The organism is Pseudomonas sp. S9, assembly GCF_000222125.1.
In the GTDB taxonomy this organism is placed as follows: domain Bacteria; phylum Pseudomonadota; class Gammaproteobacteria; order Pseudomonadales; family Pseudomonadaceae; genus Aquipseudomonas; species Aquipseudomonas segetis.
This window is the reverse complement of the sequence record NZ_AFFX01000012.1, coordinates 115344-170776: the sequence shown is the minus strand read 5'-3', so window position 1 is coordinate 170776 and position 55433 is coordinate 115344. Positions and strand designations below refer to the sequence as shown.

Sequence of the window (55433 nt, the reverse complement as noted above, 5' to 3'; positions counted from 1 at the left end):
TCATCAAGCCGGACGTGTCGACCACCTGCATTGGCCAGGCCTGCAGCATGGGTGCGTTCCTGCTGGCCGGTGGCGCGCCAGGCAAGCGTCATTGCCTGCCAAACTCGCGCATGATGATTCACCAGCCTCTGGGTGGCTTCCAGGGCCAGGCATCGGACATTGACATCCATGCGAAGGAAATCCTTCACATTCGTCACCGTCTCAATACCTTGCTGGCCCATCACACCGGTCAAACGCTTGAAACCATTGAGCGTGATACCGAGCGTGACAACTTCATGAGCGCTGAGCGTGCGGCTGAATATGGCCTGATCGACTCGGTAATGATGAAGCGTGATATGCCTGCCTAAGCAGTTCAGATGAAGGTGGTTGGTCTATCTAACCACCTGTGGACTTGAAAAAGCCCACGTTTGCCTTCATCTTGTGTTTCAAGCCTACCGTATTGGATTGATCGAATGACTGACACCCGCAACGGCGAGGACAACGGCAAGCTGCTTTATTGCTCCTTCTGCGGCAAAAGCCAGCATGAAGTACGTAAATTGATTGCTGGTCCTTCCGTCTTTATCTGCGACGAGTGCGTCGACCTGTGCAACGACATCATCCGCGAGGAGGTGCAAGAAGCCCAGGCCGAAAGTACTGCGCACAAATTACCTGCGCCCAAAGAAATTAGCGCAATCCTTGACCAGTACGTAATTGGTCAGGAGCGTGCGAAAAAGGTTCTGGCGGTAGCGGTGTACAACCACTACAAGCGCCTTAACCAGCGCGACAAGAAAAGTGACGATGTTGAACTGGGTAAAAGCAATATTTTGCTGATCGGTCCAACCGGCTCGGGTAAGACCCTGCTGGCTGAAACCCTGGCGCGCTTGCTCAATGTCCCGTTCACCATTGCCGACGCGACCACCCTGACCGAAGCTGGTTATGTGGGTGAAGACGTCGAGAACATCATCCAGAAGCTGTTGCAGAAGTGCGACTACGATGTGGAAAAGGCCCAGATGGGCATTGTCTACATCGACGAAATCGACAAGATTTCACGCAAGTCTGACAACCCGTCGATTACTCGCGATGTATCGGGTGAGGGCGTTCAGCAGGCGTTGCTGAAGCTGATTGAGGGCACCGTTGCTTCGGTTCCACCCCAGGGTGGTCGCAAGCATCCGCAGCAAGAGTTCCTGCAGGTTGATACCCGCAGCATTCTGTTTATCTGTGGTGGCGCTTTCTCTGGCTTGGAAAAAGTGATCCAGGGTCGCTCCGAGAAGGGCGGTATTGGTTTCAATGCGCAGGTTCGCAGTAAGGACCTGGGTAAGAAGATCGGCGAATCGCTGCGCAATGTCGAGCCTGATGATTTGGTCAAGTTTGGTTTGATTCCCGAGTTCGTTGGCCGCTTGCCGGTTATCGCAACTCTGGACGAGCTGGATGAAGCTGCATTGATGCAGATTCTGACCGAGCCAAAAAATGCCCTGACCAAGCAGTACGCCAAGTTGTTCGAGTTGGAAGGGGTTGACCTGGAGTTCCGTCCAGACGCCCTGAAATCGGTCGCGCAAAAGGCGCTGGAACGTAAAACCGGTGCACGTGGTTTGCGCTCCATCCTCGAGGGCATCCTGCTTGACACCATGTATGAGATTCCATCTCAGACGGATGTCAGCAAGGTCGTCATCGACGAAAGCGTGATTGATGGCACATCGCAGCCACTGTTGATCTACGAAAACAGTGAGCCGCCAGCCAAGGCTGCGCCAGACGCATAATTCGTCTGTTACATCCTGAATGCAAAAGGGCCTGCGGGCCCTTTTTGTTTTTTAGTCATGGCGCTTGTTTTTTCTTGGGGGTAGCCCCATCTTAGGGTCAAGGGTCATTCCCATCGTTTACGGCCGTATGGTCGCTGTAGAGCCGAAATCATGAAGACAACCATCGAATTGCCTCTCCTGCCGCTGCGCGATGTCGTGGTCTATCCGCACATGGTCATCCCGTTGTTCGTAGGGCGTGAAAAATCCATAGAAGCACTCGAAGCCGCGATGTCGGGCGAAAAGCAGATCCTGCTGGTCGCACAAAAGAATCCGGCTGACGATGATCCAAATGAAGAAGGCCTCTACCGAGTTGGCACCGTCGCCACGGTGTTGCAGCTGCTCAAACTGCCCGACGGTACCGTCAAGGTGCTGGTTGAGGGTGAGCAGCGGGGTGAAATCGAGCAGTTTATCGAGGCCGATGGCTACTTCCGCTCGGAAGTCCAGCTGCTTGACGAAGCCGAGGTCGCCGAGCGTGAGTCAGAGGTCTTCACCCGTAGCCTGTTGAGCCAGTTCGAGCAGTATGTGCAGCTGGGCAAGAAGGTCCCGGCTGAAGTGCTGTCATCGCTCAACAGTATCGATGAGCCAAGTCGCCTGGTCGATACCATGGCCGCGCACATGGCGCTGAAGATCGAGCAAAAGCAGGAAATCCTCGAAATTACCGATCTGTCTGCGCGTGTCGAGCACGTGCTGGCCCTGCTCGACGCCGAGGTTGACCTGCTTCAGGTTGAAAAGCGTATCCGTGGGCGGGTCAAGAAGCAGATGGAGCGCAGCCAGCGCGAGTACTATTTGAATGAGCAGATGAAGGCCATTCAAAAAGAGCTGGGCGATATCGACGAGGGCCACAATGAGATCGATGAGCTGAAAAAGCGCATCGAAACATCGGGTATGAGCAAGGATGCCCATGCCAAGGCCACCAGTGAGTTGAATAAGCTCAAGCAGATGTCGCCTATGTCGGCTGAAGCCACTGTGGTGCGCTCCTACATCGAGTGGCTGACTAACGTGCCGTGGAAGGCGCAGAGCAAGGTTCGCCTTGACCTGGCGCGCGCCGAGACCATTCTCGACGCCGATCACTATGGCCTGGAAGAAGTCAAGGACCGTATCCTCGAGTACCTCGCCGTGCAAAAGCGGGTGAAGAAGCTCAAGGGGCCGGTGTTATGCCTGGTGGGGCCTCCTGGCGTAGGTAAAACCTCGCTGGCGGAGTCGATCGCTACCGCAACCAATCGTAAATTTGTCCGCATGGCGCTGGGTGGCGTGCGTGATGAGGCGGAAATTCGCGGTCATCGCCGCACTTATATCGGTTCCATGCCCGGTAGATTGATACAAAAGATGACCAAGGTTGCGGTGCGCAATCCGCTCTTCCTGCTCGATGAAATCGACAAGATGGGCCAGGACATGCGCGGCGATCCGGCTTCGGCATTGCTGGAAGTGCTTGATCCCGAGCAAAACCACAACTTCAACGATCATTACCTGGAGGTCGACTACGACCTTTCGGATGTGATGTTCCTTTGTACCGCCAACTCGATGAATATTCCGGGGCCGTTGCTCGACCGCATGGAAGTGATTCGTCTGCCTGGCTACACCGAAGACGAAAAAATCAACATCGCCATCAAGTATCTGGCGCCAAAACAGACTCAGGCCAACGGCGTGAAGAAGGGCGAGCTGGAGTTTGAGGTCGACGCGATTCGCGACATCGTCCGTTATTACACCCGTGAAGCCGGTGTGCGCAGCCTTGAGCGGCAGATTGCCAAGGTTTGCCGTAAAGCGGTTAAGGATCACGCCAAGGAAAAGCGTTTCAAGGTCCTGGTGACCGCCGAAAACCTCGAAGATTTCCTCGGCGTGCGCAAGCATCGCTACGGTTTGGCCGAGCAACAGGACCAAATTGGTCAAGTTACCGGGCTTGCCTGGACTCAGGTTGGTGGAGAATTGCTGACCATTGAAGCCGCCGTTGTACCCGGCAAGGGCCAGTTGATTAAAACCGGTTCATTGGGTGACGTGATGCTCGAATCCATCACTGCCGCGCAGACGGTAGTGCGCAGTCGGGCGAAAAGTTTGGGCGTGCCTCTGGACTTCTATGAGAAGCGCGACATCCATATCCACATGCCGGAAGGGGCGACGCCCAAAGACGGCCCCAGCGCGGGCGTGGGGATGTGTACGGCGCTGGTTTCTGCGTTGACTGAGATCCCGGTGCGCGCAGACGTTGCAATGACCGGTGAAATCACCTTGCGCGGTCAGGTTTTGGCCATCGGCGGCCTCAAGGAAAAACTGCTTGCAGCTCACCGTGGCGGCATCAAAACCGTGATTATTCCGGAAGAAAATGTGCGTGATTTGAAAGAGATTCCGGAGAACATCAAACAAGACCTGCAGATTAAACCCGTGAAATGGATTGACGAGGTCCTGCAAATTGCGCTGCAATACGCCCCGGAGCCCTTAGCTGATGCGGCTCCAGAGTTAGTTGCAAAGGACGAAACTCGCGAGTCTGATTCCAAGGAGCGAATCAGCACGCATTAGCCGGAAGGGTTCCTTGACACCATTTTAGAGCCCTTGTTATAAAGCGGCTCTAATTGGGGCTAACGAGCCCTCCAGCACTCGCTTCACGTACACTAAAAAACGAAGAAATATTCTCAACAGAAATTAAGGGGACTTAGAGTGAACAAGTCGGAACTGATCGATGCTATCGCAGCATCTGCTGATATCCCAAAAGCTGTTGCTGGCCGCGCGCTAGATGCAGTAATTGAATCTGTAACTGGTGCTCTGAAGGCTGGTGATTCTGTTGTATTGGTAGGCTTTGGTACTTTCGCAGTTAAAGAGCGCGCAGCTCGCACTGGCCGCAACCCACAGACTGGCAACCCAATCAGCATCGCGGCAGCCAAGATCCCAGGTTTCAAAGCTGGTAAAGCACTGAAAGACGCTGTTAACTAAGCGCCTTTCGGGCATTGCCCATCAGGTCGGCTTGATCGCTGATCTGACAGCGGAGCGGTAGTTCAGTCGGTTAGAATACCGGCCTGTCACGCCGGGGGTCGCGGGTTCGAGTCCCGTCCGCTCCGCCAGTTACGAGAAGGCGCATCCTCGGATGCGCCTTTCTTCTATCCGGAACTTACCCACACTGCGCGGCTGATTTCTTTATACAGTCGTTCTGGGGGATGCATGCTTCAGAATATTAGGGACAATTCACAAGGTTGGATTGCCAAGACTATTATCGGCATTATCGTTGCGCTGCTCGCTTTGACGGGTATCGATGCGATCTTTACCGGCACCAGTAATAGTCAGAACGCCGCCGAGGTTAATGGCGAAAAAATCACACAAAACGAGCTTGGCCAGGCTGTAGAAATGCAGCGTCGCCAACTGGTTCAGCAGTTGGGCCGGAATTTTGATCCCGCACTGCTTGATGAAAAACTATTGCGTGATGCTTCGCTCAAAGGCCTGATTGAACGTAGCCTGTTGCTGCAAGGCGCGACTGAAGCCAAGTTCGGGTTTTCCGAAGCTGCGCTGGACCAGGTCATCCTGATGACGCCTGAGTTCAGTGTTGACGGCAAGTTCGACGCTAACCGCTTTGACCAGGTGATTCGTCAGTTGGGCTATACCCGTATGCAGTTCCGGCAGATGCTCAAGCAGGAAATGCTTATCGGCCAACTGCGTGCAGGTTTGGCTGCCAGCAGCTTTGTAACCGACGAAGAAGTGCAGGCATTTGCCGCACTGGAAAAGCAGACCCGTGATTTTGCAACGCAGACAATCAAGGCTGATCCAGCTGCAGTGACGGTCAGCGATGATGACGTCAAAGCTTATTACGACGCGCAAAGCAGTCAGTTCATGAGCCCTGAGCAAGTTGTAGTCCAGTATGTCGAGCTGAAGAAGGACGCGTTCTTCGATCAGGTCGAGGTTGCTGACAAGGACTTGCAGGCTGCCTACAAAACCGAAATCGCCAATCTCACTGAGCAGCGTGACGCCGCGCATATCCTGATTGAAGTCAATGACAAGGTCAGCGATGCCCAAGCCAAGGCCAAGATCGAGGAAATCCAGAAGCGTCTGCAAAACGGTGAAGATTTCGCGGCATTGGCTAAAGAGCTGTCGCAAGACCCGGGTTCTGCCAATAACGGCGGCGATCTAGGCTACGCCGGCCCTGGCGTATACGATCCTGAATTTGAAAAGGCATTGTATGCGCTGGACAAGGATCAAGTGTCCGCGCCGGTGCGCAGTAGCTTCGGTTGGCACCTGATCAAGTTGCTGGGCGTGCAGGCGCCGCAAGTACCTAGCTTCGATAGCCTGAAAGAAAAACTGGTCAACGACCTCAAGGAACAAAAGGTCGAAAAACGTTTTGTCGAGGCGTCCAAGCAACTTGAAGACTCTGCATTCGAAGCCTCTGATCTGACCCAGCCTGCTCAAGAGCTTGGTTTGAAAATCGAAACCAGCAAGCCGTTCGGGCGCGAAGGCGGCGAAGGCATTACAGCCAACCGCAAGGTAGTTGAAGCGGCCTACAGCAGTGATGTGCTCGAAGGTGGTAGCAATAGCGCGGTGATCGAACTTGATCCAAGCACTGCGGTAGTGGTTCACGTCAAGCAACACCTCAAGCCTGAGCAGTTGAAGCTTGAAGAGGTCGCTGACAGCATCCGTGAGCACCTGACGACCGTGCGCGCCAGTGAGGCTGCAAAAGCCGCTGGTGAGAAGCAGATTGCCCAGCTTGCTGCGGGTGACGCCTCGAGCAGTAATGCCCAATGGGTTGTCACTGAAGCGGCGGCTCGCGCCCAGGAAGGTGTCGATCCAGCCGTGCTGCAGGCGCTGTTCCGCATGCCCAAGCCAGCTGATGATGGAAAGCCAACCTATACAGGCGTGAGCTTGGCCAATGGTGATTTCGTGGTGATTCGTCTCGACGGTGTGAGCAAGCAGGAACAAGCCCTGACTGACGAAGAGAAAACCACCTATCGTCGCGTGCTGGCGTCGCGTATCGGCCAGCAAGACTTTGCGGCTTACCGCAAACAGCTTGAAGCCAAGGCGGACATTGAGCGTTACTAATTTGTCCGCATGATAAAAAAGGCCGCTTAGCGGCCTTTTTTATTGTCTTGTCCTGTCCTGAATAAGGTTTACACCTTGTCTTGCCGGCATACGGCGCTAATCGAAACGGTATATATCCATGCCCAGGGCGCCCAGGGTGAAGCCTGTGTGAGCAACGCTGAATGCCGTGCCTGCGCCGTAGGCAAAAAATAGCGGGAGCAGGTGTTCATCCGTGGGGTGGTTGCGCGCTGCATGGGGCGCCTGCTGTCGATAATCGAGCAGGGCGCTTTGCGCGTTATCGGTCAGGGCTTGTACAACCCAATCACGAAACGCCTGGGCCCAGGGCTGTGCAGCATCGTGGGTTGCCTGCCAGTCGAGTTCGCGCAGATTGTGGGTGATGCTGCCCGAGCCAATCAGCAAATAACCTTCGCCGCGCAGCCGGGCTAATGCCTGGCCGATTCTGTACTGCATCGCGGGGCCCTGGCTCGGCAGCGATACCTGGACCACCGGGATGGTGGCATCTGCATACATGAGTGAAAGTGGCACCCAGGTGCCGTGGTCAAACGGGCGGTCGGCATCGAGGGTGGCGGGCAGGCCTTGGTCATTCAATAATCGAGCAACCCGGCTGGCGAGTTCAGGATCACCGGGAGCGGGATAATTGACTTGATAGAGCTCGGGCGGGAAGCCTTTGAAGTCATGCCAGGTGCTGGGTTGTGCTGCACTGCTGACCTGTAATGACTGGGTTTCCCAGTGTGCTGACATCAGGATTATGCCTTTGGGCCTGTCCAGGCTTGCAGCAAGAGCGCGCAGTGCAGGGCCGCTAGCGCCAGGCTCAAGTGCGAGCATGGGCGAGCCGTGGGAAATATAGAGGCTGGGGAGCATGGCTTATCCTGATAAATACGAGGCTGATGCCGAATGGAACAGTGCTTGTAGGAGCATTATTTGATCTGGCGTGCGAGGTATCAAATGCTAAAAACCGGAGCAATTGATCGATAAACTTGATGTTATCCTGCCTCGACCCTAAGCCTTTGGCTGCAATGGCATTTAGCGCGGTTATGGGTGAAGATACTGTTCAACGGAATGACTAGATGAGGCATGCAATGCAGGCGGATTTTTGGCAGGCTCGCTGGGAAAACAATGAAATTGGTTTTCACGCGAAACAAATCAACGGCTATTTGCAGGACAACTGGTCTGCGCTCGGTTTACAGGCGGGAGATCAGGTATTCGTGCCTCTGTGCGGCAAAAGCCTGGATTTGACCTGGTTGGCTGCCCAGGGTTTGCGGGTCACCGGTGTCGAGTTGTCGCACATTGCCGTGGAAGCTTTTTTCGCCGAGCAGCAACTTGAGCCCAGCATCACCCAGGAGGGCGCGTTCAAGGTCTATCGCGCCAGCTCGATAGAGATCTACTGCGGCGATTTCTTTGAGTTCGATGCGAACCTGGTTGAGAACTGCAAGGGCTTTTATGATCGTGCGGCACTCATCGCCTTGCCGCCGGAGATGCGGGCGCGTTATGTGCAGCATATGCGCTCGATCCTGCCATCTGGCTGCCAGGGGATCCTGGTCACCCTGATTTATGATCAGGCAAAGATGGATGGCCCGCCATTCTCGGTGGCTGATGAGGAGGTCGAGCGCTTATTCAGCAGCGGCTGGCAATGTCAGCACCTGCGTACCGAGGATGCATTCAATCGACGTTTTGCAGATCGTGGCCTTGAGACGCTTGAAGAGTCTGTGTACCGGCTGCGCCGCTGCTGAGTGCGAGCGCAGCTCAGGTCGCCTTGAGCGCGATTTTGTCAAAGATTTCCGGCGTAAGCGCAGCAAGTCCTTCGCGGTCGAGTACTTCGCGAGGGTGTTGCTCGCCGGGGAAACTGCTGTCGATCATGTTCAATAGCTGCAGGCCACGATCGGTGAGGACGAAGTTCTCGCCGTTACCGCCCTCGGCTTCGGGCCGTGGTGCAATAAAGTCAGCCTTGAGCAGCAGCGCCTCATAGTCGCATGCCTGAGCTTTGAGTTCGTCCTCATCAATAGGGCCAGCGCCTGCGCGTTGCTCTTCTTCTGCCAACTGCACCGCGTACTTGCGTGGATTGAAACGTTCGTTGGCCGAGCTTTGGACATGTTGCAGCAAGCGTTCAATGAGATCCCAGTTGTACTTCATGGTCGTACTCCTGCTTTTGGTTGTAGGGGCAAACGGCTACACAAAGTGCTGTGCCTTATTGGTGTCGACCGTGCTGCGCCGTTGATGTTCAGTTGCAAGGATCAGCGGCTGTTGCGGGTAAACCGCTAAACGTCCCCCGAAGCAATAAAAAAGGCGACCCTAAGGTCGCCTTTTTTGCGTTTGGCGGCTTAGCCGCGTTGACGCAGCGCCTCAATACGTACCTCGAGCGGTGGATGGCTCATCAGCAGGCCAGCCAGGCCGTTTTTCAGGCCGCCATTGATGCCGAAGGCGGCTAGGGTGCTTGGCATCTCGACCGGTACGCCTTGCTCGGAGCGCAGGCGTTGCAGGGCGGCAATCATGGCGTTGGTGCCGGCCAGCTTGGCTCCAGCTTCGTCCGCCCTGAACTCACGTTTGCGCGAGAACCACATGACGATGATGCTGGCGAGAATCCCCAGTACCAGCTCGGCAAAAATGGTTGCCACGAAATAACCGATGCCTGGGCCGTTTTCGTTCTTGAGGATTGCCTTGTCGACGAAGTTGCCGAAGATCCGTGCAAAGAACATCACAAAGGTGTTTACCACACCCTGGATCAAGGCCAGGGTCACCATGTCGCCATTGGCAACGTGACCAATCTCGTGGGCCAGCACGGCTTTGACTTCATCGGGCGAGAAGCGCTCAAGCAAGCCCTGGCTGACAGCAACCAATGCGTCGTTCTTGTTCCAGCCGGTGGCGAAAGCGTTGGACTCATAAGCCGGGAATATACCGACTTCAGGCATTTTGATGCCTGCCTCGCGTGACAGCTCCTCGACCGTTTGCAGTAGCCACTGTTCGTGACGGGTGCGCGGCTGGCTGATGATTTGTGTGCCCGTGCCCATCTTCGCCATCCACTTGGACAGAAATAGCGAAACAATCGAGCCGGCGAAACCGAATACCGCGCAGAAAGCCAGCAAACTACCGTAGTTTTGGCCGGTATAGCGGTCGACTCCCAGTATTTTCAAGGTGATGCTGGCAATCAGCAACACAGCCATGTTGGTGGCCAGAAATAAGAAAATGCGTTTCATGGTTTGAAACTACTCCTCGAGGGATAGGTATTCACGGTATGCAGGCTATATAAGGCCGCAGGCTCCAGGCTTCAACCGGGCGACTATTTCAAGCTGTTTCGTTATCAATGCCCAGATTGCCAATAAACAATAAGCGGGCGAGGCGGGCAAGTTGTTCGCTGTCCTGTTGGCTGATGGCCTGACGCAGTTGGAATGCCAGGGTTGCATGGACCCGGCGAACGCTTGACGGAAGGTCTGGTTCATCGCTGACAACATGGGGAATGCTGCGCGAGAGGCGTAAAAAACCTTTCTCGGTGAGCACCGCCTGGTCGAGCGCGTCATAGGCAATGCTGGACTCAAAGCGAATATAACCTTCTTCAGCCAGCCAAAGCTGTGCGCCGAGGCAGCTTTGATGGCGCTTGCTTGGCAGGCCGAACTCATCGGGTTCCTCGCGGCCAATCAGGTCTTCGATGTACAGCCCGATTTTGCGTGGGAAGGCCTGGTAAAGCATAAGTAGGCCTGCCGCTGCGTCTTTATAGAAATCGTCGATTTGCAGGTCCATAAATCTTGGCGCACTCATTGTCTAAAGGTCAGCTTTGCAGCGTGGATCGAGTCGACGCTGCAACGCCTGTTATTGGCTGTAACCCTTGAGGAAACTGCCAATGCGGCCGATGGCTTGTTCCAGGTCATCCACTCGCGGCAGGGTCACGACCCTGAAGTGATCGGTCCACGGCCAGTTGAACGCGGTGCCTTGGACAATCAGGAGTTTCTCCGAGAGCAGCAGGTCGAGAACGAATTTTTCATCGTTATGGATCGGGCAGACCTTGGGGTCGATCCGGGGGAACGCATAGAGCGCCCCCATTGGTTTTACGCAGCTCACCCCTGGGATGTCATTGAGCAACTCCCAGGTACGGTTGCGCTGCTCGAGCAGCCGGCCATGGGGCAGCACCAGGTCGTTAATGCTCTGGTAGCCGCCAAGCGCGGTTTGAATGGCATGCTGGCTGGGTACGTTGGCGCACAGGCGCATGTTGGCCAGGATATCAATGCCTTCGATATAGCTTTGCGCGCGATGCTTGGGCCCTGAGATCGCCACCCAGCCAGAACGGAAGCCGGCGACGCGATAGGACTTGGACAGGCCGTTGAACGTCAGGCACAGCACGTCTGGCGCCAGCGAAGCCGTACAGATGTGTTGTGCGCCGTCGTAGAGGATCTTGTCGTATATTTCGTCGGAGAACAGCACCAGATTGTGCTGGCGGGCCAGTTCGACGATATCGAGTAGAACTTCCCTGGAGTAGACCGCGCCCGTCGGGTTGTTCGGGTTGATCAATACCAGGGCCTTGGTGTTCGGCGTGATTTTCGCGCGAATGTCGGCAACGTCAGGAAACCAGCCCGCTTGCTCGTCACACAGGTAGTGCACAGGCTTGCCGCCGGAGAGGGCGACAGATGCGGTCCAGAGTGGATAGTCCGGGGCCGGGATCAGCACCTCGTCACCATTGTTGAGCAAGGCTTGCATGGCCATGACGATCAGCTCGGAAACGCCATTGCCCAGGTAGATGTCTTCGATGCCTATGCCTTCGACGTTCATCTGCTGGTAATACTGCATCACCGCCTTGCGTGCACTGAACAAGCCTTTTGAGTCGCTATACCCCTGGGCTGTGGGCAGGTTGCGAATGACGTCCTGGAGGATCTCTTCAGGGGCTTCGAAGCCGAAGGGTGCCGGGTTGCCGATATTCAATTTGAGAATGCGCTGGCCTTCTTCTTCGAGGCGCTTGGCATGCTTTAGCACAGGACCACGAATGTCGTAGCAGACGTTGGCGAGCTTGTTCGATTTGCTGAACTGCATGTGAAGTGATCCCAAGTAAATAACTAATCCCACGGGCACCGTTGGCGTTAGGCGGCTGTTAGCCAGGCGCGCCGCACAACAGGGCTGGAATGATACGTTGCAGCTTGGGTTAGGCAAAGTGACTTGGCAGGCTTTTTTCGCCAAAGCGCCAACGGTGCGTGAGTGCCTGCTTGCGTCAGGCGGTTGCGTTCATCAAGCAGTATCAGTCTGGCTTATTTAGATTGTGTGCAATTTAATTGCGAGCTATCTTTTGTCCTAAATTAGCAATCAGGAATCACAATCATGGCCAATTCATTGCTGGATATCCCGTGCACCACAATCAGTGGCGAGCAAAAGACCCTGGCCGATTTTGCCGGCAAGGCGGTTTTGGTGGTCAATACGGCCAGCAAGTGCGGATTCACCCCGCAATACAAGGGGCTTGAGGCGCTGTGGCAGACCTACAAAGACCAAGGCCTGGTTATCCTGGGGTTTCCCTGCAATCAATTCGGCAAGCAGGAGCCGGGTGATGAAAGTGATATCTCGCAGTTCTGCGAGCTTAATTTTGGTGTGAGCTTCCCGCTGTTCAAAAAGATCGATGTCAACGGCGGCGATGCCCATCCATTGTTTGTCGAACTCAAGCAGCGCGCGCCAGGTTTGCTCGGTAGCAAAGGCATCAAGTGGAATTTCACCAAGTTCTTGCTAAGCGCCGATGGCACTCAGGTTAAGCGTTTTGCACCCACGACCAAGCCCGAAGAGCTGACTAACGAGATTGAAGCATTGCTCAAATGAATCCTGAGTTGTCGCTACAGCTTGATGATCAGCTGTGTTTCAAGCTCTACGCCGCATCGCGGGCAGTGGTGCGTGCGTACAAGCCCATGCTCGACGAGCTTGGCCTGACGTACCCGCAATATCTTGTGATGCTGGTGATGTGGGAGTGGCATCAAGCTGCGCCCAAGCAAGCCACGGTCAAGGCGCTTGGAACCCGGCTGATGCTCGATTCGGGCACCTTGACTCCATTGCTCAAGCGTCTTGAGCAGCAGGGCTTGCTGATTCGCCAGCGTTCGACCAGTGATGAGCGGGCAGTCAATCTGCAGCTGAGCAATCAGGGTGTGCAATTGCGTGAGCGAGTCATACCGCTCAAGGCGCAGTTGATCTGTGAGTCTGGTGCCGATCTGAATGAGTTGGACGAGTTGCGTGCCCAGGTTGGCGGGCTGCTTGAACGCATCGCGCCTATGCTCGGTTATTGAGTGCGGTTTCGAGCACGCTGATCAGTTCTTCACGGGTGAATGGCTTGGCCAGGTAATCGCTCATGCCTGCGGCGGTGCAGCGCTGGCGTTCGTCACTGAGGGCGTTGGCGGTGAGAGCAATGATTGGCAGGCCGGCGTATTGACCGCTCTGGCGAATACGCCGACTGGCTTCATAGCCATCCATGATGGGCATGTTGCAGTCCATCAGAATTAGATCGACGGCGTGCTCGCTGAGTTGCTTGAGTGCATGTTCGCCGTCGTTGGCGATGATTACCTTGTAGCCCAGCTTGATAAGCATGCCTTTGGCCACCAACTGGTTGACCGGGTTGTCCTCAACCAGCAACACACAGGCTTTGTAATCAGTCTCGGCGTGTCCTGCAGCTCTGTTTTTCAATTCCAGCGGGCGCGTGTGGAAGTGGCGTTCCAGCGCGTGATACAAGACTTTGCGTGGCATTGGGCGGGCCAATTGCTCAAGCGGAGCGAGTGACTTTGCCTGTTCCGGCGCGAGGAAGCTGCCATAGGCTGTAACCAGCAGGATTGGCGCCTGACAGTTCAGGCGCGTGCTGTACAGGCACTCAGGGCAGTCGCTGATGACAACATCGGCGGTGTACCCAAGCAGGCTGGCATCGGTGTCCAGGCGCTGGTACTCAAGTCCCCAGTGTGGCAGTTGGGTCTTGAGCATTTCGTGCAGGCCGGAGCTGACCGAGGTCAGGGCGATGATCTTGCCCCTTAGCGGTCCCCAGGCCGGGGCGGGGGCGCAGCCTGTGAGCGGCAGATAGGCAGTAAACTCTGAACCGAAGCCTACCTTTGATTGCAGGCTGAGCGTGCCCTGCATTATTTCGCACAAATGGCGGCTCAGTGCCAGGCCGAGTCCGGTGCCACCGTACTGGCGGGTAATGCCAGCATCGGCCTGGGTAAAAGGTTCGAAGATCCGTTCGTAGGCATCTTCAGTAATGCCGATACCCGTATCGCGCACGGAAAGCTCAATCCCGGCACCTGCTGGTCGAATACGCACATCAACTCGGCCGAATCGGGTGAATTTCAAGGCATTTGATATCAGGTTGCTGATGATCTGGCCGACTCGCGTCGGGTCGCCAAGCACCTCGGCGGGTAGCTCGGGATCGATCAGGCAGGTCAGTTCAACGCCGGGGCTGGCGTTTTGCGAGAGCAGGCTGGCGGTATCTTCGACCAGGGCGCAGAGATCGAAGGCAATGTGCTCAAGCTGCAACTGGCCCGACTCAAACTTGGACAGGTCGAGGATGTCATTGAGTAGATCGACCAGTACTTTTCCCGAGTGATGGGCGATGCTCAGTTGTTGCTGCTGTTCACTGTTGGACGGGTTGTCGAGTGCCAGCGAGAGCATGCCGAGCAAGCCATTCAAGGGCGTGCGTATTTCATGGCTCATATTGGCCAGGAAGGTGGCACGGCTCTGTGCCGTTTGCAGGGCTTGTTGCTGGGCGTGCTCCAGTTCGTGGTTTGACTTGAGCAGGCGGGCATTAGTCGCCTTTAGCTCTGCGGTGCGTTGCGCTACGGCACTTTCCAATTCGAGCAGGGATTGGTTGAGGCGTTGCTCGGCATTTTTACGTTGCTTGATTTCATCATCGATATTGAGCAGCTGCTGGTTGGCAACGCCGACCAAGGTGCCGATCTCATCATGCTCGTGACCCCGCGGGCAGGGCAGCAAGGCCGCATTGGGTTTGTCCAGGGTGCGCGAGCTCAAGGCCCTGACCACTTCGATCAAGGGTTTGGTCAGCATGAAATAAAACATGACCAGCAAAATCAGCGAGAGCAACAAGGTGCGCGCAAAGCCGCTGGCGATGGTCAGCATCGAACGCCGCAGGAAATTGCTGCCAAAGGCGTAGGTGTCCACCTCAATACGCAGCGACCCAAGGTTTTCTTCCGGGGCACGGTCGATTAGCAGCACGCGTTCAAATTGGCGACGTGCGCCAAATAGTGAGTCACTGATAAACCGGTATTGGCTATCGCTGGCCGGGCGCGATGCATGTGCCATCAGGTTGTGATCGGCGGAGATGATGCTGGCCTGGATCACGGCGGGTGAGCGTAGCAGGCCAACCACCAGCTCCTGGGCCAGTTCAGCATCGAGATTGTAGGCAATGCGCGCTGCGGGGTTGTAGCTGGTGTCGAGCAACGCCTGGATTTCACGGTCGATCGAGGCGTCTTCGCTGAGGTAGTCGAATCCCACCTGGATGCTGCAGAGCACCGTGCCGAGAAGAAATGCAACCAACACCGTCAGGCTGGCCTGCTTATACGAGAGACGGTGGGTTAGCGATATTTCCATGGGTACTGGCGGGCCTGTTGGTTTCAGCGGGCAAGCATAGCTGATGTTGATGTGGGGCTGGCGGGTTGATTTTATTTGCTGTCGATGTCGCGCCGCAGTGCTTTATATCCCAGCTTTAAGCTTTCGAAATGACCTGCCTGACGGGTAGACTGGCTAACCCGGTCGCATCAGTTGGGGCTTGTGCCGAAAACCGCCGATCAAGGCGGTATCGCAGGGGCGCGCTGTCGCTTGCAGGCTGCCCCTTCATTGATTGCGAAACAATAGCATCTATAGGACGGCGAAGAGGTTGGTCGCCACGCCTGGGAGTGTGAGTGTGGATTCGCGGATAATTGATTTTGTAGAGCGTGTCGAAGGCGTCCTGGCACGCCTTGAGCCGCTTTTGCCTGCCGAGCCGGTGGTGATTGACTGGCAACAGAGCCTGGCGGCGCGTTGGCTGCGGGAAGGGCGTGGTTGCTTCCTGCAACCGCTGAAGGTTAGCCTGGATCTTGAGTTGACGGACCTGATCGGCGTTGACACCCAGCGTGATCAACTGTCGCGCAATACCGCGCAGTTTGTCCGGGGTTTGCCTGCCAATCATGCGCTGTTGTGGGGCGCAAGAGGGACTGGCAAGTCTTCCTTGATTCGTGCGTTGCTGGCTACTCATGCGAGCAGTGGCTTGCGCCTGATTGAAATTGAACGTGACTATTTGGCCGATCTGCCGCGCATCGTCGAGCAGTTGTCAGGGCTCAAGCAGCGTTTCATTTTGTTCTGTGATGACTTGTCGTTCGAAGCAGGCGAGGGTGACTACCGCATTCTCAAGAGCGTGCTTGATGGTTCGTTGGAACGGGCACCGGACAACGTCTTGCTCTATGCGACATCCAATCGTCGTCATCTGGTGCCGGAAAAGGAAAGCGATAACCTGAACTCCAAGATGGTCGATGGTGAGCTGCACCCAAGCGAGGCGGTGGAAGACAAGGTTGCCTTGTCGGATCGATTTGGCTTGTGGATCTCGTTCTACCCATTCACCCAGGATCACTTTCTCAATGTGGTGCGCCACTGGGTAACGGTTCAGGCCAGGGCAGCAGGTTTGACCTGGCATTGGGATGAGGCTTTGGAGAAAGCCGCTATTCGCTGGGCAACAGGGCGAGGAAACCGCAACGGTCGCTGTGCTTATCAATTTGCCCGCTATTGGGTCGGGCTCCAACTTTTAGAGCGTGCAGATGTTTGAATTAGAAGGTGCTGAAGAATACCCGCTGCTGGTCGCCCAGCTGGAGTCATTGTTGGCGGATGAGCGCGACTTTATTGCCAATGCCGCACAGTTTTCGGCTTTTCTGTTCCAGCAAATGCCTGCACTGAACTGGGCTGGTTTTTACCTGGCGCGTGACAATGAACTGGTGCTCGGGCCGTTTCAGGGCAAGGTCGCCTGCGTGCGCATCCCGTTCGGCCGGGGTGTATGCGGGGCTGCGGCGCAAAGCTTGCAGACCCAGCGAGTAGAGGATGTACACGCATTCGCCGGACATATCGCTTGCGATAGCGCATCCAACAGCGAGCTGGTGGTGCCTTTGCTCAAGTCGGGCAAACTGATAGGTGTGCTTGACCTGGACAGCCCGCAAGTGGGGCGCTTCAGCGCTGAAGATCAGGCTGGCGTCGAGCAGATGGTCGAGGTGTTCCTGCGCCTGACAGATTGCTGAGTGCAGACCTCTTTGCTCAAACAAAAAAGCTCGCACTGCTGCGAGCTTTTTTGTTGCTGGAACGTGATTTAGCTGGGCTGCGCGGCTTTACTGGCCATTTTGGCCAGCATTGCATGTTCTCCGGCCAAAACCGCCTGTAGCGAGCTGAGCGAGCAGATGCGTGAGCAGTGGGCGGCAAGCTTGGGCCAGCGGCTGGCGTCAATGCGCTCATCGCCGTGCTGCATATTCACCCATTGGCAGGTGATCGCCAGGTCAGCCAAGGTCAAGGCGTCGCCAACGAAGAACTGTTTATTGCCCAACTGCTGCTCCAGGTAATCAAAGTGTGGCGGCAGTTTTTCGTTGATTGTCTGTGCAACCGCAATTTCATCGCTGGCCTTGCCCATTGATGTTTTGAGTACGCGGTTACGAAATACGCAAAAGGTGCTGAGTGGGGCGATTTCATAGTCAGCGTATTTTTCCAGCCAGCGTATGCGTGCTCGCTCTTGAGCGTTGGTGCCGAGCAAAGGCGTGCAGTCTGGATATTGCTCTTCAATGTACTGGCAAATCACGCTGGAGTCGGCGAGGCTGAAATCGCCGTCCTTGAAGGCCGGAATACGCCCAAGTGGGTTGAGTTCCTTGTACCAGTCCGGCTGCTTGCCGAATGGAAGAATTATCTCAAGGTCATAATCGAGGCCTTTCTCAGCCAAAAACAGGCGAACTTTGCGCACAAAGGGTGAGAGTGGGGCGCCATAGACGATCATGCTCATTGGGTTTCCTTATGTGTTGGGGTGTTCGACACTTTTCCGATCTAGTCGTAAATGTTCTTCTTTTTCCAATCTTCGTCACTGCCTATGCTCTCAAGGCCCTGGTTCAGCTCGCTGTTTTCATCGACAGGCGCGGGGGTTTGGTTCAGTACCAGGTTATTGGCGATCTGTAGTTGTTCCTGGAACTGCTTGAGTGCTGCGCTATAGCGTGCCGGATCGTTCTGCTTGCGCAGGTACTGAACGCCGCGCTCGAATGCCAGGCGCGCCTGGCCAGCCTGGTTTTGCTGCAGGGCGCGCTGGCCGATATTGCCGAAATATTCGATATGCAGCTGGGTGAGCAGTGGGGGGATTTGTTGCAGCCATTGCTTGGCCTGCGCGGCAGGCAGGATTCCATCCTGGCCTGCGCGGGTAATCTGGCTGTGCAGGTCTTCGAGGATAAACCGGGTTTGCTTGGCTTGCTGCTCGTTAAGAATCTTGACTGGCGGGTTCTTGACCGGAATAGACTCGCCCTGAGCAACCAATTGTTGAAGCTCGGCAACCGACTCCTTGAGCCTGGTATTGGCTTTATCCCGGGCGAGCAGTCGTTCGCTGTAGCTTTGTTGGATTTGGCTAAGCAATAACTTGAGGTTGGGTGACATCAGCTGGCCGGGCATGGACTCAGACACTTCGGCGCAGCGCCGTATGCGGTCATTGAGCTCGGCCTTGAGCCTGGCTTTCTCAAGTTTGCTATTTTCAACGGCATGGTTGATGTAGGCGATGATTAGCAACATGCCAATGCCGCCCACTATCAATAGGGTTATCACGAGCGGGGACATCTATACGACCTCTCGACCACTTAGTTTTCTGCGAGTGTAGTGCCTTAAGCGATCAGCTGATAGCACAGTCGCATTTTTTGGTTTGAAGTTATTGATTTTAAAATATTTTTACACAGAGGTTGACGACTCGATCAAGGCTCCATAGAATGCGCGCCACTTCTTAGCGCAATGTCAGATGGCAAAGCACGGGAAGCCGGAGATAGAGTTGTAGGTTCCGGGCTGCGTCCCCTTCGTCTAGTGGCCTAGGACACCGCCCTTTCACGGCGGTAACAGGGGTTCGAGTCCCCTAGGGGACGCCACTTTCAATAAGTGGCGTTGCAGATGTAAAATGCGGGAATAGCTCAGTTGGTAGAGCACGACCTTGCCAAGGTCGGGGTCGCGAGTTCGAGTCTCGTTTCCCGCTCCAGTTTTAGATGTGTTGCCCGGCAGGCAGCACAATGGCTAGGCAAGCACAGCGCTGTTTAGTTTGCAAAGTTCCAGGTCCCCTTCGTCTAGTGGCCTAGGACACCGCCCTTTCACGGCGGTAACAGGGGTTCGAGTCCCCTAGGGGACGCCATTTTGTTGTAAGCACTCCGCAAGGTGTGTGTTGTAAATGCGGGAATAGCTCAGTTGGTAGAGCACGACCTTGCCAAGGTCGGGGTCGCGAGTTCGAGTCTCGTTTCCCGCTCCAAATAAACAAAAAAGCCGCTCACATCGAGCGGCTTTTTTGTGCCTGTAAATCAACCTCTTTCAATAGCCCGCTCAATGTTTGCGCATTGACGGGCTTTTGTCTGTCAGTGGGTTCAGTGTTTGCTGGAAGTCTGCGGTGCCAGGGCGAGCAGGCGCTTTTCCTGGTTCCAGTCAAATGGCTGGTCATTCTCCATTGCCTCAAAGCGGCGCTCATCGAGTGTCTGGAACATTTCGATTTCCTCGTCGGGCATGAAGTGCAGGCAGTCGCCACCGAAGAACCACAGCAGGTCGCGGGGGACCAGGTGGGCAATTTGCGGGTAACGATGAAATATCTGGCTGATCAGATCCTGGCCGAGGTACAGGCTGCTCTCGGTATCGACTGGCAGCAAGGCGATCAATTCGTCGTAGCGTTCTATGAACAGCGCATGGCTATCGTCGAGAACTTGCTCGGCTTCACCCAGGGCGACCAGAATACCGCGCAATTGAGTGAGCAGGGCGAGGTGGTGATCAAGGTGGCTGCTGGTCATGGCGATAATCCTGAAAGTAAAACGGGCGCGGGAGTATAAAGCTCCGCGCGCCCGCTGTCCTGTTATGGACGATGGGGCTTACCTGATTTTGCCACGGCTGAGCTTGAGCTCATCCTTGGCAAAGTCATCGACATCAATCACCTGGCGCCGCGCCGCTTCAGCCTGTTGCAGGCTGGCGGCCTCTTCGGCAGAGAGTACGCCTGCGGCGAGTGCGCTTTCGATCAGGGTTTGCCCCGGCACTTCGTCGACCTCACCAGCCTTGGCCGCTTTGTGCAGTTTTTTCTGTAGCGGTTTAGCCTGCTCAAGCAGATCCATTGCCCGCTGCAAGGCAGCAACTGGGTCTTTCTCGGCGGTTGGCCGGTAGCAACCAGTAAGGATTTCCTCCAAGGCTGCATCGCCTTTGTTGCGACCGATGATCTCGGCAATTTCTGCGTCAAGTTCATCACTTGGGCCACGGTGGCGACGGCCCAGCGGGAATACCAGCACGCGCAAGGCGCAACCGAGGAACTTGTTGGGGAAGTTGCAGAGCAGATCATCCAGCGCTTCTTCGGCCTTGCACAGGCTTTCTTCCATTGCCCAGCGCAACATGGGTTTGGAATGAGCCGAGTAGTCGAGGTCGTGATAGCGCTTGAGCGCAGCCGAACCCAGGTAGAGGTTGCTCAATGCATCGCCAAGGCGTGCAGAGAGACGCTCACGGCGTTTCAGCTCGCCACCCAGCAGCATCATGCTCATGTCGGCAAGCATGGCGAACGCTGCGGAGAGGCGGTTCAGTGCGCGGTAGTACGGTTGGCTGAGGTTGTCGCCGGGTACTGCACCAAGACGGTTCAGGGTCAGGCCCAGGACCAGGGTGCTGGCGGGGTTGCTGATGGCGAAACCGATGTGCTGCATCAACAATTCGTCGAACTCAATAAGCGCCTGGTCCTTGTCTTCGCGACTGGCCAGGGACATTTCCTTGAGCACGTACGGATGGCAGCGGATCGCACCCTGGCCGAAGATCATCAGGTTGCGCGACAGAATGTTCGCGCCTTCGACGGTGATGAAGATCGGCGCGCCTTGCCATGAGCGGCCCAGGTAATTGTTGGGCCCCATGATGATGCCTTTGCCGCCATGTACATCCATTGCATCACTGATGCAGTCGCGGCCGCGCTCGGTCAGGTGATACTTGAGGATAGCCGACAGAACCGAGGGTTTTTCCCCAAGGTCGACGGCATTGGCGGTGAGGATGCGCGCACTGTCCATCATCCAGGCATTGCCACCAATACGGGCCATTGCCTCCTGGATACCCTCAAAGGCCGAAAGTGGCACATTGAATTGCTCCCGGACCTGGCTGTACTGGCCTGTCACCAGGCTGGTGAACTTGGCAGCGCCAGTGCCCACCGCAGGCAGCGAGATGGAACGCCCGACCGAGAGGCAGTTCATCAGCATCATCCAGCCCTTGCCGAGCATCTCTTGTCCGCCGATCAGGAACTCAAGCGGAACAAATACATCTTTACCCGAGTTGGGGCCGTTCATGAAAGCCGCGCCAAGCGGATAGTGACGGCGACCGATCTCGACACCGGCGGTATCGGTCGGTACCAGCGCCAGGCTGATGCCGAGGTCTTCCTCTTCACCCAGCAGGTGGTCAGGGTCGTAGGCCTTGAACGCGAGGCCAAGCAAGGTGGCGACCGGGCCAAGGGTGATGTAGCGTTTTTCCCAGGTCAGGCGCAGGCCGATAACTTCCTTACCTTCCCATTCGCCTTTGCAGATGATGCCGGTATCTGGCATCGCACCCGCATCCGAACCTGCCAGCGGGCCGGTCAATGCGAAGCAGGGGATGTCTTCGCCACTGGCCAGGCGCGGCAGGTAATGGTTGCGCTGTTCGTCGGTGCCGTAATGCAGCAACAGCTCTGCTGGGCCGAGCGAGTTGGGCACCATGACGGTCGAGGCAAGGTCGCCGCTGCGAGTGGCAAGCTTCATTGCCACTTGTGAGTGGGCGTAGGCGGAAAAGCCTTTGCCGCCGTATTCCTTGGGAATGATCAGGGCAAAGAAACCGTGTTCCTTGATGTGTTTCCAGGCCTTTTCTGGAAGGTCCATCTGCTGACCTATGTCCCAGTCAGTGACCATGGCGCAGAGTTCTTCGGTGGGGCCATCGAGGAAGGCTTGCTCTTCTTCGCTCAGTACTGCCTTGGGGTAAGCCAGCAGTTTGTCCCAGTCCGGACGACCGCTGAACAGTTCGCCATCCCACCAAACGGTGCCGGCCTCAATCGCGTCGCGCTCTGTTTCGGACATGGGCGGCAGCACCTTTTGAAACCAGGCGAACAAAGGCGCGCTAAACAGTTTGCGGCGTAAGTCGGGCAATGCCAGTGGCAGGGCGACTGCGAGCAGGATCAGCCAGAGCACCGTCATGAGCGCGCCGTGTGCGTGGCTGAAAGAGCCCATGACCAGCAGGTAAACGGCAACGCATGCCAAGGCGGGTATTGGTGAGATGCGGCGGTGGGCCAGATAAGCCACGCCAATCACTAAAACAATTAACCAGACTGCGAGCATTTAACGTCCTCCATGATGACGCCTGGGCGTCATGAGCTTAGCCGTCACCTGTCAATAGATGACGAAAAGGGCGGTGAGTTTGACTTTTATATAGTCACTTCAGCACTTACAGCCTAGCTGGACTGGGCTAGCCAGGCCATGGGCAGGCGCCGATGCAGCTATAGGTCAAAGCCAACCGCTTCATCGATAATGACCAGCCTACGCTAATTGAGTTCGCAGATCATGCCCAAGGTGTGACATCTGGCACTAGCCACTCAACTTATGATGTCGCACCTCGAGCATGGCCCCGGATTGCGTGACGCCATTCAGGCGGGGTCTGGCAGGCCCATTATGAAGCGCAGTAATAGTCACCATCAGGCCTGGGGTCTTTCTTCTTTATGGCACAGTGCTAGGCTGTGCCAGTGCCAATTTATTTCATTAAATTTCGACTGCTGCTTCGGGCCTGCGGCTTTGGACGTTAGACTTACGCAGTCGCATCATGGCGCAGCTTGTCTCTTTTACTCACTTTTTATTTTTGGGTGCGTGCATTCTTTATGACTACCGCTCTGTCCATTCGTCAACTTACAAAAACCTATGGCAATGGCTTTCAGGCACTCCACGGCATTGATCTGGATGTAGCTGAAGGCGACTTCTACGCATTGCTCGGCCCCAACGGCGCGGGCAAATCCACCACTATAGGCATTCTTTCGACCCTGGTTAATAAATCCAGCGGTACGGTCAATGTCTTCGGTTTCGACCTCGATAAAGACCCGGCTTCGCTCAAGCGTTGCATCGGCGTGGTGCCACAAGAGTTCAACTTCAACCAGTTTGAGAAGGTCTTCGACATTGTCGTGACCCAGGCTGGCTACTACGGTATTCCCGCACGAATTGCCAAGGAACGCGCCGAGCACTACCTCAAGCAGCTTGGCTTGTGGGAGAAGCGTGACGTAGCGTCGCGTGAACTTTCGGGCGGCATGAAGCGCAGGCTGATGATTGCTCGGGCGTTGGTCCACGAGCCACGCCTGTTGATTCTCGATGAGCCTACGGCGGGTGTTGATATTGAGCTGCGCCGGTCGATGTGGAGTTTTCTGACCAAGCTCAACGAGCAGGGCATCACCATCATCCTGACCACCCATTACCTTGAAGAGGCCGAGCAGCTGTGCCGCAATATCGGCATCATCGATCATGGCCGGATTGTCGAAAACACCAGCATGCGCGAGCTGTTGCAAACCTTGCATGTCGAAACATTCCTGCTCGATCTTACGGCTTCCTTGCTGGTCGAGCCCGAGCTTGAAGGCTATCCGGTCAAGCTGGTTGATCATCACACCCTTGAGGTGCAGGTCGACAAGAATCAAGGGGTAACCGAGCTGTTCCGCCAGCTCGCAGAGCAGAATATCGACGTCTGCAGCCTGCGCAATAAAAGCAATCGACTGGAGGAGTTGTTCGTCAACTTGGTCGAGAAGAACCTGGCCAAGGAGACAGTATGAACACCGCACACCTAAATTCAGAGTTTGCCGCGAACATGGTTGCCCTGCGTACCATCGTGTATCGCGAAGTGCGCCGCTTTACCCGTATCTGGCCGCAAACCCTGCTGCCGCCAGCCATTACCATGGTCTTGTATTTCGTCATCTTCGGTAACTTGATTGGCCGACAGATTGGCGACATGGGCGGTTTCAGCTACATGCAGTACATCGTTCCGGGCTTGATCATGATGTCTGTGATTACCAACTCCTACGGCAACGTGGTTTCAAGCTTTTTTGGCAGTAAATTCCAGCGTTCGATCGAAGAGTTGATGGTGTCCCCCGTGTCGCCGCATATCATTCTGATCGGTTACGTAACCGGTGGCGTACTGCGCGGTCTGGCCGTGGGTTTTATCGTCACGCTGTTGTCGCTGTTCTTCACCGACTTGCAGGTTCATCACCTTGGCTTGACTGTATTGGTGGGGCTGTTTCGCTGTTCTTCACCGACTTGCAGGTTCATCACCTTGGCTTGACTGTATTGGTGGTGCTGTTGACCGCGACGATCTTTTCGCTGGGCGGCTTCGTCAATGCGGTATTTGCCCGCAACTTCGATGATATCTCGATTATTCCGACTTTCGTCCTGACGCCGCTGACGTACCTGGGTGGGGTGTTCTACTCAATCAACCTGTTGCCACCGTTCTGGCAAACGGTTTCTTTGGCCAATCCGGTGTTGCATATGGTCAATGCCTTCCGTTACGGCATTCTTGGCGTTTCGGACATTCGCATCAGCGTCGCTGTGGCCTTTATGTTGCTCGCTACAGCCGTGCTTTACCTGGTTTGCGTGCGCTTGCTGGTCAGTGGTCGCGGTATGCGCCAATAAAGGGGAGCCGCACTGGCAAAAACGGCGTTTGGCCCATCGACCAAGCGCCGTTTTTTATGGCGGTGAAATCTGTATGCGGTGCTGGATAAGGCGGAACGCCTAGACCTTAAGCACCAGTTTGCCGAAGTTTTCACCGCTGAACAGTTTGAGCAGGGTTTCCGGGAAGGTTTCCAGGCCCTCGACAATATCTTCTTTTGACTTCAGCTTGCCGCTGGCCATCCAGCCGCCCATTTCTTTGGCTGCATCGGCAAACTGGCTGGCGTAGTCCATCACCACAAAACCTTCCATGCGCGCCCGGTTGACCAGCAGTGACAGGTAGTTGGCGGGGCCCTTGACGGCTTCTTTGTTGTTGTACTGGCTGATGGCGCCACAAATGACGATACGTGCTTTCGGCGCGATGCGGGTCAGCGCGGTGTCGAGGATATCGCCACCGACATTGTCGAAGAATACGTCGATGCCTTTTGGGCATTCGCGCTTGAGACCCGCTGCCAAGTCTTCATTCTTGTAGTCGATGGCACCGTCAAAACCCAGTTCATCAACCAGCAACTTGCATTTCTTCTCGCCGCCAGCGATGCCCACGACCCGGCACCCTTTGATCTTGGCGATTTGCCCGACAATGCTGCCCACGGCGCCGGCAGCGCCCGAGATCACCACGGTTTCACCCGCTTTGGGGGCGCCCACATCAAGCAAGGCGAAGTAGGCCGTCATGCCGGTCATGCCCAGGGCGGAAAGGTACAGCGGAAGTGGGGCGCGACTGGGGTCAACTTTGTAAAAGCCGCGCGGCTCGCCGACGAAGTAATCCTGCACGCCGAGCGCGCCATTGACATGATCGCCCACTTCGAAATTAGGGTTCTTCGAGGCGATGACCTCGCCGACGCCCAAGGCTCGCATGACCTCGCCCAAGCCCACCGGCGGGATGTAGGACTTGGCATCGTTCATCCAGCCGCGCATGGCAGGGTCGAGCGACAGGAATGCATTCTTGACCACGATTTGCCCCTCTGCAGGCTCGGCCAGAGGCGTTTCTACAAAACTGAAGGTGTCACGGGTTGGTGCGCCAACGGGGCGCTTGGCGAGCAGAAATTGGCGGTTGATTTGAACAGTCATGGCAATTTACTCATTGTTCGAAAACTAGGGTGATAGCGCGTCATGTGCCGATGAGCAACCTGCGCCTGAAAATCGAATGTAGGCCGATTTATCAAGGTGATAGTAGGTCGCGGTGTTTTATCACCATTTTAAATCCGACAACTATGATGCCCTTGATAGTGCTGCCAGCTGCCTTGGGTTCCTGACTAGACTCGAACATCAGAAATCTTCAACAGGGGAATATGCACATGGGCTTTAGCTTCAGTGGAGAGGTTGCGTTGGTTACGGGGGCTGCAGCTGGCATTGGTCGTGCGACGGCGTTGGCGTTCGCTGGGCAGGGCCTCAAGGTCGTGGTTTCTGATGTCGATAACGCAGGTGGCGAGGCGAGCGTTGAAATGATTCGCCAGGCCGGTGGCGAAGCCGTTTTCATCCCCTGTAATGTCACGCTCGACAGCGAGGTCGCGGCGCTGATGGAGCAGATTGTCCAGTGTTATGGCCGGCTCGATTATGCCTTCAACAATGCTGGTATCGAGATCGAGCAGGGCAAGCTTGCCGACGGCAGTGAATCCGAGTTTGATGCGATCATGGGCGTCAACGTCAAAGGTGTCTGGCTGTGCATGAAGCACCAGATTCCGCTCTTGCTGGCCCAGGGCGGCGGGGCAATCGTCAACACGGCCTCGGTTGCAGGCCTTGGCGCGGCCCCGAAGATGAGTATTTACAGCGCATCCAAACATGCGGTCATTGGTTTGACCAAGTCGGCTGCGGTCGAATATGCGAAGAAAAAGGTTCGGGTCAATGCCGTGTGTCCTGCTGTAATCGACACAGATATGTTCCGCCGTGCCTATGAGGCCGACCCGAGAAAGGCTGAGTTTGCCGCCGCAATGCACCCGGTTGGGCGTATCGGCAAGGTCGAGGAGATTGCCGCCGCTGTGCTGTATCTGTGCAGTGACCAGGCTGCCTTTACCACTGGCCAGGCCTTGGCAATCGATGGCGGCGCGACCGCGATCTGATCCTCAAGCGTTGCACCAGTCAGCCTGGCCATCAGGCAAGGCTGACCGGTTTGTTAATGCGCTTTACGCCAATTCAATATCACCAGCGTCAGCAGGCCGGCGACAATCCCCCAGAATGCCGAACCGATGGTGAATAGGGTCATGCCCGAGGCGGTGACCAAAAAGGTTATCAGCGCGGCTTCGCGTTCTTTCGGCTCGCTCATGGCCTGGGTCAGGCCGCCAATGATCGAGGCAAACAGTGCCAGTGCCGCAATCGACAGAATCAGTGCCTTGGGCAATGCGGCAAAGAGCGCCGCCAAGGTGGCGCCAAAAATACCGGCAATACCGTAGAACAGGCCACACCAGACGGCGGCGGTGTAACGCTTACTTGGGTCTTCATGGGCCTCAGGGCCTGCGCATATGGCTGCGCTGATCGCCGCCATATGAATGCCGTGGGAGCCGAAGGGGGCCAGCAATATGGAGCAGATCCCCGTGGTATTGAGCAGCGGGGAGGCGGGCACGTCATAGCCATTGGCCCGTAAAACCGCCATGCCCGGCAGGTTTTGTGAGGTCATCGCAACAATAAACAGCGGTATGCCGATACTGATCGCTGCAGCAAGCGAAAAGCTCGGCGTGGTCCATTGCGGCGTTGCCAGCTTGAGTTCGAAGTGATCAAAGTTGAGCAAGCCAAATACGCCAGCCAATACGCAGCCGACAATCAATGCTGCCAGAACTGCGTAGCGCGGCATCAAGCGTTTACCGAATAGATAGGCCAGCAACATGGCAACCACCAGCACAGGCTGCTGTTCGGCCGCTACACAGATCTCCAGGCCGATCTTAAACAGCACGCCTGCCAGCAATGCAGCAGCTATGGAGCAGGGTATACGCCGCATGATGCGGTCAAAACTGCCGGTCATGCCGCAGATCACGATCAGCGCCGAGCAGATGATATAGGCGCCGATAGCCTCGCTATAGGGCACACCCGGCAAGCTGCTGATCAAGAGTGCTGCACCTGGTGTCGACCAGGCGATCATGACTGGCGCGCGATAGCGCAGAGATAAGCCAATGCAGCACACAGCCATGCCAATCGATAGCGCCCAGATCCACGATGATATCTGGCCGTTGCTCAGCCCGGCGGCCTGGCCTGCCTGGAACATCAGCACCAGTGAGGAGGTATAGCCGGTGAGCATGGCGATAAAGCCTGCAACCACTGCGGACGGCGAACTGTCCGCCAGCGGGCGTAGTCGGGCCTGGCTCGCGTGTGCCATTACAAAGCTCCTTGAACGTCTGCAAATATTGGATAAAGCGATGCCGCGAGTAACAATGCCATGCTGATGTTGAATCCGCGCAGTACCATTGGGTTGTTCAACCACTTGCGCAGCAAGCTACCGGCCGCAGTCCAAAGCCCAACGCTGGGGCAGTTGACCAAGGCGAACAGCGCCGCGATCAGCAGCACATTCAGCTCGAAGTTTTCATGCGGGGTGTAGGTGGTGATTGCGCCAATGGCCATTACCCACGCCTTGGGGTTTATCCATTGAAATGCCGCCGCCTCGATAAAGCTAAATGGCTTGGTACCCAGGTTTTGCCCCTCGGGCGCACTGGCGTTAGCAATTTTCCAGGCCAGGTACAACAAATAGGCTGCGCCGGCAAAACGCAGGACGTTGTAGAGCATTGGTACCTGTTCAAATAACTGGCCCAACCCCAAGCCAACCGCAATCACCAGAATCATAAAGCCAATGCTGATACCAAACATGTGCGGCAAGCTGCGGCGTATACCAAAGTTCACTCCAGAGGCCAGCAGCATCATGTTATTCGGGCCGGGTGTAACCGAGGTAACGAAGGCAAAGGCGATAAATGCGACAAGCAGTTCGGCGTTCATGAGGCTCACTCGATAGGCAGATGCTCTGGGTGTGATCGCAGTCGCGCACCCTGGATATACAGAGCCTAAATCCTCAGCCTGATGCCGTCTCGGTACAGCGAGGTAGCAAAATCGCCGATACAGTCGCTGGGCCGGATAATTTCTAACGGTGTTTGGCAAGTGCCTGGTTAACCTGCATCCAGGCATTCATGGCGTCTTCCCCGGTATCGCCAAGTGCGCGTTGCAGCATCTTCGCCTGCTCGCGGCGCAGGGCCAGTTCCAGCTTGGCACCTTCTGCGGTGAAGGCCAGCAGGCGCTTGCGCTTGTCATCCACCGACGCCTGGCTTTCTACCAGGTGCATTTCAATCAGCTGACGCAGTGGGATGTTCAACGCCTGTTTGCTGACACCCAGGTAATTGAGCAGCTCTTTCATGCTCAAGCCTGGATACATGGCGATGAAAAACAGAATGCGGTGGTGCACGCGAGACAGTCCACGCCGCGCCAGCATTTCATCTGCCTTGGCAGTAAATGCCTGGTAGCCAAAGAAGAAAGCCTTCATGGCGGACTGCTGAGCGGCTAAGTTTTTAAGGTCAAACATATTGACGTATCTGCATGAGTGGGCGTAGTTTCGGTCAACAAGTTTGACTTACTTCCGACAAATAATCACCTGGTGTAAACGATGGCCTTCTCTGAACGTATTGCCCGCCTGAAAAGCTCTTTGATTCGTGAAATTCTCTCCGCGGCGCAGCGCCCTGAAGTGATGTCGTTTGCCGGAGGATTACCTGCAGAGCCGATGCTGCCGAAAGTCGATTGGGCGCAAATGCCAGCCAATATCGGCCAGTACGGAATGAGTGAGGGCGAGCCGGAGTTGCGTGAGGTGATCGCCGCAGAAGCCCGTGCCCTGGGGGTGCCCTGCGATGCCAGCCAGGTATTGATTGTCAGTGGCTCGCAGCAAACCCTGGACCTGGTCAGCAAGCTGTTTATCGATCCGGGGACCGAAGTACTGGTTGAGGCGCCAACCTACCTGGCTGCATTGCAGGCTTTCCAGTTATTTGGTGCTGATTGCATCGCCGTACCGCAGGAGGCCGATGGTCCGGAGCTCGCGGCTCTGCGCCAGCGTCTGGAAAAGCATAAGCCTGCATTCGCTTACTTGATTCCAACCTTCCAGAATCCATCGGCAGTCCGTTACAGCGAAGCCAAGCGTGATGCTGTTGCCGCATTACTCGACGAGTTTGGAGTAACCCTGATCGAGGATGAGCCCTATCGTGAGCTGGTGTTCGATGAGGGGAGCGCAACCCCGATTGTCAGCCGCTTGCAAAAGGCGAGCTGGGTCTACACCGGTACCGTATCCAAGACATTATTGCCGGGGCTGCGTGTGGGTTATCTGATCGCCACCCCAGATCTGTATCCGCATCTGTTGCGCCTGAAGCAGTCGGCTGACCTGCATACCAATCGCATTGGCCAATGGCAGGCGCTGCAGTGGCTGGGGAGCCAGCATTATCGTGATCACCTGGCGCAGTTACGTCAGTTCTATCGTTTACGTCGCGATGCCATGCAGGCCGCATTGCTCGAGCACTTTGCCGACCTGGCTGATTGGGAGATCCCGCAGGGCGGGTTGTTCTTCTGGCTGACACTCAAGCAGCCATTGGATACGCGTACTCTGCTGGGGCCTGCGCTGGCACAGAACATTGCCTTTATGCCGGGCGAGCCTTTCTTTATCGATCCGGACCAGAATCCTGGGCACCTGCGCTTGAATTTCAGTCACGTCGCGCCTGAGCGCTTGAGTGAAGGCTTACAGCGCCTGGCAGGAGTGATCCGTGTTGCGCAAGCAGAGGTGGCTGCTTGAGCCCGGTACAGGGCGACCATTGTTGATTCGTTATCAGCCATTGCGAGGCGTAGGCCTCGCACAAACAGGAGTAGGGCGATGTTGAAGGTCTATGGCGATTATCGTTCAGGCAACTGCTACAAAATCAAGTTACTGCTCAACCTGCTGGGCATGCCTTATGAGTGGATAGCCATTGATATCCTCAAGGGCGAAACGCAAACCGAGGCATTTCTGGCCAAGAATCCTAACGGCAAAATCCCGGTGCTTGAGCTTGAGGACGGCACCTGTCTTTGGGAGTCAAATGCGATTCTCAACTACCTTGCCGAAGGCAGCCGGTTCTTGCCGACGGAACCGCGCTTGCGTACCCAGGTGCTGCAATGGCAGTTTTTCGAGCAGTACAGCCATGAGCCAAGTATAGCCGTGGCGCGTTTTATCCAGCTGTATCTGAACATGCCTGAAGAGCGCTTGGCCGAATACCAGCGCTGCCATGTGCTCGGATACAAAGCGCTGAGAGTCATGGAAAAACAACTGCAAAACACGCCTTACCTGGTTGGTGAGCAATATTCAATCGCGGATATCGCGCTTTATGCATACACCCATGTGGCCCATGAAGGTGGCTTTGAATTGGGTGAGTTTCCTGCGATACGCCAATGGCTGGATCGGATTTCCAGCCAGCCTGGGCATGTCGACATGTTTGATTGACGCAATATGAAACCTGCTGGGGTTGGGCTTGCAGCTTTTTTGTTGGCATAATTCCAGCTGGTTTCACACTTCTGGCGTTGCACTGCTTACATGCACAAGATTCTGCGAGTATTGGTCGCCTGCCTGATGCTATTTGCACTGCCTGTGCAAAACATGGCAGTGATCAACATGCAAAACTGCTTGTCGCTTAGCCAGCTTTCAGTGTCCGAGTCGCCCCAGTGCCACAGCCTGGAGACCAATACAGGTGATACCGGGCACCAGTCCATCGCCAGCCAGCTTTGCATGCATTGTTCAATGTGCTTGAGCGCCGCCGCCCTGGCAGCCCCATTGCTGAAAACCCCGACAGTTATAGCGACCACCCTGGCTGTCCAGCCGAGCCCTCGGTTCATCGGCCACATAGGCGATCTGCCGAAGCGCCCGCCACGTAACGACCTCGTTTAATTCTCGCATTTGGTTTCGGCTCTAAAGAGCCGTTTATTGCCTTGCCCTGCATCTGCTGCAGGGCAGGATTTAATCGAGGTTTGATATGACTTTTAGCAAAACGCAGTTGGCCCTTGTATTGCTTTGCGGGGCGCTTGCCAGCCCTGTGCTATGGGCGGATGCCGATCATTCAGCGGCTGATCATTCGATGCATTCGCAACCTGAACAAATGCGCTGGGGAATTGCCGGGGATTCCAGCCAGGTGTCTCGTACGATTGATGTACGCATGGGCGACGACATGCGGTTTAAGCCAGGCACCCTGACATTCAAGAAAGGAGAGACGATACGGTTGATTTTGCACAATGATGGCAAGTTAATGCACGAGTATGTCCTTGGCACCAAGGAAACCCTTGATGAGCATGCGCAGATGATGCTCAAGCACCCAGGCATGGAGCATCACGCAGCCTATATGGCGCATGTTGCGCCTGGGCAAAGCGGTGAAATCATCTGGACTTTCAATCAGGCGGGGCGCTTTGACTTCGCATGCTTGATCGCCGGGCATTACCAGGCGGGAATGGTCGGCAGCATTGAAGTCAGTCCCTAGCAGGTCGGACGGCTAACTGTACTGGGCGGCGCGTCCTGAAAAGGCCGCGCCGTTTTGCTTATGCGGCGGCGAAGCGGTCCTGCAAGTAACTGGCAATAGCCTTGGACTCATAGAGCCAGGTACTTTGACCGTTCTCATCGATGCGCAGGCAAGGCACCTGTATTTTGCCTCCTTGCTCAAGCAGTTCACTGCGCGCCTGGGCATCGTTCTTGGCATCGCGCAACTGCAGGGGCACATTCAACTTGTGCAGGGTGCGCCGGGTCTTTACGCAAAACGGGCAGGCTCTGAACTGATACAGCGACAGGTTCGATGCAGCCTGGGCCACCGCCGCTTGAGCCTCTGGCGAACGCTGCATTTTGCGCGGGCGGGTGATGAAGTCAATAAAGATAATGATCTGGCCTAAGCCATTGCGTAGGGCTGAAATGAACATGGTTAAGCGTCCAGGGCGAAAATTTGCGGACCCGAATCTTACCTGAGTTTGCCTTGGCTGACTTGCCCAACCGCTCAATTGCACTGCATCTGGGTTAAAGCTTTGGCATAATCCGGCGCATAAACGCTCAAGATTGGTCTGTGATGAAGCCTGAAGATTTAAAGCTGCTGGTCACGCTGGAAATGCCTTTTGGCAAATATAAAGGCCGACTGATTGCCGACCTGCCTGGCCATTACCTCAATTGGTTTGCCCGTGAAGGCTTTCCCAAGGGGCAGATTGGTCAGTTGCTACAGCTGATGCAAGAGATTGACCACAATGGTTTGAGTGCATTACTGGAGCCCTTGCGCAGCAAGCCTCGTGAGCCACTGCGCTAGCGCCCGGCCTCGACCTTGGCGCAAGCTTTCCCAGGCTCAGGCCTGTTCCTCAGCAGCGCGTGCCAATGGGACAGTTCAAGCGTCAGTCTTGGACAGTGCACTCTTTGCCTGCTTCTTGCCGAGCTTGACGCCCTGTCTCATGCTCGCGATCACCACGCGTTGATAGAGAGCAGGCATCAAGCGTTGCATCCAGTCCATCGCATAGGCATCGGCGCCAATGAGTATTCGGCGTTTATTCTTCAGCACCCCCTTGATGATGACTTTTGCAGCATGCTCGGCCGTGCTGAGCATAAGCAGGTCATTGAACTGTTGGCGTGCCTGCTCGTTATCTTGCCCTGTCATGGCTTTTATGCCGGCATTCATTCTTGCGGTATTGGCGATATTTGTTTTTTTCCCCCCTGGATGAACACAGCTGGCAGATACGCCACAGTGGATCATGTCCAGTTCCTGGCGCAGTGCTTCGGTAAAGCCGCGCACAGCGAACTTGCTTGCGTTATAGGTGCTCATACCCGGTTGCGAGAAAATGCCGAAAATACTGGATAGGTTGATGACATGGCCGGTGCCCGAGGCTTTCAGGTGAGGCAGGAAGGCCTTGGTGCCGTTTACGACGCCCCAGAAGTTGATGTTCATGACCCATTCATAGTCGCTGTACTCATTGCCCTCGACCGTGCCGCTCTGGGCGACCCCGGCGTTATTGAAAATCGCATTGACCTTGCCAAAGGTCTCAACCACCTCGCTGGCCCAGGCATGCATGGCCTCACGGTCAGTAACGTCGACAACAGTGCTCTGAACCTTTACCCCCAGCCTGCGAGCTTGCTCAGCTGTTTCATCCAGGCCATGGGCATCTACATCAGACAACGCCAATGCACAGCCTTGGCGGGCGAGGCCGAAGGCGAGGGCGCGACCAATGCCCGAGGCGGCGCCGGTGATGGCTGCGACTTTATTCTCGAATGATTTCATGCAGAAGGCTCCCTGGCTGTTAAACAGTATTGCCTAGCACTTAATGCGCAGGCTGCTTGCGATTGAAGTGACAGGTTGTCGGCTCAAGATTGAGTCTCGGCCATGTAAATCCTGGCCTGGAATCGACCAGGACCATGCCGTCAAGCCCGAAAACCACGTTGCGCGGTATCGGGTCATCAGGGGCAGCGCCGATACCGAAGATGGCAGGCGGGAAAGCGTACAGGTGACGCGGAACGCCGCAGGCGCAGCCGGCTTCGATTTTGAAAGCCCGGATATCAGTCTCGCGCTGTTGTTTTAGGCCTGTTGCCATGCCAAGCCCATAGAAGCCACTGTCATTGATCGCCACTGCGTAGCGTTGAGCGGGTACTGATGCATTCACTGGCAGGTTCCATGGCCATCTGTTATTGGTTTTTTTACTGGCGCTTACGGCTGCTACTCAATGTAGACACTTGTATACTTGGCGGCAATATCAGCCTTGCCTGACCAGCTATAAGATGGGCCGGACATGGTGCCTGGAGGAGGCAAAAATGACTGTGTCGGGTAAACAGTTACTGCTTGAGGCGGCGTTGCGACTCACTGCAAACAACCGCAACCTCAAGAGCCTGGGCATACGCGAGCTGGCCCGCGAGGCAGGGCTGAACCCCAATACCTTCTACCGCCACTTCAGTGATATCGATGACCTGGGGCTGGCAGCCATTGATCAACTGGCCGCCAGATTGCGTCAGCCGCTGCGACATTTACGTTGGGAGGCTGCATGCCGTGCTGAAGAAGCCTCCCATGCCGACGGACCAGAATTGTTTGGTGTCAGCCTTGGCCGTGGGCGCAAGGTATGTCATCAGACTGTCGTGCTGTTTTTTGATTTTGTCGCAGATAACCCTCAGGCGATCATGTTGGGCGTTCGCGAGCTGCAAGGCCCATCTGCAGTACTGCGTGAGGCGCTGCACCTGATGATCTCGGGACTGGCGACGGACATGGCCGAGGATATTATCGAGCTTGAGCTACTGCCCAGGAGGGTCGATCCGCAAGCAATAGAACAGGTCGCCAGGTTGATTACCCGGAATTTGCTGCAGATGTCGCTCGATTACATCAATCAGCCTGAGCAGCGCGATTCAATTCGTGCTCTCGCCGAAGAACAGGTTGTCATGCTTTTTACAGGGGCCATGGCGCTGCATGAAGCAGGTCAGCTGAAACTGCCCGTTTGAACCCGCTTTGATGGGCAAGCCCGGCATGCACCGGGCGTTGCTCAAATTTGCTCAACTGTTGCGAGCCCCAGGCGTTTGCGCCAGTGCTGCACAAGTGTTTCGGTATCATATTGCAATGGATGAAAATCAGGTCGGTAGTACGCCAGGTAGGGCTTGATCAGTCGCGTTAAAAAGCCATGGCGCGGGCCCAACAAAATGCTTAGGCCTTTACCCCAGCTACGCCAATTGAACAGTTGGCCGTCCTTGCGCATCAGGTGCAACTGGAAGCCTCCAACCACCCAGAGAAAGCTGATGGTTACAATAACCATCGCCCAAATCCGGGTGAAGTAGCCACCCCCAATGGCCTTGTAGGTATCGTAAGCCACGGCCTTGTGTTCGTTTTCTTCGATGGCATGCCACATCCAAAGCTGGTAAAGCTTGGGGTCGTTCATTTGAGTGGTGAGGTCCTCGCGCTTGAGCAGTTGCTCGGCCATGGTGGCGGTAAAGTGCTCTAGCGCGCAGGTGGACGCCAGTTGCTGTTTTTTGCTGCTCCAGTGTTTCGACCACTCGAGCAAGGCTTTTACCCTTAGCTCAAGGCGCTGCAAATCAATGCCGTGCTCTGCGGCGTAATTGTTATAGGCCTTGTGCTCCTTGGAGTGCATGGCTTCTTGGCCAATAAAGGCGCTGATGTCTTTTTGCAGTTGCGGATCGTTAACGTGCTGGCGCCAGGCGCGTACGCTGTCGACAAAAAACTGTTCGCCGTAAGGGAAGAGTGAAGACAGATTGCTCATGAAGTGGCTCATGAAGGGGTCATCGGCAAACCAATACTTGCGGCTTTGAGCAAAGTTGAAATCCATACGTCTGACGGGGAAGCTGGCTATCGCGGAATGGTTGCTTGGCTGCATGACTGACTCCTTGGGCTGTGTATTGTGATCAGCGCCAAATCAGTAATGCAGGAGGCGGGGTGCTTGTGGAGGTCTATTCTGGCCAGTTGGCGTTTATTCTTGCCAACTTAAGTTCAGAGATGCTGTGCAGAATAGATTATGAGGTGCAAAGCAAAACGCCCGCTTTGGGGCTGCAAAAGCGGGCGTTTATCTGACAGGGAAGCAGGCTATTTTTCGTCGAGGGCGAAAGCCGTCAGGGCAAATGTCGGAATGCCTGCATCCACGAGTTTTTGCGAACCACCGAGTTCGGGCAAATCAATGATGGCAGCCGCTTCATAGATGCTCGCTCCCAGGCGACGGACCAGTTGTACGGCTGCCAGCAAGGTCCCGCCGGTGGCAATAAGGTCATCAAACATCAATACTTTATCGCCCTTGCCGAGGCTGTCGGCATGGATTTCGAGAAAGGCTTCGCCGTATTCGGTCTGGTAACCTTCGCTGATCACATCGGCCGGCAACTTGCCTTGTTTGCGAAACAGGACCAGCGGTTTGTTCAGCTCATAGGCGACGATCGAGCCAATCAGGAAACCGCGCGCATCCATCACGCCGATATGGCTGAAGTCTGCCTCGATATAGCGCTGAATAAAGCTGTCGATCACCATGCGCAAGGCTCGCGGCGACTGGAACAGTGGGGTGATATCGCGAAAAACCACGCCCGGCTTAGGGAAGTCCTGCACGGGGCGAATCAGGGTTTTAAGGCTGAACTCATCGAAAATCATGCTGCGTCCTGGGTAGATTGTCGCTTAATACTGGCGTTGGGCAGATCTGGTAAAGGGTGTAAGCGGCACTGGGAAAATGCGAAATGCCAATGGTGCATTGCATGGCTTCCCGACTCGGGGTTGCTTAGCTCTCGATATTACCGCCAGCGAGCTCGCACAGTTCGATTGGGGCAATGATGCGAACTTCCTTGCCTTCGGCTTCGAGCAGCTTGTTCTGCTGGAAGCGGGTGAACACCCGTGACACGGTTTCCACTGCCAGACCCAGGTAGTTGCCAATTTCATTGCGCGACATGGCCAGGCGAAACTGTTGAGACGAAAAGCCACGGGCGCGGAAGCGGGCCGACAAGTTGACCAGGAAAGTGGCAATGCGCTCATCAGCGTTTTTCTTCGACAACAGCAGCATCATTTGCTGATCGTCACGAATCTCGCGGCTCATGATGCGCATGAGTTGGCGGCGCAGCTGGGGCAGCTTGGCCGTGAGATCATCCAGGCGTTCAAAGGGAATCTCACAGACCGAGGTGGTTTCAAGCGCCAAGGCCGATACCGGGTAGGTTTCGCTGTCCATGCCGGAAAGCCCGACCAGTTCGCTCGGTAGATGGAAGCCGGTGATCTGCTCTTCGCCGGCGTCACTCAGGGTGAAGGTTTTTAATGCACCGGAACGCACGGCGAATACCGAGCCAAAGTTGTCGCCCTGGCGAAACAGGAACTCACCTTTTTTCAAGGGGCGACCGCGTTTTACGATTTCATCCAGCGCATCCATGTCTTCTAGGTTCAATGAAAGTGGCAGGCATAGGCTCGCCAGACTGCAATCCTTGCAGTGGGCTTGATGGGGCGTATGCGTCTTGATGATTCCGGTCATCGAAAAGTCCTAAGTCCTAGATGTTCGCGCTAAAGCCTCTAGATTACAGGAGCGCGGCTTATCCAGCCAGCAATTGGCTAGTTGACTATAAGTTCAAGTTTTGCAGCGAACGGCCGAAATAGCCACTAAGTCTTGCTGGGGAGAGAGGGGCGGCATATGCAGATTAAAACAACTGAGGCCAGCAGCTTTGCTCCCACAGCCTTGCATCTGTCGAATGTGACCGCGGGCAATGAGCAAGTAAAAGTTGGGGTCAGTACCGAGTCGGGCCCGGGGGGCGGTATACGGCTGAACCTTTCACAGGCGGGGAGTGTTCAGTCCGGGCAGGCTTCCAAAAACCAGGACATTGATGACAGCGACCTGCCGGACAACATCAAAAACACCCTGAAAATGATCCGCCAATTGCGTGCAGAGCTTGCAGCCAGGCAAGCGGAACTCGATGCTATCCTGGCAAGGCCCCCGAGTAGTGACTCTCAACGCGAGGCGAATGCCGTTTCCACTGAAATCGCCAGCCTGCAAGGGGCTATCAGCAGTGCTAACGCATCGCTGGTTTCGCAGATGCGCAAGCAAGACCTGAGCAGTGAACAGCTACTTAGCGTCGCCACCTTTATCGCGGGTTGAGCCTTTGCGGTAGCTGAGTGCTAGATCACCCGTGAAAAGCGTTGTTGGCTCTGTTCAGACAAATAGCTGTCAAACAGCATGCAGAGCGCTCGAACCAAGAGCCGGCCGCTGGGTAGTACGTTGATGCTTTGTTGCGTCAACTCGATCAGACCGTCCCTAGCCATTTGTTGCAGCCGTGGCCAGACATCGCTGAAATAGTGCTGGAAGTCGATCCCATAGCCGCGTTCGATATCAGCGAAATCCAGTTGGAAGTGACAGATTAATTGCTGGATCACTGCACGCCGGACAAGGTCGTCGGCATTGCAGTGAAGCCCTCGTTTGGTCGCGAGCTGGTCGTTACCGAGGGCTTGCTGGTAGAGGTTGAGGTCGCTGTTGTTTTGGCAGTAAAGGCCATCTACCTGGCTGATTGCGGAAACGCCAAGGCCAATCAGGTCGCAGTGCCCATGGGTGGTGTAGCCCTGGAAATTGCGTTGCAGCTTGCCTTCTTCCTGGGCGATTGCCAGTTCGTCATCGGGCAGGGCGAAGTGGTCCATGCCGATATAGCGATAGCCAGCAGCGCTTAGTTGAGCAATCGAGCTCTGCAGCATGCTTAGTTTGTCGGCACTGCTGGGCAAGTCGTGATCGGCAATGCGGCGCTGTGGCATGAAGCGTTCAGGCAGGTGGGCATAGTTGAACAACGATAAGCGGTCCGGCTGCATGGCGATAACCTCAGCCACGGTCTTGGCGAATCGTTCTGGTGTTTGCAGGGGCAAGCCATAGATCAGGTCGATATTGACCGAACGAAACTGCAGCGCGTGCGCCGCGTCGATAATGGCGCGGGTCTGTTCGACTGACTGCATGCGGTTGACGGCCCGCTGCACTTGCGGGTCGAGATCCTGCACGCCAAGGCTGATGCGGTTGAAACCGAGCTCGCGCAGCAGGCCCATGGTCGCCCAGTCGGCCTCACGCGGGTCAATCTCAATGCCATAGTCGCCTGAGTCGTCATCAAGCAAGGTAAACCATTTACGCAGGTCACCCATCAGGTTGCGCAGTTGATCATGACTGAGAAATGTGGGCGTACCACCACCAAAATGCAGTTGCTCGACTACCTGGCCGGGGGCGAGATGGCTACTGATCATCTCGATCTCGTGGCCCAGTGCTTGCAGATAGGGTTGAGCTCGATCTCGATTTTTGGTGATCACCTTGTTGCAGGCGCAGTAGTAGCAAATATTGGCGCAAAAAGGCACATGGACATAGAGCGATAATGGGCGCCCGGCATCACTGCTGGCACGTAGCGCACAGAGCAGGTCGAGGGGGCCAGTGTCACCATGGAACTGCATGGCCGTAGGGTAGGACGTATAGCGCGGGCCTGAGTGATCGTAGCGGCTGATCAGTTCGGGACTCCACTGGATGGCATCGAGCATAAATACGCTCTCGGTGGACGGAGAATGCAGTTGATTCTAGAACCGCCGAGTGACGCCGATGTTGATCTGGGTCATGACCAGGCCTGGCTTATGGGCAATATCTGGCGCAGTAGGCCATCATGGCCAAATCAGTGGCCCATCAGCCAGTGCTGGTGCGGTCCTGGAAGGGTCCAGATACCGAAGACAATGACCAGCAGGCCGCCCGCCACACGTACGCCCTTGGTCCGCAGGAAGCGATTGATGTGCTCAGCAGCCATGCCTGTCGCTATAAGTACCGGCAAGGTGCCCAAGCCAAATGCCAGCATCAGCGCCGCGCTATAGAGGGCATTGCCCTGGCTCGATGCCCAAAGCAAGGTGCTGTAGACCAGACCGCAGGGTAGCCAGCCCCACAAGCCACCGAGTATCAGAGCGCGCGGCATGCTGTCGACTGGCATAAAACGTCGGGTAAGCGGCTGAATATAGCGCCACAGGCCACGCCCCAGCGCTTCGATGCGGGTCAGCCCGCTCCACCAGCCAGCCAGGTACAGGCCCATGCAAATCAGCAAGATGCCAGCAGCCACGCGCAACAACATGGCTGCGGGGCTGGAGGCCACTGCGACCCCTGCCAGGCCAATCAACAGGCCAGCGACTGTATAGCTGCTGATTCGGCCCAGATTGTAGGCGAGCATGAATCTGAAGCGCTTGCTGCGCTGTTCAGGGGGGATGGCGAGGGACAGCGCGCTCATCAGTCCGCCACACATCCCCAGGCAGTGACCACCACCGAGCAAGCCAAGAATCATCGCGGAAATGAGCAGTGGCGCCAGCTCAAGCATCCGACTGATCCTTTGATGCAGGCGTCTGGGCTTCGTCCACGCCAGCCTTATGCATGGGGTCTTCATCGTCGAACAGAATGCTATGGGCCGGTCCGTCCAGGTCACCATACTGGCCGCTATCAACTGCCCAGAAAAACACCCAAATCGCGATTGCGACCAGGATCAGGGCAATGGGAATCAATATGTATAACGCTGGCATGGTGACTCCGTGCAGCAAACTTGCGGGTTAATGCCGGGCAAGGCGTAAGGCGTTCAATACCACGAGTAGCGAGCTGATGGACATGCCGACCGCCGCCCACAAAGGTGTTATCAGGCCCAATGCAGCAAAGGGCAGGACCAGGCTATTGTACAGTGCGGCCCAGATCAGGTTTTCAATGATGATGCGGCGGGTGCGCCTTGCCAGTTTGAATGCATCGACCAAGCTGCCCAGTCGATTCGACAAGAGCACCGCATCAGCGCTGGTTTTGGCCAGGTCGGTGGCGCTGCCCATGGCAACGCTTATGTCCGCGCCAGCCAGTACCGGTACATCGTTAACCCCGTCGCCAAGCATCAGCACGCGTCGGCCTTGTTGATGCAGGACCTTGAGAGCTGCCAGTTTGTCATCGGGCGTCAGGCCGCCCCGGGCATCCTCGATACCCAGTTGCCTGGCAATTTGTGCAACCACCGGTGAGCTGTCGCCCGACAACAGCAATACCTGCCAACCACGGGCCTTGCAGCTGGTTATCAGTTCCTGGGCATCCGCGCGCAGACGATCATCGAGCACAAACCAGGCCAGCGGGCCTTGCTGGTCGCCAAGCAATAGCCATTGGCCGCTTTCGCCGGGAATGGCAGGCGCCGGTTTACCGCTCAGGGCGCAGACAAATGCAGCCTGGCCAATGCGCAATTGCCGACCCTCGATAGTGCCGTGCAGGCCCTGACCAGGGAAACTGTCGACTTGATCTGCGGCCTGAGTGGCGCGGCCAAAGGCTTTGGCTATGGGGTGTTCGGAGCGATTTTCCAGTGCTGCCGCGAGCGCCAGGCAAGCGTCGCTGTCGAGTGCACCAAGTGGGTGGATGGCGCTGAGCGTCAGCTTGCCTTCAGTCAGGGTGCCTGTCTTGTCGAATATAACCGTATCGATCTGGTTGAGGCCTTCAAGCACGTGGCCGCGGGTCAGCAAGACGCCAAGTGAGTGCAAGGTGCCGGTTGCGGCGGTAAGGGCCGTGGGTGTGGCCAATGCCAGTGCGCAGGGACAGGTGGCGACGAGGAGGGCAAGCACCACCCAGAATGCGCGTGATGGATCAATTTGCCACCAGATGACGCCAACCACAGTAGCCGCCAGCAACAGGAACAACAGAAACCACTGCGAGACCTGATCTGCCAGCTCTGCCAGACGCGGCTTGTCGGTTTGCGCGCGCTCCAGCAGCCGCACTATTGCTGATAGGCGTGTGGCATCGCCCAGTGCCTGGACTTCTACGACGAGGGGACCTTCGACATTGAGGGTGCCAGCTGTTACCTGGTCACCTTCAACGCGAGGCTGTGGCAAATATTCGCCGGTCAGCACCGATTCATCGACACTCGACTGGCCACTGAGGATGCAGCCGTCGGCAGGCATCAGCGCGCCCGGTTGAACCAACACCTGTTCGCCAAGCCGCAGTTCGCTGAGCAGGATGCGCTGCGTTTGGCCTTGCTCATTGAGGCGCAAGCAGGATGCAGGCAGCAGGTTGACCAACTGAGCGGTCGCCGCAGCCGTGCGTTCGCGGGCGCGGCGTTCGAGATAACGACCGGCAAGTAAAAAGAATGCAAACATGCCCACGGCATCGAAATACAGCTCGCCGGTGCCGGTGATTGCAGACCAGATCCCTGCGACATAAGCGCCGCCAATCGCCAGTGAAACCGAAAGGTCCATGGTCAGGTGCCGGGTACGCAGATCACGCAGCGCGCCACGGAAGAACTGCCCACAGCAATAGAAGATGATCGGGGTGGTCAAAAACAGGCTGACCCAGCGCAAGATCATGTGCAGCTCAGGGCTGAGGTCGATATTGAACTCTGGCCAGGTGGCCATGGTCGCCATCATTACTTGAAACCAGAGCAGGCCGGCAAGTCCGAGCTGGCGCATGGCCCTGCGGTTTTCCGTGGCCAGTTTCTGTGCAGCCTCGTCGGCTTGCCAAGGGTGGCCGGCATAACCAATTTTGCGCAGTTCAGTGAGTAACTGGCTGAGCGCGACCTGGCTGTCTATCCAACTGACATTAAGCCGGTGGTTGGATAGATTGAGCCGCGCATCGTTTACGCCGGGCAGGGCGCGAAGGTGTTTTTCGATCAGCCAGCCACAGGCCGCGCAATTGATCCCCTCGATGAGCAGCCAGGTCTCGCTGGTTTCGCCCTGATGCTGCACGAAAGGCTCTTGCACTTCGGCACGGTCAAACAGCTGGAGTTCGTCAGGCAACGCCTGCGGCAAGTCCTGCGGGTTGCTGGCTGATTCGCTGCGATGCTTGTAATAGTGCTCCAGCCCGCCTGCCACAATTGCCTCGGCCACTGCCTGGCAGCCAGGGCAGCACATGTCCCGGCGTTCCCCGAGAATTTCGGCAAAGAAGCGGCTGCCAGCAGGGACTGGTAAGCCGCAGTGATAGCAAGGGTTTGGACTGGCCATTAATCAACTATCTTGATGCAGGTACAGGTGGCTTATGGAGAGCCAGCCAGGCGGGGCGGCGCAGTTTTTGCGCCGCACAAGATCGGGTTACTTGTCGTCACCGAGGCGGATTGTCTTGCCGGATTCGAGCACTTCTTCCTCAAATACGCGCCAGTCCTTGCCACCTTCGCGGCCGATCAACTCGACAAAGCGACGGCCTTGCACCGCGTCTTCAAGGTTGCCGGTGTAGTTGCCGTCACCTCTGGCTTGCATGGTGATGTGACGGTCACGCTCGGGTTGCGTCGGCGAGATCACATTGAGCTTGAGTACGGCGGGCCCAGTAAGCCCTTTGAGTTGCATATCAACCACGCCGGTTTCATTGTTGAAGGTGATGTTGGCGCTGACCTTGAGCTGTTTTGCCAGGTTCTCGCGATCCAATGACTGGTTGATGCCCTTGCCGACTTCATAATAATTATCGGAAATCAGCCCTGGCGGATTGTTGATTGAGAAAATCAGCATGGAACCGCCCTGGACGACAGACAAACTTAGCAGGCCAATGATGAACCATGGCCAGAATTGTTTGTACCACGGGGCGACTGTTGTTTCTTCGGTCATTGATTTGCCTGCAGCTTAGCGAATGCTGGGGCCGTTGAAGCGGCTGTCAGCGTTGGTGTTGATACTGTTGTCTTCGAGTGCCTGCACATGGAACATGATCTTATTGGCGCTGGACGGCAGCTTCTCAGGCTCAATAGAAAGTCCAACCGGTACTGAAAGCACCTCGCCGGCTGCGGCCTTGACCTGGTTCGTACCTTCGAACTCCAGGCCTTCAATGCCGTCGGCGCTGATGCTGTATGTCATATCATGCTGGGCTTTGTTCATGATTTTCAGGGTGTAGACGTTTTCAATGTGGCCATCCTGGTTTTCACGGAACATAACCCGGTCCTTGATCACATCAAGGCCTACCAGCGGGCGGTTGGTAACAGCCCAGGCGAAAACGCTCATCATGGCCACCAGGGCGACGGCGTAGCCTATCAGGCGAGGGCGCAACAAGTGGGTTTTCTGGCCGGAAAGATTGTGTTCAGTTGTGTAGCTGATCAAGCCCTTGGGGTAATCCATTTTCTCCATGATGCTGTCGCAGGCGTCGATGCATGCGGCGCAGCCGATGCACTCGAGCTGCAGACCATCACGGATATCAATGCCGGTAGGACAGACCTGCACGCACATGTGGCAGTCGATACAATCGCCCAACCCCTGGGCTTTGTAGTCAGCGCCTTTTTTACGTGGGCCACGACCTTCACCGCGACGTGGATCGTAAGACACTATCAGGGTGTCGGCGTCGAACATCACACTCTGGAAGCGCGCATAGGGGCACATGTAGATGCACACCTGTTCGCGCAGCCAACCAGCGTTGCCATAGGTGGCAACCGTGAAGAAACCAACCCAGAACAAGGCCCAGCCACTTGCATCTAGGGTGAAGAGGTCGGGAATCAACTCGCGAATTGGGCTGAAGTAGCCGACGAAGGTGACGGCTGTTGCCAGTGATACACCGATCCAGATGCTGTGCTTGGCCAGTTTGCGCAAGAACTTCTCTGCGCTCATCGGTGCTTTGTCGAGCTTCATGCGTTTGTTGCGGTCACCCTCGGTGACTTTCTCACCCCACATGAAAATCCAGGTGAACACGCTTTGCGGGCAGGTATAGCCGCACCATACGCGGCCAGCAAATACGGTAATAAAAAATAAACCGAAGGCGCAAATGATCAACAGTGCTGAAAGCAGCACAAAATCTTGCGGCCAGAAGGTTGAGCCAAAAATATAAAATTTGCGTTCTGGCAGGTTCCACCAGACGGCTTGACGACCATCCCAGTTGAGCCAGACGGTGCCGAAATACACGAGGAACAGAAACGCACCGCCAACCCTGCGCAGGTTGCGGAAAACGCCGGAAAAGGCGCGGGTGTAGATTTTTTCAGCGCTGGCGTAAAGATCAGTCGATGACTGTACTTTCGCGGCAGGAGGGGTGATGTTCTTAACTGGAATCTGGCTCATCAGATCGTCCCAAGCGGTTAAATGGGGTGCCGCAGTCGATACGTGCCGACCGTGGTCATTCTAATAACGCTATGGTACGCCTGAGGCTCTTGCCACCGGGTGCGACTGACCGTCGCGCCCCGGTGGGCAAGAAGGTATTACTCTGCTGCTGGCTTGTGCGACAGGCTGTACACATAGGCTGCTAGCAAGTGGACCTTATCGTTGCCGAGGAAGTCTTTTTGCGTAGGCATTCTGCCGTGACGGCCATAACGAATGGTTTGCTGCAACTGAGCGTAGCTGGTGCCGTAGATGAACGCTGCCGGATCAGTCAGGTTAGGCGCGCCCATGGCTGGAGTGCCTTTACCGTCTGCACCGTGGCAGGCGAAACATGTCGTGCTGAAGATTTTTTGCCCTGCAGCGATATCCGCTTCAGTGCCTTCAGGCAATTTACGGCCGGCCAGTTCGGTCAGGACATAAGCCGCTACGTTATGCACGCCGTCTTCGCCAATGATTGGCAAGTGGGCAGGCATCGCACCTTCACGACCTTCCATGATGGTGGTCTTGATGGTCTCAGGCTCGCCGCCCCAACGCCATTCAGTGTCAGTCAGGTTAGGGAAGCCGTAGGCGCCCTTGGCATCTGAACCGTGGCAAACCGAGCAGTGCGAAGCAAACAGGCGACCGCCCATTTTCAACGCCTTGTCGTCCTTGGCCACTTCTTCAATTGGCATTGCTGCGTACTTGGCGTAGATCGGGCCATATTTGGCATCAGCCTTGGCCATCTCTTTTTCCCACTGGTGAACACCAGTCCAGCCACCATTACGCTCTTCGCCACCTGCGATCTCTACGTTGGTAGCGAAAGGGGTCTTGGCCTCATTGTCGAGGTACTCAAAGCCTGGCAGCAGGCCTTTCCAGTTACCCAGGCCCGGGTAAAGGGCGAGGTAGCCGAGGGCGAAAACGATGGTGGCGACGAACAACATGAACCACCACTTAGGCAGTGGGTTGTCATATTCCTCAATGCCATCAAAGGCGTGGCCTACGGTTTCGTTGGTCACCTCGTCGTTTGTTTGCCCTTTGCGCGTACCGAAGATCAGCCACGTCAAGGCAAAAATAGTGCCGAGTGAAAGTATTGTTACGTACCAACTCCAGAAAGTGGTCATTGGTTATTGCTCCTGGAAGATTGCTCGTCACGCTCGCTTGGTTTCGGCTCGTCGGCAAAAGGCAGGTTGGCAGCTTCGTCAAAATCTGACTTGCGCCTGCTGCTATATGCCCATAGCAACAGACCCAAGAAGGCGATGAATACGACTGCTGTGCCTATACCGCGAATAGTCCCGATTTCCATCGTGCGTTACCGTTTGCTCGTGATAGAGGTGCCAAGAACCTGCAGGTACGCAATGATGGCGTCCATTTCGGTTTTGCCTTTAACAGCTTCTTTGGCCCCAGCGATATCTTCATCGGTGTAAGGCACGCCGAAACCACGCATGACTTCCATCTTTTTCGCAGTGTCCTTACCGTCGAGCTTCTTCTCAACCAGGAACGGGAATGCCGGCATGATCGACTCAGGCACTACGTTGCGTGGGTTATACAGGTGGGCACGCTGCCACTCATCCGAGTAGCGACCGCCAACACGGGCCAGATCGGGACCGGTACGCTTGGAGCCCCACAGGAATGGGTGATCCCAGACGCTCTCACCGGCAACCGAGTAGTGACCGTAGCGCTCTGTTTCAGCACGGAACGGACGGATCATTTGCGAGTGGCAACCGACGCAGCCGTTGGCGATGTATACATCACGGCCTTCGAGTTCCAGAGCAGTGTAGGGCTTGAGGCCTTCAACCGGCTCGTTGGTGACGTCCTGGAAAAACAACGGGACGATTTGGGTGAGGCCGCCGATGCTGACGCATAGCACCATCAACAGGGCCATCAAGCCAATATTTTTCTCGATGATTTCGTGTTTCATCAGTGAGCTACTCCGGCAGGAATCATTGCCGCGGCGTCATACTCGGACGGCTTGGCGGCACGCACGGTGCGGTAGGTGTTGTAAGCCATCAGCAACATACCAAGGACGAAGAACCCGCCACCAATTGCGCGAACTACATAGCCAGGGTGGCTTGCTTGCAGGGCTTCAACGAACGAGTAGGTCAGGGTGCCGTCCTCGTTCACTGCACGCCACATCAGGCCCTGGGTGATACCGTTTACCCACATCGAGGCGATGTACAGAACGGTGCCGATGGTAGCCAACCAGAAGTGGGCATTGATCAGGCCGACGCTGTGCATCTGCTCGCGACCGAAGACTTTCGGGATCAGGTGGTACAGCGAACCGATGGAGATCATCGCAACCCAGCCGAGCGCACCAGCGTGAACGTGGCCGATGGTCCAGTCAGTGTAGTGGGACAGGGCGTTGACGGTCTTGATAGCCATCATCGGGCCTTCGAAGGTCGACATGCCGTAGAACGCCAGCGAAACCACCAGGAAGCGCAGGATAGGGTCGGTGCGCAGCTTATGCCAGGCGCCTGACAGGCTCATCATGCCGTTGATCATGCCGCCCCAGCTTGGCGCCAGCAGGATGACCGACATGGCCATGCCGAGGGACTGGGCCCAGTCCGGCAGTGCGGTGTAGTGCAGGTGGTGTGGGCCGGCCCAGATGTACAGGGTGATCAGTGCCCAGAAATGCACGATAGACAGGCGGTACGAGTAGATTGGACGCTCAGCCTGCTTGGGTACGAAGTAGTACATCATGCCCAGGAAGCCGGTGGTCAGGAAGAAACCTACGGCGTTGTGGCCGTACCACCATTGGATCATGGCATCTGTTGCACCCGAGTACATCGAATACGACTTGAACATGCTCACAGGCATTTCTGCACTGTTTACGATGTGCAGCATTGCCGTAACCAGGATGAATGCACCGTAGAACCAGTTGCCGACGTAGATGTGCTTAGGCTTGCGCTTGACAATAGTGCCGAAGAACAGAACCGCATAAGCGACCCAGACGATACCCAGAAGGATGTCGATTGGCCATTCCAGTTCTGCGTACTCTTTAGAGCTGGTAAAGCCCAGCGGCAGAGTAATAACTGCGGCAACAATAACTGCTTGCCAACCCCAGAAGACAAAAGATGCCAAGGAGTCAGAAATCAGACGTACCTGACTGGTGCGCTGCACCACATAAAGTGAAGTTGCCATTAGCGCGCATCCGCCAAAAGCGAAAATCACCGCGTTAGTGTGCAGAGGACGTAAACGACCAAAGGTCGTCCATTCCAAGCCAAAGTTGAGTTCAGGCCACACGAGTTGTGAAGCGATGAAAACGCCTAGGCCCATGCCAATGACCCCCCAAATTACCGTCATGACGGCGAATTGGCGGACCACCTTGTAGTTATAAGCAGTCGGACTGATTGCTGTGCTCATTGCTGGGGTTCCACGGTTAATGGATTTTTTAGGGATAAAAATCGGCGGCAAGTATGTATAAAGCAGTAAGGCATTGCAACGATACATGCCGTCACGATCAGGGTCTAAAGGCATTTAAAAAGCATTTTGAGCATTTCAAAAACGCTTTATTAACAGCACTCTAGACCAATTTGCTGTTAAGCAAAGATGGGGATCGCCTTATGCTTTGTGCAGCGTGGCGAATGCCAACAAGATTAGCTCATGTCCACAGTCTTGGGTGCCACTGGTCGACAGGGTGCGACTTCAGGTCGCACTTTTGTTTTTGCCAGGTTACCCCAATATCGCCACGCCGCCAGCCAATCACAACGCGCCTGTATCCGCAAGCCATGCTTTCAAGCAGATGGCGGGGCGCGTTGCTTTCGAGGCAGCAGTATTGGCGATACGAACTTGCCTGGTTGCAGACAGGGCCATTAGGTTATCTCCTGGATAAATATAGGCAGCGCTACAGGGCCAAATGCCGGTAACGTCAATGCCAGTGATTAGAGGTGTGAAGGTGAAGCCGAGTATGGGTAAAGCAACGCTGGCGGGTGTTGATCAAGATCAATCTTGCGCTGCAGGCCGAAGTCCGGAACTGCTTTGGGATAAACCCCAGGGTGCCTGTCATGCAACCTTGATTCTTGCCCATGGTGCAGGAGCGCCCATGGACAGTGAGTTTATGCAGCAGGTCAGCCAATGGCTGGTGGAGCGTGGCATTGCGGTGGTGCGGTTTGAGTTTGCCTATATGGCGGCAAGGCGTAATGACGGTAAGCGGCGCCCACCGAACCCGCAAACCCAGTTGCTAGAACAGTGGCGTAGCATTTATGCCGAGATACGCCGGCAGGCACAAGGCCCTGTTGTCATTGGCGGTAAATCCATGGGCGGGCGTATGGCTAGCCTCTTGGTCGATGAGTTAGGCGCTGCTGGCTTGGTCTGTCTTGGTTATCCGTTTTATGCCCCTGGCAAGCCCGAAAAGCCCAGAACTGCACATCTTGCAGGCCTGCAAACGCGGACGTTGATTGTTCAGGGCGAGCGGGATGCCTTGGGTGACCGGCAGGCGGTCGAGGGGTATGACTTGTCACCGGCGATTAGCTTGAAGTGGCTGGAGACTGCGGATCATGACCTCAAGCCGCTTAAACGTTCAGGATTTACCCATTTGCAGCACCTGGAGTCTGCCGCAGATGAAATGGCTTCATTTATAAATGCCCTGATAGCTGCTTAATTGGCCTTGTTGCGAGCCAGCCAGCTAGTCGTGATGGCAGTGACAATGCTGAAGCTTGCGGCAAGTGCCGCGATCCAGCCAAAAAACCATAGTTTCCCTGCGAAGTCATCTTCGGCATAAGAGGCTGCGAACTGGGTTTTGCCATAGGTTGTAATGGCAATGCTGATCACCAGCAGGGTGGTAAATGTGATCAGCTGTTGAGCCAGGCGCTGTTTGGCTAAAGCGGCCATAACGCTCATCACCAGGCCCGCGCCAATTGCAAAATACGCGATTTTCATTCCCCAAAACGGATGCGCCCCCAGTGCTTGTGCGCCACCAAAGCCAACAAAGCCAACCCCCCCCGCCATTGCAATGGCAGCCCCACCGAGGGTCGAAAGATTAAAGCGAGTGTGGTTGCTGTTGGCAGTTTGGCTAAGCATGTTGGGTCCTTAGGTGATCGGGGTTCGCACATGCATCGAATCTCGCAAGTGCGTTGATCTACTGAGGGCCGAGCCTGCTAAAAATTACACAATTAATCGGTTTGATAGAGTTCTAGCGGCAATCCATCCGGATCGCTAAAGAATGTGAAGTAGCGCTGGGTGTAGGGATCGATGCGGATCGGCTCAACACGGATGCCTTGTTGCTCAAGTCGTGCTTTGACTTGGGCGATATCCTCGACCTCGAATGCCAGATGGCGCAGGCCCTGGGCTTCCGGATATGAGGGGCGCGCAGGTGCATTGGGAAAGGAGAAAAGCTCTATTTGCGAGCCGTCAGTCAAAGCCAGGTCGAGCTTGTAGGATTGGCGCGCTTGTCGGTAATGCTCGGCAATGACCTGCAAGCCGAGAATTTCAGTATAGAAATGTTTCGAGCGTGGATAGTCCGAGCAAATAATGGCTACATGGTGGATGCGTTTTAACATGGAAGGCCGTGCTCAACAGGCATAGGATTCATGCCTGTTTGGCAGGTTGAGGTCTGGCGGGTTTCACTGTGTCGCAAGACCCAGGGTTATTCGGATGAGGTCATCAATGCGGACATTTGTGGGGTGTCGGCAAACTGCGAGAACCGATCCTTGAATGCGTTCACCGCTTGCTGCTGGTTGTCGATAATGCACATTGAGGTCAGCGGGTGGGCCGTGGTGCATTGCTCGGGTAATGAACCTATGCCGCAATAGCGCTGACCATACCAGGCGAGGTTGGGGCTTTGTTGCACGCAGCCGTAGGAGAGGTCACCTATATAGTTGATTGCGCCATTGCTTACACTGAATGTCAGCGGTCGGCTGTAGGTGCCAAGCCAGGCTTTGCTCGGGCCGATGGCGGACACCGAATAAGTACCGGCAGGTAGCCACATCGAGAACTCCGAGGCGTTCGCATCGGTGATGGTGTAGGTGCTGCCGCTCAAGGTATCGCGAAATTGGATATCTGCACCGGCATAGGCGGCATCATCAATCGAACCGACGATTATGCCGGCATTTTGCAGGTTGAATTTTTCATCGTTGGTGACTGTGTATTCGGGCGAGGGTAGTGTTGTGCAACCGGCAATTACCGAACCCATGCATGCCAAGAGTAGAGGGGTTGAACTGAGCTTCATGCCGACACCTGATCCTGATGTAGGTTGCAGCGTATTGTCTACGCCATTGATTTCCTTGGTGTACAGTTGCGCTGCAATCGCATGTTGTGCAAATGCACGTCCTAGATGGATTAAATGTAGGGTAGGTTTTGCATTCAATCAACTACGAAGAGCTTGGCGCCTGACTGTGTCGAAGAACGATGGGGTTCAGCATTGTCAGCGACCTGATAGCTCATCCCGGGCTTGAGGGTGAAGCTGCGCCCATCAGCCAGCTCGGTGTGCAATTGGCCCTCCAGGCAGAACAGCACATGGCCCTTGCTACACCAGTGATCAGCCAGGTAACCCGCCGAGTATTCGACGATGCGTACGCGAATATCGCCAAACTGGGCGGTGCGCCAGGTGGCGCTGCCGGTTTCGCCTGGATGTTGCGTTGGTTCAATGCTTGCCCAGTCGGTGGTCACAAAGGGGAGGTTGCTGATATTCATCGCGCGATCCTGGGTTTTGATTGAAAGCCGCGATGATGCCGCTGTTCATTGCCTTTCTCTAGCTTGTTTTCGCCTTAATGCCGGGGTATGAGGTGCTTGCCACCGTACCTCATACCCCAATGCAGGGCTTATCGATTGAAACGCTCGACCAATGAATATTGTCCCTGCGCTGTTTGGGTCAGCTCTTGGCTAAGGGCTGCGGTGCTTTGTGCATCGCCTGCGGTTTGGTCCGAGAGCTCGGCGATGGTGGTGATATTGCGGTTGATCTCATCGGCCACCGCGCTTTGCTCTTCGGCGGCGGCAGCGATCTGGTCGGCCATATCGGCGATATTGGCGACCGAGTCGCTGATGCCTGAGAGCGCCTCGTCGGCTTTCAGTACACGTTCGACACCATCGTCAGCCTGTTTGCGACCAATATCCATGGTCATCACGGCTTCTTCGGCTGTGCGTTGCAGCTTGGCGATCAAGCCGTGAATCTGCTCGGTTGACTCCGCTGTACGCTGGGCAAGGGAGCGTACCTCATCGGCTACCACGGCGAAGCCACGGCCCATATCGCCAGCGCGGGCCGCTTCGATTGCGGCGTTAAGTGCCAACAGGTTGGTCTGGTCGGCAATGCCTTTGATCACATCGACCACACCGCCGATTTCGTTGCTGTCCTGGGCCAGGCGAGTCACCGTCTCACCGGTTTCACCGACAGATACCGACAACCGCTGGATGGCTTCGCGGGTTTCGGCGGCAATCGCGCGCCCCTCACTGGACAGGCGATTGGCTTCTTGGGTGGCGATGGCGGTACGTGCCACATTGCTCGCAACTTCGAGCGTGGTGGCGGCCATTTCGTTTACGGCTGCGGCAACCAACTCGGTTTCCTGGCGTTGACGTTCAAGACCGGCCGAGCTGTTTTGCGCCAGCTTGTCTGCCTGTCGTGCTTGTTTGGTCAGGTTCTCGGCGCTGTCCTGCAAGCGGGTCAAGCAGGTTTTAAGGCGTGCTTCCTGGCTCAGTGCGGACATTTCAAGTTGGCCGAGCGGCCCTTGGGTATCGGTGTACATTTGCGCTATCAGAGGATCAGAAGTGGTCTTCTCCGCCAGGCTCAGCAGGCGCCTGAAGCCACGCTGCTGCCAGCGCAGACCCAAGGCGCCGACAGGCACGGCAACCAGCGCCGAAGCCAGTAAGCCTGCCGATGGGCTAAGCCAGGCGCCAATCAAGCAACTGATCATCGCCACTAACAGGAAGGGAAGCCAGTCGATAAGTAGCGGTTGCAACTTGGCGGCGCCGGACATTGCAGGCTTGCCCGCGTTGATGCGCTTGTAGAGATTTTCAGCACGCTTGATCTGTTCGCTGGTGGGCTTGATCCGCACCGACTCATAGCCAACCACCTGGTTGTTATCAAGCACCGGCGTGACGTAGGCATTAACCCAATAATGGTCGCCATTCTTGCAGCGGTTCTTGACGATCCCCATCCATGGACGACCCTTTTTCAAAGTGGTCCACATATGCTCGAAGACTGCCGAGGGCACATCAGGATGGCGCACGAGGTTGTGCGGCGCGCGAAGTAATTCGGCGTCAGAGAAACCACTGATTGCGGTAAATGCTTCGTTGCAATAAGTGATCTGGCCTTTGAGGTCGGTCGTTGATATCAGCCGTTGTTCGGCAGGAAAGGTGCGTTCACGTTGGGTGATGGGCTGATTATTACGCATGACGTGGCAGATCCATGAAGTTGATACTGCATGTCATCGGCCTGAAGCGGCGCAAGTTGAGGGTGAATTGGGAAAAAAGTCACTGAACTTTAGATTGATTGATCTAAATCAATTATAAAGGGCTGGGCTGGCGCCCGGACAGGCGTTGATAATGTCCGAGCGCTCTAGTCAGGCTATTTGCCCGCGATCAGCTGGCGCAGCACATAATGTAGAATGCCACCTGCCTTGAAGTACTCAACTTCATTGAGGGTATCAATTCGGCAAAGCACTTCAATGCGTTCGCTGCTGCCATCCTCACGACTGATTTCGACAACGAGGTTCATCATCGGGCGAATCTCAACGCCATCCAGACCGGTGATTTTCAGGGTTTCCTTACCCGTTAGCCCGAGGCTTTTTCGGTCCTGGCCGTCCTTGAACTGCAGCGGGAGCACGCCCATGCCAACCAGATTGGAACGGTGGATACGTTCAAAGCTTTCGGCCAGTACTGCTTTTACCCCAAGCAGGTTGGTGCCTTTTGCAGCCCAGTCGCGGGATGAGCCGGTGCCATATTCCTTGCCGGCGATGACCACCAATGGGGTGCCTTCCTGCTGGTAGCGCATGGCTGCGTCATAGATGGAAAGCTGTTCACCGCTTGGAATATGCAGGGTGTTGCCGCCTTCACTGCCATCGAGCATTTCGTTGCGAATGCGGATGTTGGCAAAGGTGCCGCGCATCATGACTTCATGGTTGCCACGACGCGAGCCGTAGGAGTTGAAGTCGATGGGCTCAACCCCTTTTTCACGCAGGTAGCGCCCGGCTGGGCTGTCACTTTTGATATTGCCAGCTGGAGAAATATGGTCGGTGGTGACCGAGTCGCCGAGCAATGCCAGCACGCGTGCGTTGCTGATATCGCCAATGTGCGGCGGTGCATCGGCAATACCTTCAAAGAAAGGAGGGTGCTGGATATAGGTTGAATCAGCCTGCCAGCTATAAGTATCGTCTTCAGATACCTTGATTGCCTGCCACTGCTCGTCGCCGCTGAATACCTCTGCGTACTCCTTGCGGAACATGGCGGTGTCGACCTTCATGATGGCGTCGCTGATTTCCTTCTGGGTGGGCCAGATATCCTTGAGGTACACCGGATTGCCGTCTTTATCTTCGCCCAGGGGTTCTTCGGCGATATTGATCCGCACATTACCGGCCAATGCATAGGCGACAACCAGGGGCGGAGAGGCCAGCCAGTTGGTTTTCACCAGGGGATGGACACGGCCTTCAAAGTTGCGGTTGCCGGAGAGCACCGAGGCTACCGTCAGGTCGGCAGTCTGGATCGCCTTTTCGATAGGAGCCGGCAGTGGACCCGAGTTACCGATACAGGTCGTGCAGCCATAGCCGACAAGGTCAAACCCGAGTTTGTCCAGATATTGGGTGAGGCCTGCGGCATTGAAGTATTCGGTGACCACCTTCGAGCCTGGGGCCAATGAGCTCTTGACCCAGGGTTTGCGTTGCAAGCCTTTTTCAACCGCTTTCTTGGCGACCAGGCCTGCAGCCATCATCACGCTTGGGTTGGAGGTGTTGGTGCAGGAGGTGATGGCGGCGATGACCACGGCGCCGTTTTTCAGGCGATGTGACTGGCCCTCGAATTCATAATCGATTTCGCCGGTGGAGTGGTCGCTGCCAACGGCTGCTCCGCCTCCGCCTTCACTGAGCAAGCGGCCTTCTTCCTTGCCGTTGGGTTTGAGTTGCAAGCCGATAAAGTCATCAAATGCCTTGTGCACCTGGGTCAAGGCCACGCGGTCTTGTGGGCGTTTAGGGCCGGCCAGGCTGGCTTCAACATTGCCCATGTCAAGTGACAGGCTGTCAGTGAAGGTTGGCTCCTGGCCCTGTTCGCGCCACAGGCCCTGAGCCTTGGAGTAGGCCTCGACCAGCGCCACGGTTTCGTCCGGGCGGCCAGACAGGCGCAGGTAGCCCAGGGTGATTTCATCCACCGGGAAGAAGCCACAGGTTGCGCCGTACTCGGGTGCCATATTGGCAATGGTTGCGCGGTCGGCCAGTGGCAGTTCAGCCAGGCCATCACCATAGAATTCTACAAACTTGCCCACCACG

The 55433-nt window shown here is 55.9% G+C and carries 55 protein-coding genes, 5 tRNA genes and 3 pseudogenes (2 of these 63 cut by a window edge); 26 read left to right on the top strand and 37 right to left on the bottom strand.

Annotated elements, in window-relative coordinates; genetic code table 11:
- The 6 genes and pseudogenes from clpP to PSES9_RS0120655 all read left to right on the top strand — a co-directional run.
- Positions 1-347, top strand: the 3' portion of a protein-coding gene (gene clpP / locus PSES9_RS0120680) for an ATP-dependent Clp endopeptidase proteolytic subunit ClpP (RefSeq protein ID WP_010490214.1). The gene continues 295 nt to the left of window position 1, outside the view; 347 of the gene's 642 nt are visible here — the last part of the coding sequence; its start codon lies off the left edge, out of view; the stop codon is at positions 345-347.
- Between the two features lie 105 nt (positions 348-452).
- The gene (clpX, locus tag PSES9_RS0120675) at positions 453-1736 is read left to right on the top strand and encodes an ATP-dependent Clp protease ATP-binding subunit ClpX (RefSeq protein WP_010490212.1); all 1284 of its coding nucleotides are present in this window, start codon (positions 453-455) and stop codon (positions 1734-1736) included.
- A gap of 150 nt (positions 1737-1886) precedes the next feature.
- On the top strand, positions 1887-4283 hold the full coding sequence (lon, locus tag PSES9_RS0120670) for an endopeptidase La (RefSeq protein ID WP_010490209.1): 2397 nt from the start codon (positions 1887-1889) through the stop codon (positions 4281-4283).
- A 114-nt stretch (positions 4284-4397) separates the two neighbouring features.
- A pseudogene (locus tag PSES9_RS0120665) lies at positions 4398-4694 on the top strand (HU family DNA-binding protein); the annotation flags it as partial.
- Between the two features lie 51 nt (positions 4695-4745).
- A tRNA-Asp gene (locus PSES9_RS0120660) sits at positions 4746-4822 on the top strand.
- Positions 4823-4919: 97 nt separating this feature from the next.
- Entirely contained in the window at positions 4920-6782 is a 1863-nt protein-coding gene (locus PSES9_RS0120655; RefSeq protein ID WP_010490204.1) for a SurA N-terminal domain-containing protein, read from the top strand.
- A 96-nt stretch (positions 6783-6878) separates the two neighbouring features.
- On the opposite strand, the gene PSES9_RS0120650 is transcribed toward PSES9_RS0120655, so the two are convergent.
- Positions 6879-7643 (bottom strand): DODA-type extradiol aromatic ring-opening family dioxygenase, encoded by a 765-nt coding sequence (locus PSES9_RS0120650; RefSeq protein WP_010490202.1) that lies wholly within the window; start codon positions 7641-7643, stop codon positions 6879-6881.
- A 218-nt stretch (positions 7644-7861) separates the two neighbouring features.
- Here PSES9_RS0120650 and PSES9_RS0120645 point away from each other — a divergent pair, with 218 nt between their 5' ends.
- A complete protein-coding gene (locus PSES9_RS0120645; RefSeq protein ID WP_010490199.1) occupies positions 7862-8512 on the top strand; it encodes a thiopurine S-methyltransferase in 651 nt (216 codons plus the stop codon).
- Positions 8513-8525: 13 nt separating this feature from the next.
- Here PSES9_RS0120645 and PSES9_RS0120640 read toward each other — a convergent pair whose 3' ends face one another.
- The 4 genes from PSES9_RS0120640 to PSES9_RS0120625 all read right to left on the bottom strand — a co-directional run bounded on the left by PSES9_RS0120640 (position 8526) and on the right by PSES9_RS0120625 (position 11795).
- Positions 8526-8912 carry a hypothetical protein gene (locus PSES9_RS0120640; RefSeq protein WP_010490197.1) on the bottom strand — a complete coding sequence of 129 codons (387 nt, stop codon included), beginning with the start codon at positions 8910-8912 and terminating at the stop codon, positions 8526-8528.
- 188 nt (positions 8913-9100) lie between these two features.
- Positions 9101-9973, bottom strand: coding sequence for a protease HtpX (htpX, locus tag PSES9_RS0120635; RefSeq protein WP_010490196.1), 873 nt, complete (start codon positions 9971-9973; stop codon positions 9101-9103).
- 88 nt (positions 9974-10061) lie between these two features.
- Positions 10062-10514: a hypothetical protein gene (locus PSES9_RS0120630; RefSeq protein WP_010490194.1), complete on the bottom strand. Its 453-nt coding sequence runs from the start codon at positions 10512-10514 to the stop codon at positions 10062-10064.
- A gap of 69 nt (positions 10515-10583) precedes the next feature.
- Positions 10584-11795, bottom strand: a complete 1212-nt coding sequence (locus PSES9_RS0120625) for a pyridoxal phosphate-dependent aminotransferase (protein ID WP_010490192.1) — start codon at positions 11793-11795, stop codon at positions 10584-10586.
- A gap of 282 nt (positions 11796-12077) precedes the next feature.
- On the opposite strand from PSES9_RS0120625, the gene PSES9_RS0120620 reads away from it, so the two are divergent.
- A complete protein-coding gene (locus PSES9_RS0120620; protein ID WP_010490191.1) occupies positions 12078-12563 on the top strand; it encodes a glutathione peroxidase in 486 nt (161 codons plus the stop codon).
- On the top strand, positions 12560-13021 hold the full coding sequence (locus PSES9_RS0120615; RefSeq protein ID WP_010490189.1) for a MarR family winged helix-turn-helix transcriptional regulator: 462 nt from the start codon (positions 12560-12562) through the stop codon (positions 13019-13021). The genes PSES9_RS0120620 and PSES9_RS0120615 overlap by 4 nt, the downstream gene beginning before the upstream one ends.
- Here the strand turns inward: PSES9_RS0120615 and PSES9_RS0120610 are convergent.
- Complete coding sequence (locus PSES9_RS0120610; RefSeq protein WP_010490187.1) at positions 13005-15320, bottom strand: hybrid sensor histidine kinase/response regulator; 2316 nt, start codon at positions 15318-15320, stop codon at positions 13005-13007. The genes PSES9_RS0120615 and PSES9_RS0120610 overlap by 17 nt on opposite strands.
- Before the next feature lie 313 nt (positions 15321-15633).
- Here PSES9_RS0120610 and PSES9_RS0120605 point away from each other — a divergent pair, with 313 nt between their 5' ends.
- Positions 15634-16527 (top strand): ATP-binding protein, encoded by an 894-nt coding sequence (locus PSES9_RS0120605; RefSeq protein WP_010490185.1) that lies wholly within the window; start codon positions 15634-15636, stop codon positions 16525-16527.
- Positions 16520-16990, top strand: a complete 471-nt coding sequence (locus tag PSES9_RS0120600; protein ID WP_010490183.1) for a GAF domain-containing protein — start codon at positions 16520-16522, stop codon at positions 16988-16990. The genes PSES9_RS0120605 and PSES9_RS0120600 overlap by 8 nt, the downstream gene beginning before the upstream one ends.
- Positions 16991-17058: 68 nt before the next feature.
- Here PSES9_RS0120600 and PSES9_RS0120595 read toward each other — a convergent pair whose 3' ends face one another.
- Both PSES9_RS0120595 and PSES9_RS0120590 read right to left on the bottom strand, forming a co-directional pair.
- On the bottom strand, positions 17059-17736 hold the full coding sequence (locus tag PSES9_RS0120595) for a glutathione S-transferase family protein (RefSeq protein WP_010490182.1): 678 nt from the start codon (positions 17734-17736) through the stop codon (positions 17059-17061).
- Positions 17737-17777: 41 nt separating this feature from the next.
- The gene (locus tag PSES9_RS0120590; protein ID WP_010490179.1) at positions 17778-18548 is read right to left on the bottom strand and encodes a hypothetical protein; all 771 of its coding nucleotides are present in this window, start codon (positions 18546-18548) and stop codon (positions 17778-17780) included.
- 223 nt (positions 18549-18771) lie between these two features.
- Between PSES9_RS0120590 and PSES9_RS0120585 the strand changes: the two genes are divergently transcribed.
- The 4 genes from PSES9_RS0120585 to PSES9_RS0120570 all read left to right on the top strand — a co-directional run bounded on the left by PSES9_RS0120585 (position 18772) and on the right by PSES9_RS0120570 (position 19218).
- Positions 18772-18847 (top strand) — tRNA-Glu (locus tag PSES9_RS0120585).
- Between the two features lie 31 nt (positions 18848-18878).
- Positions 18879-18954: transfer RNA gene (locus tag PSES9_RS0120580), tRNA-Gly, on the top strand.
- 74 nt (positions 18955-19028) lie between these two features.
- A tRNA-Glu gene (locus tag PSES9_RS0120575) sits at positions 19029-19104 on the top strand.
- Between the two features lie 38 nt (positions 19105-19142).
- Positions 19143-19218: transfer RNA gene (locus PSES9_RS0120570), tRNA-Gly, on the top strand.
- A gap of 112 nt (positions 19219-19330) precedes the next feature.
- Here PSES9_RS0120570 and PSES9_RS0120565 read toward each other — a convergent pair.
- A complete protein-coding gene (locus PSES9_RS0120565; RefSeq protein WP_010490177.1) occupies positions 19331-19744 on the bottom strand; it encodes a PA2817 family protein in 414 nt (137 codons plus the stop codon).
- A 78-nt stretch (positions 19745-19822) separates the two neighbouring features.
- Complete coding sequence (locus PSES9_RS0120560; protein WP_010490176.1) at positions 19823-22270, bottom strand: acyl-CoA dehydrogenase; 2448 nt, start codon at positions 22268-22270, stop codon at positions 19823-19825.
- 533 nt (positions 22271-22803) lie between these two features.
- Here PSES9_RS0120560 and PSES9_RS0120555 point away from each other — a divergent pair.
- Entirely contained in the window at positions 22804-23736 is a 933-nt protein-coding gene (locus tag PSES9_RS0120555) for an ABC transporter ATP-binding protein (protein ID WP_010490174.1), read from the top strand.
- Positions 23733-24589 (top strand): annotated as a pseudogene (locus PSES9_RS23995) (ABC transporter permease). The gene PSES9_RS0120555 and the pseudogene PSES9_RS23995 overlap by 4 nt, the downstream one beginning before the upstream one ends.
- 99 nt (positions 24590-24688) lie before the next feature.
- Here the strand turns inward: PSES9_RS23995 and PSES9_RS0120545 are convergent.
- A complete protein-coding gene (locus PSES9_RS0120545; protein ID WP_010490173.1) occupies positions 24689-25693 on the bottom strand; it encodes an NADP-dependent oxidoreductase in 1005 nt (334 codons plus the stop codon).
- Between the two features lie 227 nt (positions 25694-25920).
- Here PSES9_RS0120545 and PSES9_RS0120540 point away from each other — a divergent pair, with 227 nt between their 5' ends.
- The gene (locus tag PSES9_RS0120540; RefSeq protein WP_010490171.1) at positions 25921-26682 is read left to right on the top strand and encodes an SDR family oxidoreductase; all 762 of its coding nucleotides are present in this window, start codon (positions 25921-25923) and stop codon (positions 26680-26682) included.
- Between the two features lie 53 nt (positions 26683-26735).
- On the opposite strand, the gene PSES9_RS0120535 is transcribed toward PSES9_RS0120540, so the two are convergent.
- From PSES9_RS0120535 to PSES9_RS0120525, 3 genes are all read right to left on the bottom strand, one after another.
- Positions 26736-27929 (bottom strand): benzoate/H(+) symporter BenE family transporter, encoded by a 1194-nt coding sequence (locus PSES9_RS0120535; protein WP_010490169.1) that lies wholly within the window; start codon positions 27927-27929, stop codon positions 26736-26738.
- Positions 27929-28540 (bottom strand): LysE family translocator, encoded by a 612-nt coding sequence (locus PSES9_RS0120530; protein ID WP_010490167.1) that lies wholly within the window; start codon positions 28538-28540, stop codon positions 27929-27931. Before PSES9_RS0120530 ends, PSES9_RS0120535 begins: the two co-directional genes overlap by 1 nt.
- Positions 28541-28682: 142 nt before the next feature.
- On the bottom strand, positions 28683-29117 hold the full coding sequence (locus PSES9_RS0120525) for a MarR family winged helix-turn-helix transcriptional regulator (RefSeq protein ID WP_010490165.1): 435 nt from the start codon (positions 29115-29117) through the stop codon (positions 28683-28685).
- An 81-nt stretch (positions 29118-29198) separates the two neighbouring features.
- On the opposite strand from PSES9_RS0120525, the gene PSES9_RS0120520 reads away from it, so the two are divergent.
- The 4 genes from PSES9_RS0120520 to PSES9_RS0120505 all read left to right on the top strand — a co-directional run bounded on the left by PSES9_RS0120520 (position 29199) and on the right by PSES9_RS0120505 (position 32070).
- Positions 29199-30365, top strand: a complete 1167-nt coding sequence (locus PSES9_RS0120520) for an aminotransferase-like domain-containing protein (protein WP_010490163.1) — start codon at positions 29199-29201, stop codon at positions 30363-30365.
- Positions 30366-30443: 78 nt separating this feature from the next.
- Complete coding sequence (locus PSES9_RS0120515) at positions 30444-31046, top strand: glutathione S-transferase family protein (protein WP_010490160.1); 603 nt, start codon at positions 30444-30446, stop codon at positions 31044-31046.
- Between the two features lie 90 nt (positions 31047-31136).
- Positions 31137-31487, top strand: a complete 351-nt coding sequence (locus PSES9_RS0120510; RefSeq protein WP_010490158.1) for a hypothetical protein — start codon at positions 31137-31139, stop codon at positions 31485-31487.
- Positions 31488-31572: 85 nt separating this feature from the next.
- Positions 31573-32070 (top strand): cupredoxin domain-containing protein, encoded by a 498-nt coding sequence (locus tag PSES9_RS0120505; protein WP_010490156.1) that lies wholly within the window; start codon positions 31573-31575, stop codon positions 32068-32070.
- A gap of 58 nt (positions 32071-32128) precedes the next feature.
- Here the strand turns inward: PSES9_RS0120505 and PSES9_RS0120500 are convergent, their stop codons facing one another.
- Positions 32129-32500 carry a glutaredoxin family protein gene (locus tag PSES9_RS0120500; protein WP_010490154.1) on the bottom strand — a complete coding sequence of 124 codons (372 nt, stop codon included), beginning with the start codon at positions 32498-32500 and terminating at the stop codon, positions 32129-32131.
- A gap of 143 nt (positions 32501-32643) precedes the next feature.
- Between PSES9_RS0120500 and PSES9_RS0120495 the strand changes: the two genes are divergently transcribed.
- Positions 32644-32874: a DUF3820 family protein gene (locus PSES9_RS0120495; protein ID WP_010490152.1), complete on the top strand. Its 231-nt coding sequence runs from the start codon at positions 32644-32646 to the stop codon at positions 32872-32874.
- Between the two features lie 75 nt (positions 32875-32949).
- On the opposite strand, the gene PSES9_RS0120490 is transcribed toward PSES9_RS0120495, so the two are convergent.
- Together PSES9_RS0120490 and PSES9_RS0120485 are read right to left on the bottom strand one after the other, a co-directional pair.
- Positions 32950-33834 carry an SDR family NAD(P)-dependent oxidoreductase gene (locus tag PSES9_RS0120490; RefSeq protein ID WP_010490150.1) on the bottom strand — a complete coding sequence of 295 codons (885 nt, stop codon included), beginning with the start codon at positions 33832-33834 and terminating at the stop codon, positions 32950-32952.
- 40 nt (positions 33835-33874) lie between these two features.
- Positions 33875-34213, bottom strand: coding sequence for a hypothetical protein (locus PSES9_RS0120485; protein ID WP_010490148.1), 339 nt, complete (start codon positions 34211-34213; stop codon positions 33875-33877).
- A gap of 148 nt (positions 34214-34361) precedes the next feature.
- Between PSES9_RS0120485 and PSES9_RS0120480 the strand changes: the two genes are divergently transcribed.
- Positions 34362-35036: a TetR family transcriptional regulator gene (locus PSES9_RS0120480; protein ID WP_010490146.1), complete on the top strand. Its 675-nt coding sequence runs from the start codon at positions 34362-34364 to the stop codon at positions 35034-35036.
- Positions 35037-35077: 41 nt separating this feature from the next.
- Here PSES9_RS0120480 and PSES9_RS0120475 read toward each other — a convergent pair whose 3' ends face one another.
- The 3 genes from PSES9_RS0120475 to fnr all read right to left on the bottom strand — a co-directional run bounded on the left by PSES9_RS0120475 (position 35078) and on the right by fnr (position 37534).
- On the bottom strand, positions 35078-35920 hold the full coding sequence (locus tag PSES9_RS0120475; protein WP_010490144.1) for a metal-dependent hydrolase: 843 nt from the start codon (positions 35918-35920) through the stop codon (positions 35078-35080).
- Positions 35921-36126: 206 nt separating this feature from the next.
- On the bottom strand, positions 36127-36675 hold the full coding sequence (locus tag PSES9_RS0120465; RefSeq protein ID WP_010490142.1) for an adenine phosphoribosyltransferase: 549 nt from the start codon (positions 36673-36675) through the stop codon (positions 36127-36129).
- Positions 36676-36799: 124 nt separating this feature from the next.
- Positions 36800-37534 (bottom strand): fumarate/nitrate reduction transcriptional regulator Fnr, encoded by a 735-nt coding sequence (gene fnr / locus PSES9_RS0120460; protein ID WP_010490140.1) that lies wholly within the window; start codon positions 37532-37534, stop codon positions 36800-36802.
- A 156-nt stretch (positions 37535-37690) separates the two neighbouring features.
- Here fnr and PSES9_RS0120455 point away from each other — a divergent pair, with 156 nt between their 5' ends.
- On the top strand, positions 37691-38152 hold the full coding sequence (locus tag PSES9_RS0120455; protein WP_010490139.1) for a hypothetical protein: 462 nt from the start codon (positions 37691-37693) through the stop codon (positions 38150-38152).
- Positions 38153-38172: 20 nt separating this feature from the next.
- On the opposite strand, the gene hemN is transcribed toward PSES9_RS0120455, so the two are convergent.
- The 10 genes from hemN to ccoN form a co-directional block, all read right to left on the bottom strand.
- Positions 38173-39555: an oxygen-independent coproporphyrinogen III oxidase gene (gene hemN, locus PSES9_RS0120450; protein WP_010490138.1), complete on the bottom strand. Its 1383-nt coding sequence runs from the start codon at positions 39553-39555 to the stop codon at positions 38173-38175.
- Positions 39556-39683: 128 nt separating this feature from the next.
- Positions 39684-40367 carry a sulfite exporter TauE/SafE family protein gene (locus tag PSES9_RS0120445; RefSeq protein WP_010490137.1) on the bottom strand — a complete coding sequence of 228 codons (684 nt, stop codon included), beginning with the start codon at positions 40365-40367 and terminating at the stop codon, positions 39684-39686.
- Positions 40360-40566, bottom strand: a complete 207-nt coding sequence (gene ccoS / locus PSES9_RS0120440; protein WP_010490136.1) for a cbb3-type cytochrome oxidase assembly protein CcoS — start codon at positions 40564-40566, stop codon at positions 40360-40362. Before ccoS ends, PSES9_RS0120445 begins: the two co-directional genes overlap by 8 nt.
- 27 nt (positions 40567-40593) lie before the next feature.
- Complete coding sequence (locus PSES9_RS0120435) at positions 40594-42993, bottom strand: heavy metal translocating P-type ATPase (RefSeq protein ID WP_010490135.1); 2400 nt, start codon at positions 42991-42993, stop codon at positions 40594-40596.
- Positions 42994-43080: 87 nt separating this feature from the next.
- A complete protein-coding gene (locus PSES9_RS0120430) occupies positions 43081-43587 on the bottom strand; it encodes a FixH family protein (RefSeq protein WP_010490134.1) in 507 nt (168 codons plus the stop codon).
- Between the two features lie 15 nt (positions 43588-43602).
- Complete coding sequence (ccoG, locus tag PSES9_RS0120425) at positions 43603-45018, bottom strand: cytochrome c oxidase accessory protein CcoG (RefSeq protein ID WP_085987599.1); 1416 nt, start codon at positions 45016-45018, stop codon at positions 43603-43605.
- A 134-nt stretch (positions 45019-45152) separates the two neighbouring features.
- A complete protein-coding gene (ccoP, locus tag PSES9_RS0120420; protein WP_010490130.1) occupies positions 45153-46151 on the bottom strand; it encodes a cytochrome-c oxidase, cbb3-type subunit III in 999 nt (332 codons plus the stop codon).
- Positions 46148-46333, bottom strand: a complete 186-nt coding sequence (locus PSES9_RS0120415; protein ID WP_010490127.1) for a CcoQ/FixQ family Cbb3-type cytochrome c oxidase assembly chaperone — start codon at positions 46331-46333, stop codon at positions 46148-46150. The genes ccoP and PSES9_RS0120415 overlap by 4 nt, the downstream gene beginning before the upstream one ends.
- Before the next feature lie 6 nt (positions 46334-46339).
- On the bottom strand, positions 46340-46948 hold the full coding sequence (gene ccoO, locus PSES9_RS0120410) for a cytochrome-c oxidase, cbb3-type subunit II (RefSeq protein WP_010490125.1): 609 nt from the start codon (positions 46946-46948) through the stop codon (positions 46340-46342).
- Positions 46948-48390, bottom strand: coding sequence for a cytochrome-c oxidase, cbb3-type subunit I (gene ccoN / locus PSES9_RS0120405; protein ID WP_010490123.1), 1443 nt, complete (start codon positions 48388-48390; stop codon positions 46948-46950). Before ccoN ends, ccoO begins: the two co-directional genes overlap by 1 nt.
- A gap of 544 nt (positions 48391-48934) precedes the next feature.
- Between ccoN and PSES9_RS0120395 the strand changes: the two genes are divergently transcribed.
- Entirely contained in the window at positions 48935-49627 is a 693-nt protein-coding gene (locus PSES9_RS0120395) for an alpha/beta family hydrolase (RefSeq protein WP_010490121.1), read from the top strand.
- On the opposite strand, the gene PSES9_RS23990 is transcribed toward PSES9_RS0120395, so the two are convergent.
- The 7 genes and pseudogenes from PSES9_RS23990 to acnA all read right to left on the bottom strand — a co-directional run.
- The gene (locus tag PSES9_RS23990) at positions 49624-50046 is read right to left on the bottom strand and encodes a hypothetical protein (RefSeq protein WP_010490120.1); all 423 of its coding nucleotides are present in this window, start codon (positions 50044-50046) and stop codon (positions 49624-49626) included. The two genes, PSES9_RS0120395 and PSES9_RS23990, sit on opposite strands and share 4 nt — an antisense overlap.
- Positions 50047-50138: 92 nt before the next feature.
- On the bottom strand, positions 50139-50525 hold the full coding sequence (gloA2, locus tag PSES9_RS0120385; RefSeq protein WP_010490117.1) for an SMU1112c/YaeR family gloxylase I-like metalloprotein: 387 nt from the start codon (positions 50523-50525) through the stop codon (positions 50139-50141).
- A gap of 86 nt (positions 50526-50611) precedes the next feature.
- Complete coding sequence (locus PSES9_RS0120380) at positions 50612-51193, bottom strand: hypothetical protein (protein WP_010490115.1); 582 nt, start codon at positions 51191-51193, stop codon at positions 50612-50614.
- Between the two features lie 134 nt (positions 51194-51327).
- Positions 51328-51657 (bottom strand): DHCW motif cupin fold protein, encoded by a 330-nt coding sequence (locus PSES9_RS0120375; RefSeq protein ID WP_010490113.1) that lies wholly within the window; start codon positions 51655-51657, stop codon positions 51328-51330.
- 128 nt (positions 51658-51785) lie between these two features.
- Positions 51786-52871, bottom strand: coding sequence for a methyl-accepting chemotaxis protein (locus tag PSES9_RS0120370; RefSeq protein ID WP_425439614.1), 1086 nt, complete (start codon positions 52869-52871; stop codon positions 51786-51788).
- A gap of 153 nt (positions 52872-53024) precedes the next feature.
- Positions 53025-53351 (bottom strand): annotated as a pseudogene (locus PSES9_RS25770) (PAS domain-containing protein); the annotation flags it as partial.
- Between the two features lie 173 nt (positions 53352-53524).
- Positions 53525-55433: the 3' portion of an aconitate hydratase AcnA gene (gene acnA, locus PSES9_RS0120365; RefSeq protein ID WP_010490109.1), read on the bottom strand. It continues 836 nt past the right edge of the window; 1909 of the gene's 2745 nt are visible here — the last part of the coding sequence; its start codon lies beyond the right edge, outside the window; it ends in the stop codon at positions 53525-53527.

Coding starts and splice junctions, on each gene's coding strand:
- PSES9_RS0120375 (WP_010490113.1), bottom strand. CDS start 51,657: ATGAATATCAGCAACCTCCCCTTTGTGACCACCGACTGGGCAAGCATT.
- fnr (WP_010490140.1), bottom strand. CDS start 37,534: ATGACCGGAATCATCAAGACGCATACGCCCCATCAAGCCCACTGCAAG.
- PSES9_RS0120455 (WP_010490139.1), top strand. CDS start 37,691: ATGCAGATTAAAACAACTGAGGCCAGCAGCTTTGCTCCCACAGCCTTG.
- ccoO (WP_010490125.1), bottom strand. CDS start 46,948: ATGAAACACGAAATCATCGAGAAAAATATTGGCTTGATGGCCCTGTTG.
- PSES9_RS0120395 (WP_010490121.1), top strand. CDS start 48,935: ATGGGTAAAGCAACGCTGGCGGGTGTTGATCAAGATCAATCTTGCGCT.
- PSES9_RS0120655 (WP_010490204.1), top strand. CDS start 4,920: ATGCTTCAGAATATTAGGGACAATTCACAAGGTTGGATTGCCAAGACT.
- clpX (WP_010490212.1), top strand. CDS start 453: ATGACTGACACCCGCAACGGCGAGGACAACGGCAAGCTGCTTTATTGC.
- PSES9_RS0120555 (WP_010490174.1), top strand. CDS start 22,804: ATGACTACCGCTCTGTCCATTCGTCAACTTACAAAAACCTATGGCAAT.
- PSES9_RS0120620 (WP_010490191.1), top strand. CDS start 12,078: ATGGCCAATTCATTGCTGGATATCCCGTGCACCACAATCAGTGGCGAG.
- htpX (WP_010490196.1), bottom strand. CDS start 9,973: ATGAAACGCATTTTCTTATTTCTGGCCACCAACATGGCTGTGTTGCTG.
- PSES9_RS0120530 (WP_010490167.1), bottom strand. CDS start 28,540: ATGAACGCCGAACTGCTTGTCGCATTTATCGCCTTTGCCTTCGTTACC.
- gloA2 (WP_010490117.1), bottom strand. CDS start 50,525: ATGTTAAAACGCATCCACCATGTAGCCATTATTTGCTCGGACTATCCA.
- PSES9_RS0120615 (WP_010490189.1), top strand. CDS start 12,560: ATGAATCCTGAGTTGTCGCTACAGCTTGATGATCAGCTGTGTTTCAAG.
- PSES9_RS0120645 (WP_010490199.1), top strand. CDS start 7,862: ATGCAGGCGGATTTTTGGCAGGCTCGCTGGGAAAACAATGAAATTGGT.
- PSES9_RS0120565 (WP_010490177.1), bottom strand. CDS start 19,744: ATGACCAGCAGCCACCTTGATCACCACCTCGCCCTGCTCACTCAATTG.
- PSES9_RS0120600 (WP_010490183.1), top strand. CDS start 16,520: ATGTTTGAATTAGAAGGTGCTGAAGAATACCCGCTGCTGGTCGCCCAG.
- PSES9_RS0120610 (WP_010490187.1), bottom strand. CDS start 15,320: ATGGAAATATCGCTAACCCACCGTCTCTCGTATAAGCAGGCCAGCCTG.
- PSES9_RS0120445 (WP_010490137.1), bottom strand. CDS start 40,367: ATGCTTGAGCTGGCGCCACTGCTCATTTCCGCGATGATTCTTGGCTTG.
- PSES9_RS0120625 (WP_010490192.1), bottom strand. CDS start 11,795: ATGCAGTTCAGCAAATCGAACAAGCTCGCCAACGTCTGCTACGACATT.
- ccoN (WP_010490123.1), bottom strand. CDS start 48,390: ATGAGCACAGCAATCAGTCCGACTGCTTATAACTACAAGGTGGTCCGC.
- PSES9_RS0120540 (WP_010490171.1), top strand. CDS start 25,921: ATGGGCTTTAGCTTCAGTGGAGAGGTTGCGTTGGTTACGGGGGCTGCA.
- PSES9_RS0120380 (WP_010490115.1), bottom strand. CDS start 51,193: ATGAAGCTCAGTTCAACCCCTCTACTCTTGGCATGCATGGGTTCGGTA.
- PSES9_RS0120640 (WP_010490197.1), bottom strand. CDS start 8,912: ATGAAGTACAACTGGGATCTCATTGAACGCTTGCTGCAACATGTCCAA.
- PSES9_RS0120535 (WP_010490169.1), bottom strand. CDS start 27,929: ATGGCACACGCGAGCCAGGCCCGACTACGCCCGCTGGCGGACAGTTCG.
- PSES9_RS0120510 (WP_010490158.1), top strand. CDS start 31,137: ATGCACAAGATTCTGCGAGTATTGGTCGCCTGCCTGATGCTATTTGCA.
- PSES9_RS0120495 (WP_010490152.1), top strand. CDS start 32,644: ATGAAGCCTGAAGATTTAAAGCTGCTGGTCACGCTGGAAATGCCTTTT.
- hemN (WP_010490138.1), bottom strand. CDS start 39,555: ATGCTCGATGCCATCCAGTGGAGTCCCGAACTGATCAGCCGCTACGAT.
- PSES9_RS23990 (WP_010490120.1), bottom strand. CDS start 50,046: ATGCTTAGCCAAACTGCCAACAGCAACCACACTCGCTTTAATCTTTCG.
- PSES9_RS0120505 (WP_010490156.1), top strand. CDS start 31,573: ATGACTTTTAGCAAAACGCAGTTGGCCCTTGTATTGCTTTGCGGGGCG.
- ccoS (WP_010490136.1), bottom strand. CDS start 40,566: ATGCCAGCGTTATACATATTGATTCCCATTGCCCTGATCCTGGTCGCA.
- PSES9_RS0120515 (WP_010490160.1), top strand. CDS start 30,444: ATGTTGAAGGTCTATGGCGATTATCGTTCAGGCAACTGCTACAAAATC.
- PSES9_RS0120480 (WP_010490146.1), top strand. CDS start 34,362: ATGACTGTGTCGGGTAAACAGTTACTGCTTGAGGCGGCGTTGCGACTC.
- PSES9_RS0120490 (WP_010490150.1), bottom strand. CDS start 33,834: ATGAAATCATTCGAGAATAAAGTCGCAGCCATCACCGGCGCCGCCTCG.
- PSES9_RS0120520 (WP_010490163.1), top strand. CDS start 29,199: ATGGCCTTCTCTGAACGTATTGCCCGCCTGAAAAGCTCTTTGATTCGT.
- PSES9_RS0120590 (WP_010490179.1), bottom strand. CDS start 18,548: ATGTCCCCGCTCGTGATAACCCTATTGATAGTGGGCGGCATTGGCATG.
- PSES9_RS0120650 (WP_010490202.1), bottom strand. CDS start 7,643: ATGCTCCCCAGCCTCTATATTTCCCACGGCTCGCCCATGCTCGCACTT.
- PSES9_RS0120525 (WP_010490165.1), bottom strand. CDS start 29,117: ATGTTTGACCTTAAAAACTTAGCCGCTCAGCAGTCCGCCATGAAGGCT.
- PSES9_RS0120595 (WP_010490182.1), bottom strand. CDS start 17,736: ATGAGCATGATCGTCTATGGCGCCCCACTCTCACCCTTTGTGCGCAAA.
- PSES9_RS0120560 (WP_010490176.1), bottom strand. CDS start 22,270: ATGCTCGCAGTCTGGTTAATTGTTTTAGTGATTGGCGTGGCTTATCTG.
- PSES9_RS0120500 (WP_010490154.1), bottom strand. CDS start 32,500: ATGTTCATTTCAGCCCTACGCAATGGCTTAGGCCAGATCATTATCTTT.
- PSES9_RS0120415 (WP_010490127.1), bottom strand. CDS start 46,333: ATGGAAATCGGGACTATTCGCGGTATAGGCACAGCAGTCGTATTCATC.
- ccoP (WP_010490130.1), bottom strand. CDS start 46,151: ATGACCACTTTCTGGAGTTGGTACGTAACAATACTTTCACTCGGCACT.
- PSES9_RS0120545 (WP_010490173.1), bottom strand. CDS start 25,693: ATGACTGTTCAAATCAACCGCCAATTTCTGCTCGCCAAGCGCCCCGTT.
- PSES9_RS0120435 (WP_010490135.1), bottom strand. CDS start 42,993: ATGGCCAGTCCAAACCCTTGCTATCACTGCGGCTTACCAGTCCCTGCT.
- PSES9_RS0120630 (WP_010490194.1), bottom strand. CDS start 10,514: ATGGACCTGCAAATCGACGATTTCTATAAAGACGCAGCGGCAGGCCTA.
- PSES9_RS0120475 (WP_010490144.1), bottom strand. CDS start 35,920: ATGCAGCCAAGCAACCATTCCGCGATAGCCAGCTTCCCCGTCAGACGT.
- PSES9_RS0120370 (WP_425439614.1), bottom strand. CDS start 52,871: ATGATCAGTTGCTTGATTGGCGCCTGGCTTAGCCCATCGGCAGGCTTA.
- PSES9_RS0120465 (WP_010490142.1), bottom strand. CDS start 36,675: ATGATTTTCGATGAGTTCAGCCTTAAAACCCTGATTCGCCCCGTGCAG.
- lon (WP_010490209.1), top strand. CDS start 1,887: ATGAAGACAACCATCGAATTGCCTCTCCTGCCGCTGCGCGATGTCGTG.
- PSES9_RS0120430 (WP_010490134.1), bottom strand. CDS start 43,587: ATGACCGAAGAAACAACAGTCGCCCCGTGGTACAAACAATTCTGGCCA.